Origin of the sequence: Mycobacterium sp. TKK-01-0059, assembly GCF_000709305.1 — a bacterium.
In the GTDB taxonomy this organism is placed as follows: Bacteria; Actinomycetota; Actinomycetes; order Mycobacteriales; family Mycobacteriaceae; genus Mycobacterium; species Mycobacterium intracellulare.
Genome location: NZ_KL446993.1, coordinates 630,480 through 686,706 on the forward strand (window position 1 = coordinate 630,480; position 56,227 = coordinate 686,706).

General features: G+C 69.7%; 56 protein-coding genes (2 of these 56 only partly in view). 25 read left to right on the forward strand and 31 right to left on the reverse strand.

What is annotated here, in order from left to right; all coding sequences use genetic code 11:
* Both K883_RS03225 and K883_RS03230 read right to left on the reverse strand, forming a co-directional pair.
* A protein-coding gene (locus tag K883_RS03225; protein WP_020823348.1) for an ATP-dependent helicase crosses the window boundary here: on the reverse strand, positions 1–2,746 show its 5' portion. It extends 602 nt beyond the left edge of the window; the window shows 2,746 of its 3,348 coding nt (coding positions 1–2,746); its start codon is at positions 2,744–2,746; the stop codon falls past the left edge of the window.
* The gene (locus tag K883_RS03230; RefSeq protein ID WP_008259655.1) at positions 2,743–5,868 is read right to left on the reverse strand and encodes an ATP-dependent helicase; all 3,126 of its coding nucleotides are present in this window, start codon (positions 5,866–5,868) and stop codon (positions 2,743–2,745) included. Before K883_RS03230 ends, K883_RS03225 begins: the two co-directional genes overlap by 4 nt.
* A 123-nt stretch (positions 5,869–5,991) precedes the next feature.
* On the opposite strand from K883_RS03230, the gene K883_RS03235 reads away from it, so the two are divergent.
* From K883_RS03235 to K883_RS03245, 3 genes are read left to right on the forward strand one after another with little or no spacing between them, the layout of a single operon-like run.
* Positions 5,992–6,192, forward strand: coding sequence for a hypothetical protein (locus K883_RS03235; protein ID WP_008259656.1), 201 nt, complete (start codon positions 5,992–5,994; stop codon positions 6,190–6,192).
* 45 nt (positions 6,193–6,237) lie between these two features.
* Positions 6,238–7,023 (forward strand): alpha/beta fold hydrolase, encoded by a 786-nt coding sequence (locus tag K883_RS03240; protein WP_008259657.1) that lies wholly within the window; start codon positions 6,238–6,240, stop codon positions 7,021–7,023.
* A gap of 2 nt (positions 7,024–7,025) precedes the next feature.
* Positions 7,026–7,337 carry an MGMT family protein gene (locus K883_RS03245; protein WP_008259666.1) on the forward strand — a complete coding sequence of 104 codons (312 nt, stop codon included), beginning with the start codon at positions 7,026–7,028 and terminating at the stop codon, positions 7,335–7,337.
* A gap of 6 nt (positions 7,338–7,343) precedes the next feature.
* On the opposite strand, the gene K883_RS03250 is transcribed toward K883_RS03245, so the two are convergent.
* From K883_RS03250 to K883_RS03260, 3 genes are all read right to left on the reverse strand, one after another.
* Complete coding sequence (locus K883_RS03250; protein WP_008259667.1) at positions 7,344–8,198, reverse strand: TIGR02569 family protein; 855 nt, start codon at positions 8,196–8,198, stop codon at positions 7,344–7,346.
* Between the two features lie 35 nt (positions 8,199–8,233).
* Positions 8,234–9,421: an adenylyltransferase/sulfurtransferase MoeZ gene (gene moeZ / locus K883_RS03255; protein WP_008259668.1), complete on the reverse strand. Its 1,188-nt coding sequence runs from the start codon at positions 9,419–9,421 to the stop codon at positions 8,234–8,236.
* A gap of 81 nt (positions 9,422–9,502) precedes the next feature.
* Entirely contained in the window at positions 9,503–10,540 is a 1,038-nt protein-coding gene (locus K883_RS03260; protein ID WP_014712236.1) for a DUF3152 domain-containing protein, read from the reverse strand.
* A gap of 198 nt (positions 10,541–10,738) precedes the next feature.
* Between K883_RS03260 and K883_RS03265 the strand changes: the two genes are divergently transcribed.
* Positions 10,739–11,425 carry a TetR/AcrR family transcriptional regulator gene (locus K883_RS03265; RefSeq protein ID WP_008259670.1) on the forward strand — a complete coding sequence of 229 codons (687 nt, stop codon included), beginning with the start codon at positions 10,739–10,741 and terminating at the stop codon, positions 11,423–11,425.
* Here K883_RS03265 and K883_RS03270 read toward each other — a convergent pair.
* Entirely contained in the window at positions 11,422–11,688 is a 267-nt protein-coding gene (locus tag K883_RS03270) for a DUF3107 domain-containing protein (RefSeq protein ID WP_036389938.1), read from the reverse strand. The two genes, K883_RS03265 and K883_RS03270, sit on opposite strands and share 4 nt — an antisense overlap.
* A gap of 220 nt (positions 11,689–11,908) precedes the next feature.
* Here K883_RS03270 and K883_RS03275 point away from each other — a divergent pair, with 220 nt between their 5' ends.
* Positions 11,909–12,616, forward strand: coding sequence for an MmpS family transport accessory protein (locus K883_RS03275; RefSeq protein WP_008259682.1), 708 nt, complete (start codon positions 11,909–11,911; stop codon positions 12,614–12,616).
* A gap of 12 nt (positions 12,617–12,628) precedes the next feature.
* On the opposite strand, the gene K883_RS03280 is transcribed toward K883_RS03275, so the two are convergent.
* Entirely contained in the window at positions 12,629–13,336 is a 708-nt protein-coding gene (locus K883_RS03280) for a ferritin-like fold-containing protein (RefSeq protein WP_036429440.1), read from the reverse strand.
* A gap of 277 nt (positions 13,337–13,613) precedes the next feature.
* Between K883_RS03280 and K883_RS03285 the strand changes: the two genes are divergently transcribed.
* Together K883_RS03285 and K883_RS03290 are read left to right on the forward strand one after the other, a co-directional pair.
* Positions 13,614–15,143 (forward strand): DEAD/DEAH box helicase, encoded by a 1,530-nt coding sequence (locus K883_RS03285; RefSeq protein WP_008259688.1) that lies wholly within the window; start codon positions 13,614–13,616, stop codon positions 15,141–15,143.
* Between the two features lie 15 nt (positions 15,144–15,158).
* Entirely contained in the window at positions 15,159–16,385 is a 1,227-nt protein-coding gene (locus tag K883_RS03290; RefSeq protein WP_009956180.1) for an Rv3212 family protein, read from the forward strand.
* Positions 16,386–16,617: 232 nt separating this feature from the next.
* On the opposite strand, the gene K883_RS03295 is transcribed toward K883_RS03290, so the two are convergent.
* Positions 16,618–17,418, reverse strand: a complete 801-nt coding sequence (locus tag K883_RS03295) for a ParA family protein (protein WP_009956179.1) — start codon at positions 17,416–17,418, stop codon at positions 16,618–16,620.
* A gap of 113 nt (positions 17,419–17,531) precedes the next feature.
* Here K883_RS03295 and K883_RS03300 point away from each other — a divergent pair, with 113 nt between their 5' ends.
* The 3 genes from K883_RS03300 to K883_RS03310 are packed head-to-tail and all read left to right on the forward strand — an operon-like array spanning position 17,532 to position 19,752.
* Positions 17,532–18,122 (forward strand): acid phosphatase, encoded by a 591-nt coding sequence (locus tag K883_RS03300; RefSeq protein WP_014712238.1) that lies wholly within the window; start codon positions 17,532–17,534, stop codon positions 18,120–18,122.
* Positions 18,119–19,273: an isochorismate synthase gene (locus K883_RS03305; protein WP_014712239.1), complete on the forward strand. Its 1,155-nt coding sequence runs from the start codon at positions 18,119–18,121 to the stop codon at positions 19,271–19,273. The genes K883_RS03300 and K883_RS03305 overlap by 4 nt, the downstream gene beginning before the upstream one ends.
* Positions 19,270–19,752, forward strand: coding sequence for a GNAT family N-acetyltransferase (locus K883_RS03310; RefSeq protein ID WP_014712240.1), 483 nt, complete (start codon positions 19,270–19,272; stop codon positions 19,750–19,752). Before K883_RS03305 ends, K883_RS03310 begins: the two co-directional genes overlap by 4 nt.
* Here the strand turns inward: K883_RS03310 and K883_RS03315 are convergent.
* The gene (locus tag K883_RS03315) at positions 19,704–20,135 is read right to left on the reverse strand and encodes a hypothetical protein (RefSeq protein ID WP_008259694.1); all 432 of its coding nucleotides are present in this window, start codon (positions 20,133–20,135) and stop codon (positions 19,704–19,706) included. The genes K883_RS03310 and K883_RS03315 overlap by 49 nt on opposite strands.
* Before the next feature lie 141 nt (positions 20,136–20,276).
* Between K883_RS03315 and K883_RS03320 the strand changes: the two genes are divergently transcribed.
* Entirely contained in the window at positions 20,277–21,242 is a 966-nt protein-coding gene (locus K883_RS03320; protein ID WP_014380928.1) for a diacylglycerol/lipid kinase family protein, read from the forward strand.
* Between the two features lie 280 nt (positions 21,243–21,522).
* Positions 21,523–21,777: a transcriptional regulator WhiB1 gene (whiB1, locus tag K883_RS03325; RefSeq protein WP_003874607.1), complete on the forward strand. Its 255-nt coding sequence runs from the start codon at positions 21,523–21,525 to the stop codon at positions 21,775–21,777.
* Positions 21,778–21,837: 60 nt separating this feature from the next.
* Here whiB1 and K883_RS03330 read toward each other — a convergent pair whose 3' ends face one another.
* Together K883_RS03330 and K883_RS03335 are read right to left on the reverse strand one after the other, a co-directional pair.
* Entirely contained in the window at positions 21,838–23,337 is a 1,500-nt protein-coding gene (locus K883_RS03330) for a sensor histidine kinase (RefSeq protein ID WP_014385642.1), read from the reverse strand.
* A gap of 50 nt (positions 23,338–23,387) precedes the next feature.
* On the reverse strand, positions 23,388–23,603 hold the full coding sequence (locus tag K883_RS03335) for a biotin/lipoyl-binding carrier protein (RefSeq protein ID WP_007773063.1): 216 nt from the start codon (positions 23,601–23,603) through the stop codon (positions 23,388–23,390).
* 259 nt (positions 23,604–23,862) lie between these two features.
* Between K883_RS03335 and K883_RS28515 the strand changes: the two genes are divergently transcribed.
* Positions 23,863–23,937 carry a 50S ribosomal protein bL37 gene (locus K883_RS28515; RefSeq protein ID WP_085976515.1) on the forward strand — a complete coding sequence of 25 codons (75 nt, stop codon included), beginning with the start codon at positions 23,863–23,865 and terminating at the stop codon, positions 23,935–23,937.
* Between the two features lie 5 nt (positions 23,938–23,942).
* Here K883_RS28515 and rsrA read toward each other — a convergent pair whose 3' ends face one another.
* Positions 23,943–24,257, reverse strand: coding sequence for a mycothiol system anti-sigma-R factor (rsrA, locus tag K883_RS03340; protein ID WP_008259700.1), 315 nt, complete (start codon positions 24,255–24,257; stop codon positions 23,943–23,945).
* On the reverse strand, positions 24,254–24,916 hold the full coding sequence (locus tag K883_RS03345; protein WP_008259701.1) for a sigma-70 family RNA polymerase sigma factor: 663 nt from the start codon (positions 24,914–24,916) through the stop codon (positions 24,254–24,256). The genes rsrA and K883_RS03345 overlap by 4 nt, the downstream gene beginning before the upstream one ends.
* Before the next feature lie 313 nt (positions 24,917–25,229).
* Here K883_RS03345 and K883_RS03350 point away from each other — a divergent pair, with 313 nt between their 5' ends.
* Both K883_RS03350 and K883_RS03355 read left to right on the forward strand, forming a co-directional pair.
* Positions 25,230–26,078 (forward strand): SDR family oxidoreductase, encoded by an 849-nt coding sequence (locus K883_RS03350; RefSeq protein WP_008259702.1) that lies wholly within the window; start codon positions 25,230–25,232, stop codon positions 26,076–26,078.
* A gap of 59 nt (positions 26,079–26,137) precedes the next feature.
* Positions 26,138–26,596 carry an aminoacyl-tRNA deacylase gene (locus K883_RS03355; RefSeq protein WP_014385643.1) on the forward strand — a complete coding sequence of 153 codons (459 nt, stop codon included), beginning with the start codon at positions 26,138–26,140 and terminating at the stop codon, positions 26,594–26,596.
* On the opposite strand, the gene K883_RS03360 is transcribed toward K883_RS03355, so the two are convergent.
* From K883_RS03360 to K883_RS03380, 5 genes are read right to left on the reverse strand one after another with little or no spacing between them, the layout of a single operon-like run.
* Complete coding sequence (locus tag K883_RS03360; protein WP_008259704.1) at positions 26,583–27,593, reverse strand: zinc-dependent alcohol dehydrogenase; 1,011 nt, start codon at positions 27,591–27,593, stop codon at positions 26,583–26,585. The genes K883_RS03355 and K883_RS03360 overlap by 14 nt on opposite strands.
* 22 nt (positions 27,594–27,615) lie before the next feature.
* Positions 27,616–28,065, reverse strand: coding sequence for a VOC family protein (locus K883_RS03365; protein WP_008259706.1), 450 nt, complete (start codon positions 28,063–28,065; stop codon positions 27,616–27,618).
* Entirely contained in the window at positions 28,062–29,252 is a 1,191-nt protein-coding gene (locus tag K883_RS03370; protein ID WP_008259707.1) for a sulfotransferase family protein, read from the reverse strand. Before K883_RS03370 ends, K883_RS03365 begins: the two co-directional genes overlap by 4 nt.
* Positions 29,253–29,256: 4 nt before the next feature.
* The gene (locus tag K883_RS03375; protein ID WP_020823355.1) at positions 29,257–30,006 is read right to left on the reverse strand and encodes an SDR family NAD(P)-dependent oxidoreductase; all 750 of its coding nucleotides are present in this window, start codon (positions 30,004–30,006) and stop codon (positions 29,257–29,259) included.
* Positions 30,003–31,247 (reverse strand): alkyl sulfatase dimerization domain-containing protein, encoded by a 1,245-nt coding sequence (locus tag K883_RS03380; protein ID WP_020823356.1) that lies wholly within the window; start codon positions 31,245–31,247, stop codon positions 30,003–30,005. The genes K883_RS03375 and K883_RS03380 overlap by 4 nt, the downstream gene beginning before the upstream one ends.
* A gap of 42 nt (positions 31,248–31,289) precedes the next feature.
* Between K883_RS03380 and K883_RS03385 the strand changes: the two genes are divergently transcribed.
* The 3 genes from K883_RS03385 to K883_RS03395 all read left to right on the forward strand — a co-directional run bounded on the left by K883_RS03385 (position 31,290) and on the right by K883_RS03395 (position 34,243).
* Positions 31,290–32,060 (forward strand): SDR family NAD(P)-dependent oxidoreductase, encoded by a 771-nt coding sequence (locus K883_RS03385; RefSeq protein WP_009952815.1) that lies wholly within the window; start codon positions 31,290–31,292, stop codon positions 32,058–32,060.
* 3 nt (positions 32,061–32,063) lie between these two features.
* Positions 32,064–32,687 (forward strand): TetR/AcrR family transcriptional regulator, encoded by a 624-nt coding sequence (locus K883_RS03390; RefSeq protein WP_020823357.1) that lies wholly within the window; start codon positions 32,064–32,066, stop codon positions 32,685–32,687.
* 158 nt (positions 32,688–32,845) lie between these two features.
* Complete coding sequence (locus K883_RS03395; RefSeq protein ID WP_036453711.1) at positions 32,846–34,243, forward strand: HNH endonuclease signature motif containing protein; 1,398 nt, start codon at positions 32,846–32,848, stop codon at positions 34,241–34,243.
* A gap of 15 nt (positions 34,244–34,258) precedes the next feature.
* Here the strand turns inward: K883_RS03395 and K883_RS03400 are convergent, their stop codons facing one another.
* The gene (locus K883_RS03400) at positions 34,259–35,023 is read right to left on the reverse strand and encodes an SOS response-associated peptidase (RefSeq protein WP_014712257.1); all 765 of its coding nucleotides are present in this window, start codon (positions 35,021–35,023) and stop codon (positions 34,259–34,261) included.
* Between the two features lie 123 nt (positions 35,024–35,146).
* On the opposite strand from K883_RS03400, the gene aroA reads away from it, so the two are divergent.
* A complete protein-coding gene (gene aroA / locus K883_RS03405; RefSeq protein ID WP_036453713.1) occupies positions 35,147–36,466 on the forward strand; it encodes a 3-phosphoshikimate 1-carboxyvinyltransferase in 1,320 nt (439 codons plus the stop codon).
* Positions 36,463–37,446: a ribosome small subunit-dependent GTPase A gene (gene rsgA, locus K883_RS03410; protein WP_014712259.1), complete on the forward strand. Its 984-nt coding sequence runs from the start codon at positions 36,463–36,465 to the stop codon at positions 37,444–37,446. Before aroA ends, rsgA begins: the two co-directional genes overlap by 4 nt.
* On the opposite strand, the gene K883_RS03415 is transcribed toward rsgA, so the two are convergent.
* A complete protein-coding gene (locus K883_RS03415) occupies positions 37,430–37,906 on the reverse strand; it encodes a winged helix-turn-helix transcriptional regulator (RefSeq protein ID WP_014712260.1) in 477 nt (158 codons plus the stop codon). The genes rsgA and K883_RS03415 overlap by 17 nt on opposite strands.
* A gap of 92 nt (positions 37,907–37,998) precedes the next feature.
* Here K883_RS03415 and K883_RS03420 point away from each other — a divergent pair, with 92 nt between their 5' ends.
* The 4 genes from K883_RS03420 (at position 37,999) to K883_RS03435 (ending at position 41,164) form a co-directional block, all read left to right on the forward strand.
* Positions 37,999–39,174 (forward strand): thiolase family protein, encoded by a 1,176-nt coding sequence (locus K883_RS03420; RefSeq protein ID WP_020823360.1) that lies wholly within the window; start codon positions 37,999–38,001, stop codon positions 39,172–39,174.
* A gap of 4 nt (positions 39,175–39,178) precedes the next feature.
* Positions 39,179–39,673, forward strand: coding sequence for a DUF302 domain-containing protein (locus K883_RS03425; protein ID WP_020823361.1), 495 nt, complete (start codon positions 39,179–39,181; stop codon positions 39,671–39,673).
* Between the two features lie 61 nt (positions 39,674–39,734).
* Positions 39,735–40,343, forward strand: a complete 609-nt coding sequence (locus K883_RS03430; RefSeq protein ID WP_020823362.1) for a TetR/AcrR family transcriptional regulator — start codon at positions 39,735–39,737, stop codon at positions 40,341–40,343.
* On the forward strand, positions 40,340–41,164 hold the full coding sequence (locus K883_RS03435; RefSeq protein ID WP_020823363.1) for a hypothetical protein: 825 nt from the start codon (positions 40,340–40,342) through the stop codon (positions 41,162–41,164). The genes K883_RS03430 and K883_RS03435 overlap by 4 nt, the downstream gene beginning before the upstream one ends.
* A gap of 78 nt (positions 41,165–41,242) precedes the next feature.
* Here K883_RS03435 and K883_RS03440 read toward each other — a convergent pair whose 3' ends face one another.
* From K883_RS03440 to K883_RS03455, 4 genes are all read right to left on the reverse strand, one after another.
* Entirely contained in the window at positions 41,243–42,526 is a 1,284-nt protein-coding gene (locus tag K883_RS03440) for a fatty acid desaturase family protein (protein WP_036455254.1), read from the reverse strand.
* A gap of 86 nt (positions 42,527–42,612) precedes the next feature.
* Positions 42,613–43,767 (reverse strand): ferredoxin reductase, encoded by a 1,155-nt coding sequence (locus K883_RS03445; RefSeq protein ID WP_036455256.1) that lies wholly within the window; start codon positions 43,765–43,767, stop codon positions 42,613–42,615.
* 133 nt (positions 43,768–43,900) lie between these two features.
* A complete protein-coding gene (locus tag K883_RS03450) occupies positions 43,901–44,416 on the reverse strand; it encodes a DUF6912 family protein (protein ID WP_008259748.1) in 516 nt (171 codons plus the stop codon).
* Between the two features lie 94 nt (positions 44,417–44,510).
* Positions 44,511–45,932, reverse strand: coding sequence for a WS/DGAT/MGAT family O-acyltransferase (locus tag K883_RS03455; RefSeq protein ID WP_036453717.1), 1,422 nt, complete (start codon positions 45,930–45,932; stop codon positions 44,511–44,513).
* A gap of 184 nt (positions 45,933–46,116) precedes the next feature.
* On the opposite strand from K883_RS03455, the gene K883_RS03460 reads away from it, so the two are divergent.
* Positions 46,117–46,674, forward strand: a complete 558-nt coding sequence (locus K883_RS03460; protein WP_036453719.1) for an Rv3235 family protein — start codon at positions 46,117–46,119, stop codon at positions 46,672–46,674.
* Positions 46,675–46,730: 56 nt separating this feature from the next.
* Here K883_RS03460 and mddA read toward each other — a convergent pair whose 3' ends face one another.
* The 7 genes from mddA to lpqB form a co-directional block, all read right to left on the reverse strand.
* Positions 46,731–47,495 (reverse strand): methanethiol S-methyltransferase, encoded by a 765-nt coding sequence (gene mddA / locus K883_RS03465; protein ID WP_179945042.1) that lies wholly within the window; start codon positions 47,493–47,495, stop codon positions 46,731–46,733.
* Positions 47,496–47,586: 91 nt separating this feature from the next.
* Complete coding sequence (locus K883_RS03470) at positions 47,587–49,143, reverse strand: HD domain-containing phosphohydrolase (RefSeq protein ID WP_036453722.1); 1,557 nt, start codon at positions 49,141–49,143, stop codon at positions 47,587–47,589.
* 33 nt (positions 49,144–49,176) lie between these two features.
* Positions 49,177–49,923 (reverse strand): hypothetical protein, encoded by a 747-nt coding sequence (locus tag K883_RS03475; protein WP_036453725.1) that lies wholly within the window; start codon positions 49,921–49,923, stop codon positions 49,177–49,179.
* Between the two features lie 187 nt (positions 49,924–50,110).
* On the reverse strand, positions 50,111–52,939 hold the full coding sequence (secA, locus tag K883_RS03480; RefSeq protein ID WP_008259756.1) for a preprotein translocase subunit SecA: 2,829 nt from the start codon (positions 52,937–52,939) through the stop codon (positions 50,111–50,113).
* Between the two features lie 194 nt (positions 52,940–53,133).
* Positions 53,134–53,802: a ribosome hibernation-promoting factor, HPF/YfiA family gene (gene hpf / locus K883_RS03485; RefSeq protein WP_008259758.1), complete on the reverse strand. Its 669-nt coding sequence runs from the start codon at positions 53,800–53,802 to the stop codon at positions 53,134–53,136.
* 303 nt (positions 53,803–54,105) lie between these two features.
* Entirely contained in the window at positions 54,106–54,738 is a 633-nt protein-coding gene (locus tag K883_RS03490) for a ComF family protein (RefSeq protein ID WP_036453727.1), read from the reverse strand.
* 55 nt (positions 54,739–54,793) lie between these two features.
* A protein-coding gene (lpqB, locus tag K883_RS03495) for an MtrAB system accessory lipoprotein LpqB (RefSeq protein WP_162288424.1) crosses the window boundary here: on the reverse strand, positions 54,794–56,227 show its 3' portion. Its footprint extends 321 nt past the window's final position; the window shows 1,434 of its 1,755 coding nt (coding positions 322–1,755); the start codon falls outside the window, past its right edge; its stop codon occupies positions 54,794–54,796.

The window sequence follows — 56,227 nt, forward strand, 5'->3', positions numbered from 1 at the left end:
GGTCGCGCGCCAGGCCGACCAGGGAGCTGACCGACAGCTGGCCGGGCAGTGCCCGGACCGGTGGCTCGATCAACCGCGCCCGTTCGGCCAGCAATGCGTCGACGTCACCCGCCCAGCCGTCGACATCGGCGCACGGCCGACCGGGCCCGGCGGCGAGCGCCCGCCTCACCAGCGCCGCACCGCGCTCGACCTCGTCGCGCCGCACGGCCAGCGGGTCGGCCGGCCACACCGCTTCGATAACGTTGTCGCGAAGCGCGTTTCGCTCGCCGTCGGCGGGCGACGGCGCCCAGTGCTCCACGGTGCCGCAGGGGTCGCCCGCCACGGCCGCACGGTCGATGACGTCCTTGATCTCCACCAGGAAATCCGACGGGCCGCGCGGCTTGACCCCGCTGGCGCCCCAGTGGTGCCCGGACACCAGCAGGGTGTCCTCGGCCCGGGTGATCGCGACGTACAACAATCGGCGCTCCTCGTCCACGCGCCGCTGATCGAGCTGGCGGCGATGCTCGGAGATCTTGTCCGACAGTTGTTTTCGGTTGGTGACGTCCGAGGTGTCGAGCACCGGGATGCCCAGCGCCCCGGCGGCGGCGCGGTCGCCGCGAAGCAGCGGGGGCAGCTCCGCGGCGTCGGTGAGCCAGGTGCTCCTGGACGCGGTCGACGGGAACGTCCCACCCGAGAGGTGCGCGACCGCCACCACCTGCCATTCGAGTCCCTTCGCCGAATGCACGGTGAGCACCTGGACGCGGTCGCGCGCGACGGCCAAAGGTGCCGGCGCCAAACCGTTCTCGACCGCCTCGGCGGCATCCAGAAACCCCAGCAGCCCAGCCACCGAGGCGGTTGCGGACGCGTCCAGCCGCGTGGCCGCGCCGTCGGCGCGCTCGGCGTAACCGGCGACGACGTCGGCGAACGCGTCCAGGTGCTCGGTGCCGGCCCAACCCGCCGCCACCCCCGCCGCGGCCCGGACCTCGCAGTCGACGCCCAGCGCGCGGCGCACCTCGGCCACCAGGTCGGCGAGGGGATGCCCGAGGTGGGCGCGCAGGGCGCTCAGCTCGGCGCCCAAGGCGGTGATGCGCTGATACCCCGCCGCCGAATACGCGCCGGCCGGACCCGGGTCGGCGATCGCGTCGGCCAGGCAGACGGTATCGGCGTCGACGTGCGAGGGGTCGGCGGCGCGCGCAATCGCCTCGGGCGAGGGCGGCGCGGGGTCCGCGGCGGTCCCGCCGAGCGCGCGCGCACGCTGCCACAGTGCGGCGATGTCGCGGGCGCCGAGGCGCCAGCGCGCGCCGGTGAGCACCCGCATCGCCGCCGCGCCGGCCGTCGGGTCGGCGACCAGCCGCAGCATGGCCACCACCTCGGCGACCTCGGGCACCGACAGCAGCCCGGCCAGCCCGACCACCTCGACGGGGATGCCGCGCGCCCGCAGCGCGTCGGCGATGGGCGCGGCGTCGGCGTTGCGGCGCACCAGCACCGCGGCCGTCGGGGGGCTGACACCCTCCGCCCGGGCCCGCCGGTAGTGGGCGTCGAGGTGATCGGCGATCCACTCGCGCTCGGCCACCACGTCGGGCAGCAGGGCGCAGCGGACCGTGCCGGGCGGGGCGTCCGGGCGAGGGCGCAGCGCGTGCACGGCCACCGACCGCCGCCGCGCCTCGGCCGACACGGCGTTGGCGACCCGCAGGGTCCGCGGCGGATTGCGCCAACTGGTCCGTAATTCCAGGACGGGCGCGGGTGTGCCGTCGGAGCGGGGAAAGTCGGTGGTGAACCGGGGCAGGTTGGTCGCCGAGGCCCCGCGCCAGCCGTAGATGGACTGGATGGGGTCGCCCACGGCCGTCAGCGCCAGCCCGTCGTCGACCCCGCCGCCGAACAGGGCCGACAGCGCGATGCGCTGGGCGTGGCCGGTGTCCTGATACTCGTCGAGCAGCACCACCCGGTAACGGGCGCGCAGGTCCGCACCGACCTGGGGGAAGCCCGCGGCCAACCGCGCAGCCGAGGCCATCTGCATGCCGAAATCCATCACCTTCTCGGCGCGCATGCGCTCGTCGAGCGCGTCCAGCAGCGGCACCAACTCCGCGCGCTCGGTCTGGGTGCCCAGCAGGCGCAGTAACCATTGGCTGGGACCGCGCTCCCGCTGATAGGGCCCCGCGGGCAGGCCATGGACGAGCCGCTCTACCTCGACGTGGGTATCGCGCAGCTGTCCGGTGTCGACGAGGTGTTCGGCCAACTGTCCCCACAGGCGCAACACCATCGAGGTGACGGCGGCCGGGGTCTTGTCGGTGTGCAGCTCGCCGCGGTACCCGTTGACCACGTCGAAAGCCAGCTGCCACAGCTCGGTTTCGCTGAGCAACCGGGTGTCGGGCTCGACGGGCAGCAGCAGCCCGTAGTCGCGCAGCAACGAACCCGCGAACGCGTGGTACGTGCTGATCACCGGGGCGCCCTCGGGCTCGGCGGCGGCATCGCCGACCGGGCCCAGGCCGACGCCGGCCAACCGGGCCAGCCGGGACCGGACGCGGCGCAGCAGCTGGCCGGCGGCCTTGCGGGTGAACGTCAGTCCCAGCACCTGGGCGGGTTCGGCGTAGCCGTTGGCGATCAGCCACACCACCCGTGCGGCCATGGTCTCGGTCTTACCGGCTCCGGCCCCCGCGATGACGACCAGCGGGCCCGGCGGCGCGGCGATGACCGCAGACTGCTCCTCGGTCGGCGGGAAAAGGCCGAGCGCGCAAGCCAATTCGCTCGGGTTGTAGCGGGCGTTCATCGGGCCGCTCCGTCGGTGTGCGCCGGGCAGCACGGCCGGATGGGGCAGTGCGTGCAACCGTCGTTGCGCCGCGCCACGAACTGCGGGCCGGCCGTCGCGGCGGCGGCACGCCGGATGACCTGTCGCCATTCGTCGCCGGCGTCCGCGGTCAGCGGGTCCTGTTCGCGTTCGACGGCCCCGGCCGCCCCGGCCTTGCCGACGTAAACCAGCCGCGCCCCACCGGGTTCCACGGTGTCGCCCCCGGCGGCCACCAGGCCTTCGGACACCGCCAGCTGATACATCGCCAGTTGGGCGTGTTGTTGGGCGTCGTCCTTGCTGACCGGGGACTTGCCGGTCTTGACGTCGACGATCACCAGCCGTCCGGCGGCGTCGCGCTCCAGCCGGTCGACGCGGCCGCGCAGCCGAACCTGTTCCCCGTCACCGGTTTCAAGGGTTCCGTCGATCTCGACCTCGACGCCGACCTCGGTGAGCGCGCCGCGGCTCTGGCTTCGCCACTCGACGAACGCCTCGAGCATCGCGCGGTGACGGGCCAGCTCGTTGTCCGAATGCCATTGCGCCGCAAAGGGTAGGTGCTGCCAGGCGCGCTCCAGCTCAGCCAACAGTTCGGATTCGCTTCGATGCGGTTCGGCGATCAGCGCGTGCACCACCGAACCGATGGTGGAGCGCAGGTCGCGCGGATTGGTCCCGCCGTGGCGTTCGGCGAGCCAGCGCAGCGGGCAGTCGGTCAGTGTCTGCAGGGTCGACGGGGTCAGCGTCACGACGTCGCCGCCACCCCGCAGCGGCTCGCCGGTGCTGACCGGGGTCAGGCCGTGCCAGCCGGCCGGGTCGGCGCCGGGCACCCCGGCTTTGGCCAGGCGGGCCAATTGCGTTGCCGCGCAGTCCCGGGCGAGCTCGTCCACCGCCCCGTCGGGAGCGCAGACCACGCCCCGCAGCCGTCCCACCAGCGCAGCCGCCGACAGCACCCGGGGCGCCGAAATAGGTTGCAGCGCAGTCGTTTCCACGTCTTCGTCGGCCCATTGCGCGATGTCGAAGAAGAACGGCGACGGCAGCGCGGCCGCGTGGTCCGCCCCACCGGTGTCGCTGTCGACCGCCGTCACCAACAGCCGCCGGCGGGCACGGCCCATCGCCGCCACCAGCAACCGGCGCTCCTCGGCCACCAGGGGTGCGCGCATCGAGGCGTCCGCGGTGACCCCGTCCAGCTCGTCGAGCAGCCGCTGGGTGCCCAGCACACCGCCCCGCGGAACGGTGTTGGGCCACAAACCATCCTGCAATCCGGCGATGACCACGAAATCCCATTCGTGTCCCAGCGCGGCGTGCGCGCTGAGCACCCTGACCTGCCCCGCCGTGGCGGCCGGCTCGGGGTTGGCGTTCGGCAGGTGCAGCGCGGCGACGTGCTCGACCAGGCCGCGCAACGACGCGCCGGAAGTGCGCGACACGTAGTCGTCGGTGATGTCGAACAACGCGGTGACCGACTCGAGATCCCGGGTGGCCTGGGCCGCGGCGGGGCCGCCGCGCTCGCAGACCGACAGCCAGCGGCGCTGCAGCCCGGACCGGTGCCAGGCGGCCCACAGGGTGTAGCGCGGGTCCTCGCCGGCTTCGTGGCACCGCGCGGCCGCATCCAGCACCGCGCGGACCTTGCGCAACGAACGGAACTGTGGACCCGGCGGCACGGCGCCCGACAGCGTCTCGACCAACAGCTCGGCGAAGTCGCCCGGCGGGCGATCGGGGTTGGCGCGCTGCAGGGTTCGGCGCAGTTGCCGCAGCGAAACCGGGTCGACGCGGCCGATGGGGCCGGTCAGCAACGCCAGCGCCTGCTGCCCGTCCAGCCCGTCGGCGGCGGCCAGCAGCACGGTCAGCAGCGCGCGCACCGCCGGCTCCTCGGCCAGCGGCCCGGTGGCGGCGGCCGCGGCCACCGGCACCCCGGCGGCGGCGAGCGCGCGCGGCAACCGCGCGCCGGCCCGCGGTACCGACCGGACGATGACCGCCATCTGCGACCAGGGCACGCCGTCGAACAGGTGCGCCCGGCGCAGCGCGTCGGCGATCGCCGCCGCCTCGGCGTGCGCCGAGGCGGCGAGGCGCACCGTGACCGATCCCTCCCCCGCCCCGGCGCCGTCGATCCGGCGGCCGGCGCCGCCGCCGGGCAACCGGGCGGCGATGCCGCTGACGGCGCGGGCCACGGCGGGCGCGCAGCGATGCGACGTCGTCAACGTCACCGCCGGGCCGTCGCCGTCGAGCAGCCCGGCCGGTTCGCCGCCCCGGAAGCCGAACACCGCCTGATTGGGGTCCCCGGCGATCAGCGCCAGCTCGGCGCCCGCCGCGAGCACCCGCACCAGGCGGGCCGCCTGAGGGTCGAGCTGTTGGGCGTCGTCGACCAGCAGGACCCGGATCCGGCCGCGTTCGGCCGCCAGCAGCTCGGGGTCGACGGCGAACGCCTCCAGCGCCGCGCCCACCAATTCGGCGGCGCCCAGCGCGGGTGTCGTCGCCTCCGGCGCGGCCGTGCCGACCGCCGCGCGCAGCAACATCACCTGCTCGTACTGGCGCGCGAATTGCCCCGCGGCGATCCATTCCGGCCGGCGGCAACGACGGCCAAGCCGCTCCAGTTCCCCTGGGTCGATACCGCGTTCGGCGCAGCGGGCCAACAGGTTTCGCAGTTCGGTGGCGAACCCCGCGGTGCTCAGCGCCGGCCGCAGTTGCGCCGGCCACGCGGACGTCGCGCGGGCGCCGTCGTCGAGGTCTCCGGCCAGCAGCTCCCGGATGATGGCGTCCTGCTCGGCGCTGGTGACCAGCCGCGGGGGCGCATCGCCGGCCCGTTCGGCGGCGCGCCGCAAGACCGCGTAGGCATACCCGTGCACGGTCCGCACCAGCGGTTCGCTGACGGCGACCCGGCCCGGTCGGGAGCGCAGCAACGCCGTCGTCAACGCGCTGCGCTCGGCCATCCCGAGCCGGCCCGAACCGGTCAGCAGCAGAACCGATTCCGGGTCGATCCCGGCGTCGATCCGGGCGACCGCGGCGTCGATCAGCAGGCTGCTCTTTCCGGTCCCGGGCCCGCCGAGCACGCGAACGATCCCGCGCGCACCGGGCGCCAGCACAGCGCTCGCGTCGGCCTCCCAGGTGTGTGCCATGGCTGCATGCAATCACCAGGGTGTGACAAGTGGACCCGGCCAGCGCCGACGCGAGCTCTTACCCTGGAAGTCGCAGCAGCGCGAAGAATGGTCTCAAGGCTGCAAAAGGAGGGGTTGACGACCATGACGGACGAGCACGGCTTTCCCACCGACGAGGCGCCCGAGGGCGACGCGGTGGAGCAACTGCGGCCCGCCGATTCCGACGACGACGCCGGCCTGGACACCGATTACGTGAGCGCCCGGGACCGCGAGGCCAACGAAGCCGACGTGATCGAGCAGGCCTACGTCGTGTCCGCGGACGACGATCGGGACGACGATCGCTGAGGACCGCCCGCGACGCCCGGTGACGGCGGCTGGCACCATCGACGGGTGACCGCGAAGTTGTACGTCCACCGCTACGGTCCGTCCGGTCCGGCGCGGATCCTCGCGCTGCACGGGCTGACCGGGCACGGGCAGCGTTGGCAACACCTGTCCGGCCTGCTGCCCGAGATCGGCCTGGCCGCACCGGATCTGCTCGGCCACGGCCGGTCCTCGTGGGCGGCGCCGTGGACCATCGACGCCAACGTCTCGGCGCTGGCCGCGCTGCTCGACGCGCAGGCCGGCACGCCGGTGGTGGTCGTCGGCCACTCGTTCGGCGCAGGGCTTGCCATGCACCTGGCCGCGGCGCGGCCGAACCGGGTTTCGGGGCTGCTGCTGCTCGATCCGGCGATCGGGTTGGACGGCGCGTGGATGCGCGAAATCGCCGAGGCCATGTTGTCCTCGCCCGACTATCCCGACGCCGAGGAAGCACGCCTGGAAAAGGTGCACGGCTCGTGGTCGGATGTCGAGCCCGCGCTGCTCGATGCCGAGCTCGACGAGCATCTGATCGCCCTACCCAATGGCCGCTACGGCTGGCGCATCAGCCTGCCGGCGATGATGGCGTATTGGAGCGAGCTCGCCCGCGACGCCGTGCTGCCGCCGGCGCAAACGCCGACGATCCTGGTGCGCGCCAAGCGAACATCGCCGCCGTATGTCACCGACGAACTCATCGCGGGCCTTGCGCAGCGGCTGGGATCGCGTTTCCGGCTGCTGGATTTCGACTGCAACCACATGGTGCCCTACGCCAAGCCCGACGACGTCGCCGCGCTGGCCCGCGAGCTACTGGAAGCCCGCTGACCGTGGCGCCGGTGACCGACGATCAGGTCGAGCGGGTGCGGGCGCTGGTCGCCGCCATCCCGTCCGGCAGGGTGGCCACCTACGGCGACATCGCCTCGGTCGCAGGGCTTTCCAGCCCGCGGATCGTCGGCTGGATCATGCGGACCGATTCCTCGGACCTGCCGTGGCACCGCGTCATCACCGCCTCCGGGCGCCCGGCGCGCCACCTGACCACCCGGCAGCTGGAGCTGCTGCGCGCCGAGGGCGTGCTGGCCCGCGACGGCAGGATCGCGCTGGGCGAGGTCCGCTACGAGTTCCCGGGCGGGGTTTTGTAGTTTCGACTACAGGACCAACCGGACCAGCGCCGCGGTGCGGGCCAGACCGGGGAACGCCTCGGCGGTGGACCGCGGGTGCAGCGCATGGACCGCCAGGCGAAACATCAACGCCCGCAACAACATCTGCGGCCATTCCGGTAGGGCGTTCCAGCGCTCGATGAGTCCGTCGTCGGCCTCGCCCCAGGACAACGCGTCGATGACGGCCACGCCCGCCGCCCACGACGCGGGCCGCCAGTACGGGGTGATGTCGGTGATGCCCGGCGCCGCGGTGCCCACGAAAAGCACTGTGCCGTAAAGGTCCCCGTGGACCAGCTGGTTGGGACTCTTGGTCGGCTTGCGCAACGTGGCGAGCTGGTTGAGCAACTCCACCGAGCGCTCGGCGTCCGCGGTGGCCGGGGCCACCCGCGCGCCGGGCGGCACCGAGGCCAGGGGCCGTTCCTCCCACGCCGCGCGGTCGGCGGCGATGAAAATGTCGACGTCCCCCCAGGGCGCCGCGGGGCCCTGGGTCAAAAAGCGGGGGCGTTCCAGTTTGCCCGTCGCCTCGTGCAGGCGGACCGCCGCCGAGACGACCTCGTCGTGGCGAGGCTCCGGCGTCCCCGCGACGAAGGTGTCCGCCCGCCACCCGGAAACGACGTAGCGCCCGTCGGTGGACCGGACCGGGCGGGCCAGCCGGACGCCGTCGACGAACAACGTCTCGCGGACCCGGGCGGACCACGCCGCGCGGGCGTTGTCGGCCACCAGCGACAGGACGACCTCGCCGCACCGCCAGCCGCCCTCCCAGCTGGCGCCCAGATAGACGGGTTTGACGCCGGCCAAACCGAACGCCGACAGCACATGGTCCGGCGGTGGCTCGACTGTCACACCGGTACTCTAAACGAGTCCAACAGCGGCGAAGCTCAGTACAGGATCATGTCGGGTTGCATCTGCTGCGCCCAGGCCACAATTCCGCCCTCCAGGTGCACCGCATCGGCGAACCCCGCCTGCTTCAGCACCGCCAGCGCCTGCGCCGAGCGCACGCCCGTTTTGCAATACAGCACCGGCATGCGGTCCCGCGGCAGCTTTGCCAGACCCTCACCCGAGTTGATCGACGACTGCGGGACCAGCTGCGCGCCATCGATGTGCACGATGTCGAACTCCACGGGCTCGCGGACGTCGATCAGGGCCAGCTCCTTGCCGGAATCCAGCAGCTCGCGCAGCTCCCGCGGGGTGATGGCCGTCGCGTCGCCGACCGGGGTGTCGGCGGCCGCGCCGCACAGCTGCTCATAGTCGACGAGCTCGGTGATCTTGGGCCTCGACGCGTCGGACGGGTCCCGGCGAATCGCGATCGTGCGGTAGGTCATCTGCAGCGCGTCGTAGATCATCAACCGGCCCAGCAACGAATCGCCGATGCCGGTGATGAGTTTGATCACTTCGGTGCTCATCACCGAGGCGATGGACGCGCAGACGATGCCCAGCACGCCGCCTTCGGCGCACGACGGAACGGTGCCGGGCGGCGGCGGCTCCGGGTAGAGGTCGCGGTAGTTGAGGCCGCGTCCGTCCGGCGCGTCCTCCCAGCACACCGAGATCTGGCCCTCGAATTGGTAGATCGACCCCCACACGTACGGCTTTTTCGCCAGCACCGCCGCGTCGTTGATCAGGTACCGGGTCGCGAAGTTGTCGGTGCCGTCCACGATCAGGTCGTAGCAACCGAACAACTTGACGGCGTTGGTGGAGTCCAGGCGCACCTCGTGCAGGCGCACGTCCACCAGCGGGTTGATCGCGAGCATCGACTCCCGCGCCGAGACGGCCTTGGGACGCCCGACGTCGGCCACGCCGTGAATGATCTGGCGGTGCAGGTTCGATTCCTCGACGACGTCGAATTCGACGATGCCGATCGTGCCCACGCCGGCCGCGGCCAGGTACAGCAAGGTCGGCGCCCCCAGGCCACCGGCGCCGATCACCAGCACCCGGGCGTTCTTGAGTCGCTTCTGCCCGTCGACCCCCAGGCCGGGAATGATCAAGTGACGGCTGTAGCGGGCCACCTCGTCGCCGGTCAGGTGGTCTGCGGGTGCCACCAGCGGTGGCAACGACGACACGGACAACATCTCCTCGGTCAGCTTCGCGGTTCTGCTTATGAATCCATCACAGCAGCCCGCCGGGAGGACGGCAACGAAGGCAGTCGGCCGCTAGGCGATCGGGTACGGCCAGGGGTTGAAGCGGCAGGTCTTCCCGTCGGCCTTGACGGTGTCGGGGTCGAACTGCGCGGCGTCGTTGTTGGACGTGGAGAACGTCTGCTGCATCATCACCGGCGCCAGGGCGCCCTGCTGTTCGCAGGCCTCGTGGTGCAGGTATCCGATGGCGTGGCCGACCTCGTGGTTGATCACGTATTGCCGGTACGAACCGATGTCCCCTTCGAACGGCACGGCGCCGCGCACCCAGCGCGCCTCGTTGATGAAGACCCGCGCCTCGCGGTTGGCGCCGAAAACCGGGTTGTAGCAGGACGTCTCCAGCCGGAATTCGTAGCCGCACCCCTCCCGCACCGTCACCGGCGACACCAGCGAGATCCGAAAGTCGGGCTTTGCCCCACTGGCGCCGTCGATCCGGATGAAAGCGAACTGCGGGTTGTGCGTCCAGCCCTTCGGATTGGCCAGCGTCTGGTCGACCATCTGCGCGAACGCTTCGTCGTCGCCGAACATCGTCGGGTCGATGCCGTTCTCCACCTCGACGGTGTACCGGAACACCTTGGCGGTGCCCTGGCCGAACTGGGGCGTCGCGCCCGGCACCGCGTGCCACGTCTTGTCACCGGCTTCGGTGAAGGGGCCTCCGTCGGGCAACGTCCCGGCCGGCAGGTTGGCGTCGAACGCGGCGAGCCCACGCGGCGGCGCGTCGATGATCGTGGTGCCCACCGCGCCGATCGCGGGGGGACTCTCGATGGGCTGGCTGTTCGTGGGCTTCGACGCGCCGGCGCCGGTCACCGTCTGGTACATGACCACGGCCGTCAGCACCGCCAGGACCGGCAGCGCGTACGCGCGCCAGCCGTAGGTGGAGACGAACCGCCCGAGCCACGTTTGTTTGCGCCACTGCCGCTGCCGCTCACGGTCGGCCCGCGCCCGCCCCGCTTCCGGGGCGGCCAGGGGGTCACGCAGCGCCCGCAGCGGCTCGCGCCACTCGTCGCGCAGCACCGGCACGCGACCGCTGCTGCGCGGGGGTCGCTGCGACGTCATTTTCCCAGGATTACACAGCGGACCACCCACGCCGACCTTGGCGCGCCCGAATCCGCCGCCCGACACCGCTTCTGCCAGGTACGACGACGCCGACGGCGGGAGCTCCAACCCCGCGGGTAGTAAGGTCTTTTCAACGAGCTGCGAGCGGCTGGCCCCGGTGGACCGACGGCCGGCCGTCGACAATCAGATGAGGACTCGATGAGCGAACTCGCCAAGATGCCGGCACGGCGTGCCGTCAGATCGGCTGACCGCGGCCGGCCGGCGGACGGCGCCGCGGCCCCCAACCGGCGGGGCAACCGGCTGCCCCGCGATGAGCGCCGCGGCCAGTTGCTCATCGTCGCCAGCGACGTCTTCGTCGACCGCGGCTACCACGCGGCCGGCATGGACGAGATCGCCGATCGCGCCGGGGTCAGCAAACCCGTTCTGTACCAACACTTTACGAGCAAGCTCGAGCTGTACCTTGCCGTGCTGGCGCGGCACGTGGAAAACCTGGTCTCCGGCGTCCAGCAGGCGTTGAGCACCACCAAGGACAACCGCCGGCGGTTGCACGCCGCGGTGCAGGCGTTCTTCGATTTCATCGAGCACGACAGCCAGGGCTACCGGCTGATCTTCGAAAACGACTACGTCACCGAGCCCGAGGTGGCCGCCCAGGTGCGTGTGGCCACCGAATCCTGCATCGACGCGGTGTTCGCGTTGATCAGCGAGGATTCCGGGCTGGACCCGCACCGCGCGCGGATGATCGCCGTCGGGCTGGTCGGCATCAGCGTCGACTGCGCCAGGTACTGGCTCGACTCCGATCGCCCGATTTCGAAGGCGGACGCCGTCGAGGGCACCGTCCAGTTCGCCTGGGGCGGACTGTCACACGTGCCGCTGACCCGCTCCTAGCGTCCCTTGCCGGCATGTTTGCCGGCTTCGATTTCGGCACCGATCCCGAAGCCGACCCGCCGCGCGTCGGCGACGCCGATCTCGACGTAGGCGATCTTGCTGGTGTGGATCAGGAAGCGACGGCCCCGCTCGTCGCTCAGTCGCAGCAGCCCCGACCCCTCGCCGAGCGCGGCGCTGACCAGGTCTTCGACTTCGGCGGGTGTCTGGTCGCTGGCGAGGACCAACTCGCGCGGACTATCCGTGATCCCGATCTTGACCTCCACGGTCACCCCTTCCGTAGGCGTTTGAAGTCGTGCGCGGGCGGCGAAGTCCCAGCCCCGTCAGCAGCAGGCTAGTTGACGCGGCAGACCCCCACCTCGTCGCGTCCCCACACTTCGCGGTCAGCGAAACTTCGGTCGCGTGCCGATAACGATTCGCTTGCAGGTTGTCTCACACACCCACGCGATACCCGATCCGCGCTTTCACATGGCTAACTTCGGCCCCATGGGTACCACATTGCCGCACCTCGACGACCGGATCCGGAGCTACCCGGACGACGACGCTGACGACTGCGACACCGACCCCTACCTGAACGCCGACTACAACTGGACGGGCTGGCCGGCCGATTCGCGCTGGCGACCCGCGACGGCGATCCTCGGCGCGGTGGTGGCCGTCGGCGCCGTCGCCACCGCCGTCATCATCAACAGCGGCGACAGCGCGTCAACCAAGGCCACGCTGGGAGCGCCGGCCCCCCACCCGGTGACCTCGGCACCCGCGACCACCAAGGCGTCCGCGCCACCGAGCCCCTCGCGCGTGGCCCAGCTGCCGCCGGAGACCGTGACGACCGTCACCACGCCGAGCGCCGCGCCCAGCACCCCGGCGGCCCAAACCCCCACGGCCGCACCGCCTCTCGCGCCCGCACCGCCGACGGCCGCGCTGAACCCGCGCACCGTCGTCTACAGCGTGAGCGGGACCAAGCAGCTGCTGGACCTGGTGAACGTGGTCTACACCGACGCGCGGGGCGTCCCGCAGAGCGAGTTCAACGTGTCGCTGCCGTGGTCGAAGGTAGTGGTCCTCAATCCCGGCGTGCAGACCGAATCCGTGGTCGCGACCAGCTTCTACGGCCAGCTCAGCTGCTCGGTCTTCAACGCCGCCGGTCAGCGGATCATGGCGTCGGGCAGCCCGTCGAACATGGCGACCTGCTCGCGCTGAGTTTGACGGCCGTCAGCTCAGCCCCAACTCGTGCATGCGGCGGTCGTGCGTCAGCTGCAACCGATCGAAGAACGCGTTGAGCTGGCCCAGCCCGCCAGCGCCCGACAGCACCAGGTCGACGAGCTCGTCGTGGTCGGCCAGCAGGTACTGGGCCTGGGTGATCGCCTCGCCGAACAGCCGGCGCGACCACAGCGCGAGCCGGCTGCGCTGCTTGCCGCTGGACGTGACGGCGGCGCGCACCTCGGCGACGACGAACTGCGAGTGCCCGGTCTCGGCCAGCGCCCCCCGCACCACGTCGGCAACCTCGTCGGGCAGCCCGTCGGCGATCTCCAGATACAAATCGGCGGCCAGAGCGTCACCGACATACGTCTTCACCAAGGCTTCCAGCCACGTGCTGGGCATCGTCAGGCGGTGGTAGTTCTCCAGCGCCGACACGTACTTCGACATCGCCGACACGACGTCGACGCCGCGGCTTTCCAGCGCGTCGCGCAGCTGCTCGTAGTGCTGCATCTCCGCGGCGGCCATGCTCGCCATCGAGATCCGTCCGCGCAGGTCAGGGGCCATCCGCGCCTCGTCGGTGAGCCGGTAGAACGCGGCGATCTCGCCGTAGGCCAAGACCGCGAACAACTCGTTGACCCCGGGGTGATCGGCCGACAATCGCGGGGCAGCCGACTCCTCCACTTGGTCGGTGGAAGTGGGCTGGTAAGAGGGCCGGGTCATGGCAACACTGTAGTCGGCGGAGTTGGCGCGAAACGGGTGCCGGAGCTCGACCAGCTATCATGTAGGTAGATGGCGGTGTTATTTGTGCCAATGTTCTTCCACGCCGCTATCGGCGAAATGTGCGTGCACAGCAGGCCCGCCCGGGCTGGGACCCCCAGACTGAGCCGGAGCCCGCGACTCGGCGACGTATTCGGAGTCGGAACTCGTGCGCGCGTGACCGCGACAGAGAAACACCCGACACAATCCGATACGTCTTCGAGAGGCTACCTACCCACGCATGACCACACTGACCAGCACAACTGAACTGACCTTTGCTCAACTCGGCGTCCGCGACGAAATCGTGCGCGCGCTCGCGGAAAAGGGGATCGAAAGCCCCTTCGCCATCCAAGAACTGACCCTGCCGCTCGCGCTCGCCGGCGACGACCTGATCGGGCAGGCCCGCACCGGCATGGGCAAGACCTTCGCCTTCGGGGTGCCGCTGCTGCAGCGCATCACCTCCGGCACCGCCGAGCGGCCGCTCAACGGAACACCCCGCGCGCTGATCGTGGTGCCCACCCGCGAGCTCTGCCTGCAGGTAACCGATGACCTGGCGCTGGCGGCCAAGCATTTGACCGCCGACGAAGGCCGGCGCCTATCGGTGGTCCCCATTTACGGCGGCCGCCCCTACGAGGCGCAGATCGAGGCGCTGCGCGCCGGCGCCGACGTCGTGGTGGGCACCCCGGGCCGGCTGCTCGACCTGAGCCAGCAGGGCCACCTGCAGCTCGGTGGGCTCTCGGTGCTGGTGCTCGACGAGGCCGACGAGATGCTCGACCTCGGCTTTTTGCCCGACATCGAGCGCATCCTGCGGCAGATCCCCGTCGACCGGCAGTCGATGCTGTTCTCGGCGACCATGCCGGACCCGATCATCACGCTGGCCCGCACCTTCATGAACCAGCCCACCCACATCCGGGCCGAAGCGCCGCACTCGGCGGCCACCCACGACACCACCGTCCAGTACGCCTACCGGGCGCACGCCCTGGACAAGGTGGAGCTGGTCAGCCGGATCCTGCAGGCAGAGGGCCGTGGCGCCACGATGATCTTCACCCGCACCAAGCGCACCGCCCAGAAGGTCGCCGACGAGTTGGCCGAGCGCGGTTTCGCGGTGGGCGCCGTCCACGGCGACCTCGGACAGGTGGCACGCGAAAAGGCGCTCAAGGCTTTCCGGACCGGCGACATCGACGTGCTGGTGGCCACCGACGTGGCCGCGCGCGGCATCGATATCGATGACGTCACCCACGTCATCAACTACCAGATCCCCGAGGACGAGCAGGCGTACGTGCACCGCATCGGGCGCACCGGCCGCGCAGGCAAGACCGGCGTCGCCGTCACCCTGGTGGACTGGGACGAGCTCACCCGCTGGGCGCTGATCGACAAGGCATTGGGGCTGGACAACCCCGAACCCGCCGAGACCTACTCCAGCTCGCCGCACCTGTACGACGAGCTGAGCATCCCCGCCGATGCCGGAGGCACCGTCGGTGCGGCCCGCAAGGCGCAGGGCGCGCGCCGCACCGGTGAGCGCGCCACCCAGAAGCCGGGACAGAAATCGGAGAAGACCGCGCGGCGGTCCGGGACGCGGCGGCGCACCCGCGGCGGCCAGCCGGTCAGCGCGCACCCGTCGGGCAACGGCGCCGCGAGCAGCAACGGTGATGCCGCCGCGGAAACGCCGGCCGGCTCCCCGCCGGGAAACGCCGGCTCCAGCCGTCGCCGCCGTCGGCGCCGCAAGCCGGCGGAAGCCGCCGCGGCGGCCCCCACCGCGCAAAACAACTAATTCCCCGCGCCACGCATGGTCAGACCCGAGCGCCGGACCAAGCGCGACATCCTGGCCGCCGCGACCATCGCGGTCGTCGTCGCGGTGACGGCGGCCCTCATCTGGTGGACCAGCGACGCGCGGGCCACCAGCAGCCGCCCGGCCGCCGTCCCGGCGCCCAACCCGAGCCCGGCCCGGCAGGTTCCCGCCGGCCTGAAACAACTGTGGACCGCCTCCAGTCCGGCCACCACCGAGCCGGTGGTGGTGGGCGGGGTGGTCGTCACCGGTGCGGGCGTGCGGATCGACGGGCGCGACGCCGGCACGGGCCAGTCCCGCTGGAGCTACGCCCGCGACACCAGCCTCTGCGGAGTCTCGTGGCTGTACCGCTACGCCGTCGGGGTCTACCGCGACGACCGCGGCTGCGGGCAGGTGAGCACCCTGGACGGCTCCACCGGTCACCGCGGCCCCGCCCGCAGTGGCTACGCCGACCCGCGGGTGCGGCTCTCCTCCGACGGCATGACCGTCTTGTCGGTCGGTGACACCCGCCTGGAGCTGTGGCGCTCGGACATGGTCCGGATGGTGGCCTACGGCGAGACCGACGCCCGGGTGAAGCCGTCGTCGCGAGGGCTGCACTCCGGCTGCAGGCTGATCTCGGCCGCGGCCAGCTCGTCCGCGGTCTCGGTGCTGGAGAGCTGCGCGAATCAGGCCGACCTGCGCCTGGTGCTGCTCCGGCCGGGCAAGGACGACGACGAACCCCAGCAACACGTCGTGGCCGAGCCGGGGATCGCGCCCGATTCGGGTGCCCGGGTGCTGGCAGTCCGGGACACCACCACCGCGGTGTACCTGCCGGCGCCCCAGCCCCGGGTGGACGTGATCGACGAAACCGGCGCCACCGTGGCGAGCACCCTGCTGCCCAAGCCGCCGTCGCGCTCGGCGGCGGTCTCGCACGCCGGCAGCCTGATGACCTGGTGGACCGGCGATTCGCTGATGGTTTTCGACGTGAACACCCTGGCGCTGCGCTACACCATCGCCGCGGGTGACAAGACGGCGCCGCTGGGGCCGGGGGTAATGATGGCGGGCCGGCTGCTGGTGCCCGTCACCGGCGCGATCGGCGTCTACGACCCGGTCAGCGGGACCGGCGAACGCTACATTCCGGTCGACCGTGCGGCCAATCCCCCGCCACCCGGGAGGGCGGTGGTCCCGGCCGTGTCGGGGTCGCGGGTGTTCGAGCAGCGCGGCGACACCGTGGTCGCCCTGGGCTGAGCGTTCGGGGCGGCGACGGCCGCCCGGGCGTCTTAGCCCATCGGGCCGCGACGGCCGTCGCCCGAGTTAGCCCGTCGGGCAGCCTAGGGCCCGTCGAGTGTGAATCGTTGGCTTTCGGTGTGAATCTGCGGCGGCGACACGCCGATCGGGCGCGCCGCCAGTTCACACTCAAAGCCGTCAGTTCACACTCAAGATTGCGGCTCGGCGCTGAGCGCCGGGCGGGCGATCGCCGCTAGACCTCGACCGCGAACGTCGGCAGCGGCTTGCCGTTCTTCCAATGCCTGAGCAGCGCCGTCGCCAACTCGCCGTACGCCGACGCGCCCTTGTTCTTGCGGCCCGCCATCACCGACGAACCCGAGGCGCTGGCCTCAGCGAAACGCACCGTGCGCGGAATCGGCGGGGCCAGCACCGGCAGGCTATAGCGGTCGGCGACATCGAGCAGCACGTCGCGGGTGTGGGTGGTGCGCGAGTCGTACAGCGTCGGCAACGCGCCGAGCAGGCGCAGCTCCGGATTGGTGATCTGCTGGACATCGGCGACCGTCCGCAGGAATTGGCCCACACCGCGATGCGCGAGCGTCTCGCACTGCAGCGGCACGATGACCTCGTCGGCGGCCGTCAGCCCGTTGAGGGTCAGCACACCCAGCGACGGCGGACAGTCGATGATCACCACGTCGAACCGGTCTGCGAGTTTGGCCAGCGCTCGCTTGAGCGCGTATTCGCGCCCTGCCCGCATCAGCAGCATGGCCTCGGCGCCCGCCAGGTCAATGTTGGCCGGTAGCAGCGTCATTCCCTCGGCCGTCTCAACGAGCGCGGCGTTGGGCTCGACCTCGCCGAGCAATACCTCGTGCACGGAGACCGGGAGTTTGTCCGGGTCTTGGCCGAGAGAGAAGGTCAGGCAGCCCTGCGGGTCGAGGTCGACCAGCAGGACCCGCTTCTTCTCCTCCACCATCGCCGCCCCCAGCGAGGCAACGGTGGTCGTCTTGGCGACGCCGCCCTTCTGGTTGGCCACCGCCAATACCCGGGTCCTACTCACTGGCCGCCCGCCCCTCCGCATCGCCGCGCGCTCACAGTGCCATCCTGGCATGTTCGTCCACCATGCGCTCGGGCCCGGCAGCCACCGCATGTCGTCCGGCAGAATCATTCTCTATGGGCTTGCATGATCACCGTTTGGTGCTGCTGCGCCACGGCGAGACCGAGTGGTCGAAGTCTGGCCAGCACACCGGCCGCACCGAGGTCGAGCTGACCGATGCCGGCCGTGACCAGGCCCAGCTGGCCGCCGGGGTGCTGGGCGAGCTCAAACTTGTTGACCCACTGGTGATCAGCAGCCCGCGGCGACGCTCGCTGGTCACCGGCGAGCTGGCCGGATTGTCCGTCGACGACGTGACAGAACAGCTCGCCGAGTGGGACTACGGCTCTTATGAGGGCCTGACCACCGAACAGATCCGGGAGTCGGTGCCCGACTGGCTGGTGTGGACGCACGGATGTCCGGGCGGCGAGAGCGTCGCACAGGTCAGCGAGCGCGCCGACGCGGCGGTCACGACGGCGCTGCGGCACATGGAGTCGCGCGACGTGGTCTTCGTCAGCCACGGCCACTTCTCGCGCGCGGTGATCACCCGCTGGGTCGAACTGCCGCTCGTCGAGGGCAGTCGCTTCGGCATGATCACCGCGTCGATCGCGGTCTGCGGGTTCGAGCACGGGGTGCGGCAGCTGCGGGCGCTCGGGTTGACCGGCCAGTGAATCGCGAAGACGACGATGCGCGCCGCGCAGCGGCGCGAGAAGGAGTCGAGCATCTAGATCACGAACCGCCGTTCGCGTTGTGCGGGCCGACCCGAACCCTGATCGCCGACGGCGTGTTGCGGCGCTACTGCGACGTGGGCGCGGCGCAGGCGGCGCTGCGGTCGAATCAGGCGCCGATTGTATTGGGCGCGTTGCCTTTTGACGTCAGCAGCCCGGCCGCTTTGCTGACGCCGCGCGCCGTCGACGTCACCCACGGACTCCCGGACTGGCCGACGGGCCCGCTGCCGCCGGTGCGGGTGGCCGCGGCGCTTCCGCCGCCGGGCGACTACCGCGACCGGATCCGCCGCGCCCGCGATCAGCTCGCCGCAGCCGACAACCCGCTGCACAAGGTGGTCTTGGCGCGCGCCTTGGAGCTGGTGACCGATGCCCCCATGGATGCGCGGGCCGTCCTGCGCCGGCTCGTGGCCGCGGACCCGGCGGCCTACGGCTACCTCGTCGATCTGAGCGCCGCCGGCGACGGCTACGCGGGCGTGGCCTTGGTGGGCGCCAGCCCCGAACTCCTGGTGGGGCGCAGCGGCGACCGCGTCGAGTGCCGGCCGTTCGCGGGGTCGGCCCCGCGGGCCGCCGACCCGGATGCCGACGCCGCCAACGGCGCCGCGCTGGCCGCCTCAGCCAAGAACCGGCACGAGCATCAGCTGGTGATCGAGACGATCCGGGCGGCCCTGCAGCCGTTGTGCGACGACCTGTCGATCGCCGCCGAGCCGCAACTGAGCCGCACCGCCGCGGTCTGGCACCTGTGCACGCCGATCAGCGGACGGCTTCGCGATACCTCAACGAGCGCAATCGATTTGGCTTTGGCGCTGCACCCCACCCCGGCCGTCGGAGGCGTCCCGACCGAGGCGGCGGTCCAGCTGATCGCCGAGCTGGAGGGCGACCGCGGGTTCTACGCGGGGGCGGTCGGCTGGTGCGACGCCGCCGGCGACGGCCGCTGGGTGGTGTCGCTGCGCTGCGCGCAGCTGTCGGCGGACCGGCGCAGCGCGCTGGCTCGCGCCGGCGGCGGTATCGTCGCCGAGTCCGATCCCGACGACGAAGTCGCCGAGACCACAACGAAATTCGCCACGATACTCAACGCCCTAGAAGCCCAACGATGACCACAGACATCCGTCGCGCCGCGCCCCACGACGTCGCCGCCATCACCGAAATGATCCACGCGCTGGCCGAATTCGAGCACGCCGCCGATCAGTGCACTGTCAACGAAACACAAATATCCGCAGCGCTTTTCGGTGACCGCCCGACGGTGTACGGACACGTGGCGGAGGTGGACGGCGAGGTCGCGGCGATGGCGCTTTGGTTCGTCAACTTCTCTACCTGGGACGGTGTGGCCGGCATCTATCTGGAAGATCTGTTCGTGCGCCCGGGATTTCGCCGCCGCGGGCTGGCCCGGGCGCTGCTCGCGGCGCTGGCCAACGAATGCGTGCAGCAGGGCTACACCCGGTTGTCCTGGGCGGTGCTGAACTGGAACACCGACGCCATCACGCTCTACGACGGGATCGGCGGGGAACCGCAGAACGAGTGGACCACCTACCGGCTGTCGGGGTCGCAGTTGGCGTGGCTGGCGGAGTCGCCCTGACCGCCGGCGGCCCAGCGCACCGCGGCCGGGCTGAACAGCAACCCCAACACGACCAGCGCGACAAGCCCGGCCGGGATCCCGTAGCCGGGCTGGTGTGATCCGACCGCGAGGTACCACGCCACCGGCAGCAGGAGCAGCTGGGTGATCACGGCCAGGCCGCGGCCCCAGCGCTTGCCCAGCATCAGCGCTCGGCCCGCGGCGATCACCCCGGCGCCGACGAGGACGAACCAGCCGGCGGTGGCCAGACCGTTGGCCACGTGCTGGTCGGCCCCGGCGATCCCGCGCACCACTAGGACCACGGCCACGATCAGCGCGGCCACCCCCTGCACGGCGACGACGACGCCGGCGCGGCGGACGGCGGTCGGGGCGGATGGCGGCGTCACAGCGCCAGCGTAGTCAGGGCGGCGACGCTCCTCCTCACGCCGCTCTGCGGCGCGCATCGTCGCACCGCCTAACCCGATCGCGGCGCTCCTCCTCACGCCGCTCTGCGGCGCGCATCGTCGCACCGCCTAAGCTCGTGCTTCATGCGGGCCGTGCTGATCGTCAACCCCACAGCCACTTCCACCACGCCGGCCGGTCGCGATCTGCTGGCCCACGCCCTCAAGAGCCGGCTACAGCTCAGCGTCGAACACACCAACCACCGCGGGCACGGCACCGAGCTCGCGCAGAAGGCCGTCGCCGACGGCGTCGACCTGGTGGTCGTGCACGGCGGCGACGGCACGGTGAGCGGGGTGGTCAACGGTCTGCTCGGCCGCCCCGGCACGCTTCCGAGCGGCCCGGTGCCCGCGGTGGCCGTGGTGCCCGGCGGTTCGGCGAACGTGCTGGCGCGATCGCTGGGCATCTCTGCGGATCCGGTCGCGGCCACCAACCAGCTCATCCAGTTGCTCGACGACTACCAGCGGCGCGGCACGTGGCGCCGGATCGGCCTGATCGACTGCGGCGAGCGGTGGGCCGTGTTCAACACCGGCATGGGTGTCGACGCCGAGGTGGTGGCCGCGGTCGAGGCCGAACGCAGCAAGGGCGGCAAGGTCACCGCGTGGCGCTACATCCGCGCATCGGTGCCGGCCGTGTGGGCCTACACCCGCCGCGAGCCGATGCTGACGCTCGAACTTCCCGGCCGCGAACCCATCACCGGGGTGAGCTTCGCGTTCGTTTCCAACTCCAGCCCATGGACGTTCGCCAACGAGCGGCCGGTGTGGACCAACCCAGGCTGCAGCTTCGAGTCGGGACTGGGGGTGTTCGCGCCGACCAACCTGAAGACGATCCCGACCCTGCGGATCGTCCGGCAGATGTTCGCAAAACGGCCCACGTTCAACTTCAAGCACCTCGTCACCGAGGACGACCTGCCGTGCGTGCGAGTTACCTCGACCGGGGGCCCCGTCGCCTGCCAGTTCGACGGGGATTACCTCGGCGTGCGCGAAACCATGACGTTCAAGTCGGTGCCCGACGCGCTGGCGGTGGCCGCCCCTCCTCAGCAAAAACGACGCTGACCTGCGGCAACGCGTGGGCTGTGGCGCACGCGACACCAACACGGGCGGGGAGAGGCCCGCCAGTGTAGTACAACGGAGTAAGGGCTTGACTACGAGATGATCAAAGTGAGATAGCCCACGAGCGAACTCACACTATTGACATCTGTTGAGCCTGTGAAACGATCAAAAGGTTGCATGCAGAAATTACGTAGGGGTGCGGCCCCTTTTCTTCTGCACGCGTTTAACAGCCGAAGAAAATAGCCGTGCGCCTTGCTGCGCACTCAGTAAGGAGTAAAGACGTATGGATTGGCGCCACAAGGCGGTCTGTCGCGACGAAGACCCGGAGCTGTTCTTCCCGGTGGGGAACAGTGGTCCGGCGCTCGCGCAGATCGCTGACGCGAAACTGGTCTGTAATCGGTGCCCGGTGACGACAGAGTGCCTCGGCTGGGCCCTGAACACGGGCCAGGACTCGGGCGTCTGGGGCGGCATGAGCGAAGACGAGCGGCGTGCGCTGAAGCGTCGCAACGCCCGGACGAAAGCCCGCAGCGGGGTTTAACCCAGATAACGCAAAACGGTGCGGCCTCGACGATTGTCGGGGCCGCACTCTTGCGTGTGCCTACAGCAGCATTCGGGTCCGCCGACCGATCGGGACGCGCAGCACCACGTCGGTGCCGCGGGCCGGGGCCTGGGTCATCCCCAGGGTGCCGTCGAGTTCCGCCGACACCAGCGTCCGCACGATCTGCAGCCCGAGGCTGTCGGAGGTCTCGAGGCTGAAGCCGTCAGGCAGCCCCCGGCCGTCGTCATGCACGACAACATCCAGCCAGCGCGCGGAGCGCTCGGCCCGAATCGTCACCGACCCTTCCTCGACCGCCGGGTCGAAGGCGTGCTCGATCGCGTTTTGCACCAGCTCGGTGATCACCATAATCAGCGCCGTCGCGCGGTCCGAGTCCAGCACGCCCAGATCGCCGACCCGGTTGATGCGGATCGGCCGGTCCACCGAGGCCACGTCGTTCATGATCGGCAGGATTCGGTCGATGACCTCGTCGAGGTTGACCTGCTCGTCCACCGACATCGACAGCGCGTCGTGCACCAACGCGATCGACGACACCCGGCGCACCGACTCGATGAGCGCCTCCCGCCCCTCCGCGTTGGCCGTGCGGCGGGCCTGCAGGCGCAGCAGCGCCGCGACGGTCTGCAGGTTGTTCTTCACCCGGTGGTGGATTTCGCGAATGGTGGCGTCCTTGGAGATCAGGGCCCGGTCGCGGCGCTTGACCTCGGTGACGTCGCGGATCAGCACCGCCGCGCCGGCGCTGGCGCCGTCGACCACCAGCGGCAGCGTGCGCAGCAGCACGGTGGCTCCCCCGGCGTCGACCTCCATGCGCATGCTGCGCCCGCCGGCCACCAGATCCCGCACATGCTCGGCCACTTCCTGCGCCTCGAACGGATCCGAGATCAGCGGGCGCGTGACCTCGATGAGGTTGTGTCCCTCCAGGTCGGCGGTCAGGCCCATGCGGTGGTAGGCCGACAGCGCGTTGGGACTGGCGTAGTCGACGACGCCCTTGACGTCGAGGCGGATGAAGCCGTCGCCGACCCGGGGGGTGGAGCGCGACATCACGACGTCCCCCGCGTCGGGAAAGGTGCCCTCGGCGAGCATGTGGACGAGGTCGCCGGCGCACTGCCGGTAGGCGATCTCCAACTGGCCGGACGCGCGGTCGGCGGCCACCGCGGTCTGATGATGCGTGAGCACGGCGACCACCTGGCCGCCGTAGCGCACCGGGGACGCCTCGACGTGCGTGCCCGGCAACCACGAATTCTCTTGACCCGCAACGTCATCCCTCTTGGCGGTGCCCGACGCGAAGGTGTCGGCGACGAGGGACAGCCGCTCGGAGGCGATGGCGGTGCCCACCGCATCGGTCTGTAGCACCGTGGGCGCGGTATTGGGGCGGCATTGCGCCACGCACACCAGCACGCCGTCGTCGCGACGCACCCACATCAGGTAGTCGGCGAACGACAGGTCGGCCAGCAGCTGCCACTCCCCTACCACCGCATGCAGATGGTCGACCGCGTTGCCCGGCAGCATGGTGTGTTCGGCGAGCAGATCACCGAGAGTTGACATCGCTTACTCCCCGGGTCGTTCCCCGGCGGCTGGTCGAAGGGCCCGACCGGCTAGCTGATCACCGCGATGAGGTCGCCCGCCTGAATGACGTCGCCCACCGACACGCTCACCTTGCTGACGGTGCCGCCGACCTCCGCAAGGACGGGAATCTCCATCTTCATCGACTCCAGCAGCACCACGATGTCGCCTTTGCCGATCTGATCACCCTCGTTGACAACGACTTCGAGCACGCTGGCCACGATCTCGGCGCGCACATCCTCGGCCATCTTCACCCCACTCGTTTCGGCCTCTGCGCAGGCTGGCCGCTGGTCATCGCTGGTTGTTGGTCCATCGCTGGTTGGTCCATCAACGTTCTATCAGGTCGCCTACATCGAACCACAGGCCCCACCGCGACGACGGCGCCCGGCCCCTCCCGCGGGCCGCACCAGGGCGAAGACAGTGCGCGGCGCGTCTCATGAGAGACTGGACGACAAGCCAACCGGCGCCAGGCGCCTGGTTTGACAGCAATCAACGGAGGTTCGACCCATGGCCAAACGAGGCCGTAAGAAGCGCGACCGCAAGCACAGCAAGGCCAACCACGGCAAGCGGCCCAATTCCTGAGGACGCTACTGCGTACCCCGGATGATGGTGGTACGCCGAATCTCGAGCCGTAGCCGCTCGCGCAGGCCCTCCGGGGCCCTCTCGCCTTTGCACTTGGTGGCGATCAACGCCTTGATCCGCTCTTCGAGCCCGTAGTGCTTGAAGCAGCCGGGGCACGCCTCGAGATGCCTGCGCAGTTGTTCGCGGGTATCCGGGCCGCATTCACCGTCGAGCAGCAGCCAGACCTGGCGGATGACCTCCGCGCAGCCGACGCTGCCGTGGGACTCGTCGTTGGGGCAGGCATCCGCCGAAGCACCGCCCTGGCCGGCGAACTCGCTCATGACGACACCTCCTCGTGCGCCTGCTGACCGCGGTTGAAGCCCCGCTCCTTGGCAACGTCGGCCAACAGGCCGCGCAGTTGCCGTCGACCGCGGTGCAGCCGTGACATTACCGTTCCGATGGGCGTGTCCATGATTTCCGCGATTTCCTTATACGGAAATCCCTCGACGTCGGCGTAATAGACCGCCATCCGGAATTCCTCCGGCAAGGCCTGCAGCGCGTCTTTGATCTCGGAGTCCGGCAGCGACTCCAGCGCCTCCACCTCGGCCGAACGCAGCCCGGTGGAGGAATGCTCGGCATTGGCGGCCAGCTGCCAGTCGGTGATTTCCTCGGTCGGGTACTCCGCGGGCTGGCGCTGCTTCTTGCGGTAGCTGTTGATGTAGGTGTTGGTCAGGATCCGGTACAGCCACGCCTTGAGATTGGTCCCGGCGCGAAACGAGCGGAAGCCCGCGTAGGCCTTCACCATCGTCTCTTGCAGCAAATCCTCGGCGTCGGCGGGATTCCGCGTCATGCGCAGCGCACCGCCATAAAGCTGGTCCAGCAGGGGAATCGCGTCGCGCTCGAACCGCGCCGTCAGTTCCGCGTCCGTCTCTTCGGGCGCCGCGGGTTCGGTGATGGACGGCCCCGCCGCGCTATCGCGGCCATCTAGAGAATCGGCCATATCGATTAACCCGGTCCCTTCTGCTGCGGTGTTACCGGAAAGCACCGAAAGTGCCACCGGACTCGCAAGGACGCCAGCCAACTGCTCCTCGCCTAACAGGCTCGTCGCCGTTGACACCACGCTGCTCCTCCCAATCTAAAGGCTCACCCCGACAGCTTTTGCCCGGGTGTGATCCACCGCATCGAAAACCAATTGGATCAACCGCGCGCGCGATCCGGCTATTTCCGGGCGGAATTCGGCCCGCGATATCGGTGCCCGCTCCCCGGCGTAGACCCCGATCGGACCGATTCCGGCGTGGCGTTAGTGTGACGCCATGTCCCTGAATGGCAAGACCATGTTCATCTCCGGCGCCAGCCGCGGCATCGGCCTGGCGATCGCCAAGCGCGCCGCGCAGGACGGTGCCAACATCGCCCTGATCGCCAAGACCGCCGAGCCGCACCCGAAGCTGCCGGGAACGGTGTTCACCGCGGCCAAGGAGCTCGAAGAGGCGGGCGGGCAGGCCCTGCCGATCGTCGGGGACGTCCGCGACCCCGATTCGGTCGAGGCGGCCGTGGCCAAGACCGTCGAGCAGTTCGGCGGCATCGACATCTGCGTCAACAACGCGTCGGCGATCAACCTGGGTTCGGTCACCGAGGTGCCCATGAAGCGGTTCGACCTGATGAACGGCATCCAGGTGCGGGGCACGTACGCGGTGTCGCAGGCATGCATCCCGCATCTGAAGGGCCGCGAGAACCCGCACATCCTGACGCTGTCGCCGCCGGTGCTGCTGGGCCGCGAGTGGTTGAAGCCGACGGCGTACATGATGGCCAAGTTCGGGATGACGCTGTGCGCGCTGGGCATCGCCGAAGAAATGCGGGACGAGGGCATCGCGTCGAACACGCTGTGGCCGCGCACGCTGGTGGCGACGGCCGCGGTGCAGAACCTGCTCGGCGGCGACGAGGCGATGGGCCGGGCCCGCAAGCCCGAGGTGTACTCGGACGCCGCCTACGTCGTCCTCAACAAGCCGTCCAGGGAGTACACCGGCAACATGCTGCTGTGCGAGGACGTGCTGGTGGAATCCGGCGTCAAGGACCTCTCGACATACGACTGTGTGCCGGGTTCGAAGCTGGGCGTGGACTTCTGGGTCGACGGCGTCAACCCGCCGGGGTACTCGGGGCCCTAGTCGTGATCGCAAGCGCGGCGCAGCCGGGCGCCGCGGGTCACGACCAGCGGAGGTAGCCGGTGGGCGGCGCGGCCACTCCGGGCATCGCCGCGTTGATGAAAGCCGGTGTGCCGCACCAGGTTCTGCACTTCGACGCGGTCACCGACCTGTCCGAGTCGTCCGACGTCGCGCCCGAACAGGTCTTCAAGACCCTGATCGTCGCCCTGCCGGGCGAGCTGGCCGTCGCGATCGTGCCGGTGCCGTGGCGGTTGTCGCTGAAGGCGGTCGCCGCGGCGCTGGGTGTGCCCAAGGCCGTCATGGCCGAACCGGCCGCCGCCGAGCGGGCCACCGGCTATGTGGTGGGCGGCATTTCGCCGTTCGGTCAGCGCAAGCGGCTCCGCACGGTCCTGGACGGCTCCGCACTGCGCTGGGATCGGATCCTGTGCAGCGCCGGCAAGCGGCATTACGACGTCGCGGTCGCGCCCCGGGACCTGATCCGCCTCACCGGCGCGATCACCGCCGACATCAGCCGAACGTGACGACGACCTTGTCCGCGGCGCCCGGAGTCTGGGCGAGCTCGAGCGCCTCACCGACGCTTCCGAACGGGATGGTGTGGCTGACGATCAGCGCGTATTTCTCCCAGTTCGCGACGAGATCCTTGGTCACCTCGAAGATTTCGTCGGGGTAGCCCATGCTCCCCAGCAGGGTGATCTCGTTGCTCATCAGGTTGATGAGGTCGACGGGCACCGGCTCCTTGTGCACGCCGACGATGCCGACGGTGGCGCCCTTTTGCGCCGCGGCGAGCGCGGTGTTGACGACGGCGGGCACACCGGCCGCGTCGAGATAGATGTTCGTGCCGGCCTTTCCGGGGTACATGCTCTCGCCCGCGCCGTGCAGTTCGATCAGCCGCGCCACGACGTCCTCGTCGCCGGAGTTGATGACGGCGTCGGCGCCGATCTGCAGCGCCTTGTCCAGCCGGCCGGGGAGCAGGTCCACGACGACGACGTGGCTCACGCCAAGGGATTTGAACGCCAGCGTGGCGCCCAGGCCGATCGGTCCGGCGCCGAACACGGCGACCTTGTCCGTCGGCTTGGGTCGGCACCGGTTGGCGCCGTGGCGCGCGACGGCCATCGGCTCGTTGAGCGCCGCGACCTCCCACGGGACGTGGTCGGGGATGACCTCGAGACTCGTACCGCGCACGGCGTTTTCGATGAGCAGGTAGTCGGCGAGCGCGCCGCTGGGCCCGCCGTTGCCGATGATGCCGCCCGGGGCGGCCATCGGGTTGATGACGACGTGGTCGCCGACGGCCAGGCCGCTCACCTTCGCGCCGACCTCCGCGATCTCCCCGGCGGGCTCGTGTCCGAGCGGCGTGTGCCCCTGGCGCGGGGGCAGCCCGCCGATGGTGATGTAGAAGGCGTCCGAGCCGCAGATGCCGCAGGCGCGCATCCGGACCAGTACGTCGTTGGGGCCCACCGTGGGACGCTCGGCGTCGAGCACCTCGGCCTTGCCCGGGCCGGTGACCATTGACATCTTCATCGGTGACTCCTCCGTCTTACGGTCAAGCCGCCATGGATTGCAGAAACCCCGGCCAGTCGGGAAACAGTGCCCGGTCCACGATCTCGATGCGGACTCCAGCCGGGTCGACGTAGTAGGCGAACATCGACAGCGTCTCGCCGCTGGGTCGCGCCTCGAGCCGGTACCCGCTGCGTTCGAGTTGCGCTGCGGCACCGGCCATGTCGTCGACCCAGTAGCCGATGTGGTGGGCGCCGCCCCCGGGCGGCGGGGTCCAGATCGTGCCCGGCACAGCCTGAATCACCTCCAGGTGCGGTGCGTCCACCGAGTAGACAAACCGGAACGGCACTTCGATGTCGCCGTCCGCGGTAGCCACGCTCAACGTGGCATCGACCGGTTTCGTCCACCGGTACCCCATCACCCCAGTGAGCCGTTCCGCGGCGGCGGCCATATCGTCAACCACCAGCCCGGTGTGATAGCAGTCCGCCGGATTCATGCTGTGCCTTCCAGTTCGATGTCGAACATATCGAGATATTCGGCGAAGATCGGTTCGAGCGCTTCGACGGTCAGGCCGTACTGGTCGAGGGTGTAAGCATTGAGCGCGAACCGGTCCTGGGGGTGCTCGGCGAGCCAATTGCGCATCCGCGCTTCGGATTCTGCGGTCAGCGGCTCGTCGGCCCATTCGTAGATGCGCCGCATGACGTCCATCGGGTCACGCATCATCTCGTGGTAGTACATGTGGAAGAAGCGCTCGTCGCCGATGCGATCGCGGGCGCGCAGCGGCCGCTCCACGTGGTAGCGCATCTGCGCCATGGCGTTGCGCCCCATGGCATTCAGGTCGATGGCATCGGGATGCAGCACCATCCCCTTGGGCAGCTTCCACAGGTTGCACAGCGACCCCGTCGCCCTGTAGGGGTCGCGGTGCGCCCAGATCAGCCGGGCGTCGGGGAACACCTTGAGCAGCGCCTCGATATGCACCGAATGCGACGGCATCTTGAGGCTCCAGTTGCCAGGTGCGGTGGACTGCAACACCTGCAGGTAACGCTTCTGATATTCGTACGTGCTGGTCATGTCGGCCTCGTGGAACAGCCATTCGGCGTAGCGCGAGGTCGACAGGAACGAGTCCCAGGACAGCCCCTTGAAATCCTGATTGTGGATGAACATGTCCTCGGTGGGCCCATCGGCGTCTTCCCAGTGCGGCAGCGGCACTTTGGCCTGCGTGACCATGTCCAGGATTTTGCGCTGTTCCTCCAGCAGGGCCAGGCAGCGCGGGTCGGTGCGCAGCGCCTCGGTAGTGGCCGGCGGGATCGGGTGCACGCACTGCCAGTGCAGCAGCGAGCGCCGGGCCGGATCCTGGTCGAGCAGGTAACTGATGACCGTGGTTCCGGTGCGGGGCATGCCCAGCACGATCAGCGGTCGCTCGACGGGCGCGTCGAGGACTTCGGGGTGCTCCTGGATGTAGGCGTGGACCTGCATGCGCCGCCCGAGCGCGTCGGTGGCGTCGGTGAGGACGCGTTCGCGGCCGAACGGGGTGAACGCGGGCGAACTGTTGAGCTCGTCGAGCATGATGGCCAGGCCGTCTCGCCACGAGTCGGAATCGATCTCGGTGAGGCCGGTGCGCTGTGCGGCCAGCTTGAAGACGTCGTCGGTGGTCGAGACGTTGTCGAAGTTGTTGTCGCTCATCGTTTTAGACCGTCAGGTATCCGCCGTCGACGGCGATGGTGGTGCCGGTGATGTACGAGGCGGCGTCGGTGCACAGGAACAGCGTCGCGCCGGCGCAGTCCTGGGGTGTGCCGGGCCTGCCCAGGGGCGTGTGGAAGCCGATCTCGACGTCCATCACCTCGGGAATGCCAATGGCCGGGTGGGTCATTCGGGTGTCGATGAGCCCGGGTGCGATGGCGTTGACCCGGATCCCGTCGTTGGCCCATCGCCGCGACAGGTTCATCGTGAGGGCGATCAGGCCCATCTTCGACGAGGCGTAGCCGGGGACGAACACGGCGGAGCGGAACGCGGACATCGACACGACGCTGACGACGCTCGCCCCGCCGGGAGCCTGGCTGGACTTGAGCAGGTCATGGCAGCGCATGGTCAGCCGCATCGGGCCGAACATGTTCTGCGTCACCGACGCGACGTATCCGTCCGGGTCGTATTCGTCACCCGCCGGGTAGGGGCCGCCGGCGTTGTTGATTAAGATGTCCAGTTCACCCAGCGAATCCGCCAGGGCGTCAACCGATTTCGGGTCCTGTATCTGGCATTGGCGGTAGGTGTAGGCGCTCAGATCCGTCTCGGAATAGTCCGTGGCGGACCCGCGGGTGCCGGTGACGGTGACGGCCGCGCCCGCCCCGGCGAATGCGGCGGCGATGGCGTTGCCGATGCCGCTGGTGCCGCCGGTCACCAGCACGGTGGCGCCGGTGAAATCGAAGTTGACGGTGTTCATTCGGGTGACCTCAGTTCGTTGATGGATTTGGTGAGCCACGCTTTTTCCCAGAAGTTGTCGGCGTCGGCCAACAGCGCCTCGTGGGCTTCGGCGGCGACGGCACGTGCCGCCGCGTGCAACGGCTGGGCGGCCAGGATCAGGTCGGTGAGGTGGATGGCCTGCACCGGCCGCCCGACCGCCAGGTGCGCGCGGGCCGCGTCCACGAGCGCGTCGGCCCCGGCGGCGCTCACCACATCGGCCGCAACGGAATCCGGTGCGATCCCATACAGTTCGGTGGTGGAGCGATGCCGGAACCACCCGGTGTACATCTCCCAGATGGCGCGCACATTCCACGAGGTCTTGCCGTACCCTTCACCGATGTCGAGGTGCTCGGGCACGGTGACCTCGCGCATCGCGGTATGGACGTCGGCGCCGGAATTCATCAGTTCGGCGGTGCGGTCGTGCACGGCCTGCATGGCGTCACGCATCGCGCTGACTTCCTCCGCGATGCGGTCGGCGCCCTCGATCGGGTCGAAGTGGCCGGTGATCAGCCGCTGCGGTCCGTAGTCGAGCACGGTGTTCAACGACTCGATGTAGAGAACGGGATCGCGATAGCGGTCGCCGCGGATGGTCATCAGATTCGGGACATGCCCGAACAGCGGGCCGAACAGGTTGCCGGTGAACAGGATTCGCTCCTGCGGCAGCCACACCACCAGTGCGTCGGTGGTCTCGCCGCCCGGCGTCCACGCCAGCTCGAAGGTACGCCCTCCGACGGTGATGTTGTGGCGCTGGTCGAAGGTCGTCGTCGGCTCGGGGAACGAGAAGTCGATGGTCGCGGGGTCAAGGGTCTTGAAGTGCTCGAGCACGGCGTCGGAGAACTTCTGGAAGGCGAACGACGTCTTGGGCACCCGGTAGCCCATGAGCAGTGTGTTGTCGTCGCGCCAGTACCGGTAGTTGCGGTGCATCACGACGTTGGTGCCCTCGTCGCGCAGCGCCTTCACCCCGCCCCAATGGTCGGCGTGCCCCTGGGTGACGATGATGGCCCGTGTCGGGCCCGGCACCTTGGCAAAAGCCTTGCGGTGCAGCGGCCCCTCGAAGACCAGCCCGCTGTTGACGATGACCCGCCCCTCGTCGGTGGCCACCGCGTAGGCGTTGGAGACGCCCGGCGACATCCACACGCCGTCGCCGAGGGCCAGCGCGGGCGTGTCCGTCGCCGCCGACAGGTCGCCGGCCCCGGGCCGCTCCCGATGAATCCCAGCCATGACTGGCGATCCTCTACAGTTCTAGAGGTAAAGTCAATATCCATGGGATTGCAGGGTCTGATCGACAAGGTGGCGGTCGTGGTCGGCGGCGCCACCGGCATCGGCGCGGCGACGGCCGCCCGTCTCGCCGGCGAAGGCTGCCGGGTAATCGTCGGCGACGTCGCCGACGATTGCGCGCGGCGGACGGCCGAACGCATCGCCGCGACCGGCGGCGCGGCGACGCACGTGGCCTTCGACCTGGCGGATCCCGCGTCGGTCGCGGCGCTGATCGACACCGCCGCAACGACTTTCGGCGGCGTGGACCTGCTGTTCAACGTGGGCGCCGACATGAGCATCATCCGGGCCGACACCGACGTGGTGGACATCGATTTCGACGTCTGGGATCGGGTGATGGCGGTGAACCTGCGCGGGTATGTGGCCGCGATGAAATACGCCATCCCGAGAATGCTGGACCGCGGCGGCGGGGCCATCGTCAACATGTCGTCGGCGGCGGCGTTCCAAGGAGAGCCCGCGCGCCCGGCCTATGCCACCGCGAAGGCAGGCATCGGCGCGCTCACTCGCCACGTCGCGTCGCGGTGGGGGAAGGACAACATCCGGTGCAACGCGGTCGCGCCCGGCTTCACCGCGACCGAGACCATCCGCTCGGTGCCGCAGTGGCCGGACCTGGAGGCCGGCGCGCTCAAGCGCATTCGCGGACCGCGCGTCGGCGAGCCCGGCGACATCGCCGCGCTGGTCGCCTTCCTGCTGTCCAGGGAGGGCGAGTGGATCAACGGTCAGGTCGTCAACATCGACGGCGGCACCGTCCTTCGGTGACCCATGGCCGCCAGTACGAGATCCCGCAAGCGCGACGGCGATGAACGCCGCCGCGACCTGTGCGACGCGGCGATCCGGGTGCTGGCCGAGCACGGATCGCGTGGACTCACCCATGGGCAGGTCGACCGCTGCGCCGGCGTCCCCGAGGGCACCACGTCGTACTACTACCGCACCCGCACGGCCCTGCTGCGCGGCGTCGGCAAGCGGGTGGCCGAGATCGACGTCGCAAATTTGCAGTCGGTGATCGATGAGCCGGTCGACCCGGTCTCGCCGTTCGCGCACCTGGCCCGGCTGACCATGATGCAGGCCGACGGGACCGGGCTGATGCTGAACCGGGCGCGCCACGAGTTGCTGCTGGGCGCCGCGCGCGATCCCGATCTGGCCGAGACGGCGCAGGTGTTCGTCGCCCGGATCAACGCGATGGCCCGCGACGCCATCGCCCACCTGCAGCCGGACACCCGCGACCCCGAACTGCTGGCCGCGCAGACCACCGCCGTCACGACGTTCATCGCCGGCATCTTCACCCGGCTGGCCGCCGGCGACCGCACCGTCGGCGACGCCGAGCAACTCACCCGCCTGCTGGAGGCGGTGGCCACCGCCGTGGCGCTCGCGGCGCAGCGGGATTGAGGGTCTCGGCGGGCGGCGAGCGCGTCATCCCCTTCCTTGCCCTACCCTGACCAGGTTTTCGGATATCGGAAACGTATATTGAAATCCCTTGTGCCACTGTGGTTTCAGTGGCCACAATGCGGGGTTTTCTGTCGGTGGCCCTCGATAGTTTGACGGGTATGAGTTCGGGCGGCATCATCGATCGGGACGCGATCAGCGCGGCCTTCGACGCCCTCGATGCCGCCATCGAGGGCGTGGCGGGGCTCAGTTTTGATGCGCTGGCCCCGCGCGAGTGCCTGGCGCTGTTGGAGCGCTGCGAAAAGGCGCGCCGCCGATTGCCGGTGCCCGAGCATGCGTTGATCAACCACCTGGCACGCCAGGCCAGCATCCAAGAACTCGGCGCCAAACTCGACCAGGCGATCGCCGACCGCCTGCGGATCAGCCACACCGAGGCCGGCCGGCGCATCAAAGACGCCGCCGATCTGGGCCCACGCCACGGCCTGACCGGTGAACCCTTGCCCCCGGTGTTGGCGGCCACCGCCGCCGCCCAGGCCCGCGGTGAACTCGGTGCTGCCCATGTGGCGGTGATCCGCCGATTCTTTCGCCGCCTGCCCGGCTGGATCGACTCGGCCACCCGCGAGCGCGTCGAAGCCGACCTCGCCGGCCACGCCGCGTATCACCGGCCCGACGAACTCGACGGCCTGGCCCACGTCCTGCAAGATTGCCTCAATCCCGACGGCCTCTTCACCGACGAGGACCGCGCCCGCAGCCGCGGGGTGACCCTGGGCCGCCAACGACCCGACGGCATGTCGGAGTTGCGGGGCCTGATCACCCCCGAACTACGCGCCACGCTGGAAGCCGTGGAGGCCAAACTCGGCGCCCCGGGCATGTGCAACCCGCTTGATGAGATGCCGTGTGTGGATGGCGCGCCCAGCCAGGCCGCCATCGACGGTGATACGCGCTCGGCTACTCAGCGCGGCCACGACGCCTTGTTGGCGGCGCTGCGTGGGCTGTTGGCTTCCGGGGAGTTGGGGCAGCACAACGGGTTACCGGCCTCCATCATCGTCACCACCACCCTGGCCGAGTTGGAGGCCGCCGCCGGGCGAGCCCTGACCGGCGGCGGCACCATCCTGCCGATGAGTGAGGTGATCCGCCTGGCCCGCCACGCGCATCACTACCTGGCCATCTTCGATAAGGGCAAGGCCCTGGCGCTCTACCACACCAAACGGCTGGCCTCCCCGGGGCAACGAATCGTCTTGTACGCCAAGGACCGCGGCTGCACCGCCCCGGGCTGCACCGTCTCGGGTTACTACTGCGAGGTGCACCACGTCACCGACTACGCCACCTGCCACAGCACCGACATCAACGACCTCACCTTCGCCTGCGGCCCGCATCACCGCATGCTCGACCCCGGCGGCTGGACCACCCGCAAAAACACCCGCGGCGACACCGAATGGAAACCACCACCCCACCTCGAACGCGGACAACCCCGCACCAACACCTACCACCACCCCGAAAAACTCCTCCACCACGAACACGACGACGACGAAGAAGCCGACAATCCAGGCGCGGCATAACCCGCGCGTGTTGCGCTAGAGAAGCCGTGCCTGCTCGGGCTCCGGCTCGGCCGGCTCGAGTAGCTGCGGGCCGTTGTTGCGCACGTTGTTGACCAGCGTCGACACCTCACGCGTGCGGATGGCGCGCACGTCGGGCGTGCGGGCCAGCAGTTTTTCGTCGATCGGGGCGTCGGGGTCGAGCCACCGGTCCCAATCGCGTTCGGGCATCACCAACGGCATCCGATCGTGGATCTGCGCGAGCTCCCCGGGCGCGTCGGTGGTGATGATCGTGCAGCTCAGCAGTGGCGACGCGTCCTTGGCCGGCTTCCACACCGACCACAGGCCCGCCATGAACAGCGGCTCGCCGTCCTCCCGGTACATGAAAAACGGTGTCTTGCGGGACTTCTTGCCGACCGCGGCGTCGGAATTGACCCGCCATTCGTAGTAGCCGTCCATCGGGATCAGGCAACGCTTGGACTTGGCGCTGGTCCGGAAGGCCGGCGAGCTGGTGACCTTGTCGGCGCGGGCATTGATCAGCATCGGACCCTTGGTTTCGGGCGCGCCGTCGGCGCCCGCCTTGGCCCACGGCGGCACCAAGCCCCAACGCATCAGCCGCACCCGCCGCGTCGGCTCGTCCTCGGGTTCGGAATGCCGGCTGACGACGGTCGCGATGGTCGAGGTCGGAGCCACGTTGTAGTTGGGCGCGCTCGAATCGGCGTCGGCGCCGGTGGTCTCGTCGATCGCCTTGATCTTCTGGGCCAACAGGGCCGGGTCGGTCGTGACCGCAAACCGTCCGCACATACCTCCATGGTGGCAGAAGCCACGGGACTCCTATGGGTGGCAGAGCCACGGAACTCCTATGGGTGGCAGAAGCCACCGAACTCCTATTGGTGGCAGCAACCGGTGACAGGCGATGATGGACCGGTGAGTACGTGGACGGCCCCCCAGGCACCGCAACCGGTGCACGCGACCGTGACCGTTCCCGGTTCGAAATCGCAGACCAACCGGACCCTGGTGCTGGCGGCGCTGGCGGCCGCGCAGGGCCCGGGGTCCCCGGGCTCGCCCAGGGGAGGCACCCCGACCATTAGCGGGGCACTGCGCAGCCGGGACACCGACTTGATGATCGGCGCGCTGCGCACGCTGGGCCTGCGCGTCGACGGCGACGGGACGGAGTTGACGGTCAGCGGCCGCGTGGTGCCGGAACCGATGGCACAGGTCGATTGCGGCCTGGCGGGCACGGTGCTGCGGTTCGTACCGCCGCTGGCGGCGCTCGCCGAATCGATCGTCGAGTTCGACGGCGACGAGCAGGCCAGGGCGCGGCCCATCGCGCCGCTACTCGACGCGCTGCGCGGGTTGGGCGTGCGGATCGACGGCTCGGGTCTGCCGTTTCGGGTCCTGGGCACCGGCGCGGTCCCCGGGGGCACCGTCGAGATCGACGCCTCGGCCTCGTCACAGTTCGTCTCCGGGTTGCTGTTGTGCGCGGCCTCTTTCGCCGAGGGGCTGACGGTGCGGCACACCGGTTCGGCGCTGCCGTCGGCGCCGCACATCGCGATGACGGTGACGATGCTGCGCCAGGCCGGCGTCGACGTCGACGACTCCGTCCCCAACCGCTGGCGGGTGCGACCCGGGCCGGTCGCGGCCCGGCACTGGGTGGTCGAGCCGGACCTGACGAACGCCGTCCCGTTCCTGGCGGCGGCCGTCGTCACCGGCGGCGCGGTGCGCATCACGGGCTGGCCGGCGAACAGCGTGCAACCCGCCGAGCACATCCTGGCCGTGTTGGGCAAGTTGAATGCCGTTGTCACCCAACATGATTCGTACCTGGAGGCGCGCGCCTCCGGGGACTACGGCGGTTTTGACGTCGACCTGCGCGCGGTCGGCGAGTTGACACCGTCGGTGGCCGCCCTGGCGGCGCTGGCGGCCCCGGGCTCGGTGTCGCGCCTGTCCGGCATCGCCCACCTGCGCGGCCACGAGACCAATCGGCTCGCCGCGCTGAGCGCCGAAATCAACCGCCTGGGCGGCGATTGCACCGAAACGCCCGACGGCCTGGTGATCACCGCGACACCGCTGCGGCCGGGCGTCTGGCGCGCGTACGCCGACCACCGGATGGCGATGGCGGGCGCAATCGTCGGGCTTCGGGTAGCCGGCGTCGAGGTCGACGACATCGGCGCCACCACCAAGACGCTGCCCGACTTTCCGCGGCTGTGGGCCGACATGCTGACCGCCCAGGAAGACCGCGGCATGTGAAGCCCGGCGACTACGACGAGTCCGACGTCAAGATCCGCTCCGGCCGGGGTTCGCGGCCGCGGACCAAGACCCGTCCTGAGCACGCCGACGCCCAGGCCGCCATGGTGGTCAGTGTCGACCGCGGCCGCTGGGGGTGCGTGCTGGGCGGCGACGTCGACCGTAGGGTCACCGCCATGCGGGCCCGGGAACTGGGCCGGACGCCGATCGTCGTCGGCGACGAGGTCGATGTGGTCGGCGATCTGTCCGGGCGGACGGACACGCTGGCCCGCATCGTGCGCCGCGGTGAGCGCCGAACTGTGTTGCGGCGCACCGCCGATGACACGGATCCGACCGAACGGGTGGTCGTCGCCAACGCCGACCAGCTGCTGATCGTGGTGGCGCTCGCCGACCCGCCTCCCCGCACCGGGCTGGTGGACCGGACGCTGATCGCCGCCTATGCCGGCGGACTCACCCCGATCCTGTGCCTGACCAAGACCGACCTCGCCCCGCCGGAGCCGTTCGCGGAGCAGTTCGTCGACCTGGATCTGACGGTGGTCGTCGCGGGCCGCGACGATCCCCTGCTCGCCGTGGCGGATTTGCTCGCCGGCAAGATCACCGTGCTGCTCGGGCATTCCGGAGTCGGCAAGTCGACGTTGGTGAACCGGCTGGTGCCCGACGCGGACCGCGCCGTCGGCGACGTGACCGACATCGGCCGGGGGCGGCACACCTCCACGCAATCGGTCGCGCTCCCACTGGCGACGTCGGGCTGGGTGATCGACACGCCGGGCATCCGCTCCTTCGGGCTGGCCCACATCCAGCCCGACGACGTCATGATGGCGTTCTCGGATCTGGCGGACGCCATCGACGACTGTCCGCGCGGCTGCGGGCACATGGGCCCGCCGGCCGACCCCGAGTGCGCGCTGGACACACTGACCGGGCCCGCCGCCCGCCGCGTCGCGGCCGCCCGCCGGCTGCTGGCCGCCCTCAACCACGCTTCTTAGCCAGCCGCATGCCGAGCTCATCCGGCGGCACCAAATGTCCCTCGGCGCACCGAATTTCGACGCCGACCTCGGCACCGCAGCCCACGTGTGTCAGCCGCAGCCGGTGGCGCCCCGGCAGATGATGCCTACCCCACTCGAACATCGCCCACACCACGGGCATGAAATCGATGCCCGCCTGGGTGAGCACATACTCGTCGCGGCTGCGCTGACCGGGCTCCCGATAGGGCTGGCGCCGTAGCAGACCCAGCTCGACGAGCTCGGCCAGCCGCGCCGAGGTGGCGGCCTTGGTGATGCCCACCCGGCGGGCGAAGTCGTCGAAACGCGTGGTGCCGTAGTACGCCTCGCGCATGATCAGCATCGCGGATTTGGTACCGACGACCGCCATCGTCTTTTCGATCGCGCACTCACCCACCGCCGACCAGGCGTCGCGGTCGGCCAGCGGCCCCTGCAGCAGTGTCATCTAAATCACCTCCCCAGCTGGGTTGCTTTCATCATACCGAGGTGTTTATCTGAGTACAGCTTGATATACCCAGATGGACTCGAGGAGGAGCCATGACCCGCGACGCCGTCATCGTCGGAGCAGTGCGCACGCCCATCGGCAAGGGCAAGGCCAGCGGCGCGCTGCACGGTGTGCTGCCCGCCGACCTGCTCGCGCACAGCCTGCGCGAGCTGGTGACGCGCACCGGCGTCGATCCGGCACAGGTCGACGATGTCATCGCCGGCGCCGTCACCCAGGTCGGGGACCAGGCCGTCAACATCGCCCGCAATGCCCTGCTGGGCGCGGGATTCCCGGAGACGGTGCCCGGTGTCACCATCGACCGCCAGTGCGGCAGCAGCCAGCAGGCCATCAGCTTCGCGGCACAGGGTGTGATCGCCGGTGCCTACGACCTGGTGATCGCCGCCGGCGTGGAATCGATGGGGCGCGTCCCGATGGGCAGCCAGGTGTCACCGGGCAGCAACCCGTTCGGCGAGGGGATGGACGCGCGCTATCCCGACGGCCTGGTGCGCCAGGGCATCAGCGCCGAACTGATCGCCGCGGAGTGGGGCTTTTCGCGCACCGAACTCGACGAGTTCTCCGCCGGCAGCCACGAGAAGGCGGCCCGCGCCACCAAGGACGGGCTGTTCGACAACGAGCTCATCCCGATTGCCGGGCTCGCCACCGACGAGATCATCCGCCCCGGCACGACGGTGCAGACGCTATCCGGACTGCAGCCGGCGTTCTACAGCGAGGCGGCCAAAGCCCGCTTCCCGCAGATCAATTGGGAGATCACCCCGGGCAACTCGTCACCGCTGTCCGACGGCAGCGCCGCGGTCATGATCACCAGCAGCGAGGTCGCCCGGAAACTGGGCCTGCGCCCGCTGGCCCGGATCCACACCACCACCGTGGTGGGCTCCGACCCGCTCTACATGCTGACCGGCGTCATTCCCGCCACCGAGAAGGTGTTGTCGAAAGCAGGGCTCACGCTGGCCGACATCGACCTGTTCGAGGTGAACGAGGCGTTCGCGCCCGTGGTGCTGGCCTGGGCGCACGACACCGGAGCCGATCTGGCCAAGACCAACGTCAACGGCGGGGCGATCGCGATTGGTCATCCGTTGGGCGCCAGCGGCGCTCGCATCATGACGACGCTGGTGAACGCTTTGGAGCAGCGCGGTGGTCGGTATGGGCTGCAGACGATGTGCGAGGGCGGCGGCATGGCCAACGCCACCATCGTCGAGCGACTGGGGTGATCCGATGACTGAGATCACGTTCGAGGGCGTGCGAGTGCGCTACGACAGCGCCAAGAGCTACGACGCGCTGGTTGCTGCGCTGCTCGCCGACATCGGAGAAAGCCCGGTGCCGATCGACGACATTACGACGACGACCGGCGACTGGCAGGAATACGAGGATCTGATCCAAAACCACGCCGGCCCAAACGGATTCATGTTATTCGGCACGGTCGACCACGGCGCCTGGATCGCCAAGGCCGGCATCGACCGCAAGGCGTTGCGCGTCATCCTGGGCAACCCGTTGATCGCCATCACCATGCTCCGCCACGACGTGACCGCGGGCCTGTTCGCTCCCGTCGAGCTGCTGCTCACCGACGAGGGCGACGATGGCAGCAGCGTGACCTACGTCAAACCGTCGTCGCTCATGGTCGTCGAGCCCAATCCCGAGTTGCTCAGCGCCGCTGAGCAACTCGACGGCAAGCTGGCGGCCCTGGCCGAACAGGGGGCCGGCGGCTCCTGACGACCCAAATTCGCTGACGCCCGTCATTGACGGGCGTCAGCAATTGGCGTACCGTGCCTGCATGGCGTCGGCACGCACAGCATCCTCGGCCAACTCTGCAGCCGCGAGCGCCCGGGAGGCCCGGCGGCTCGAGACGCGGGCGCGCCTGTTCGACGCGGCGTTGTCCGAGATCTCGCAACGCGGGTTTGCCGCCGCCGACGTCAGCGCCATCGCCGCCGCGGCGGGCGTGGTGAGGGGGACGTTCTACTTCCACTTCCCCACCAAGGAGCACGTCCTTATCGAGGTGGAGCGCAACGAGGAGACCCGGATCATCAGCGAACTCGGCGATGCCACGGGCGATCTGGCCTCGGTGCTGTCACAAGTTGTACAGCACGTTCTCCGTACCGAACGCCGGCTGGGCGACGCCGTTTTCCGGGACATGCTCGGGTTGCATTTCTCCTCGACCCGTCCGGTCGAAGACGAATTGACGCAGCATCCCCTCGCCCAGTTCCTGGTGAGCGTGATCGGCCGGGCCCAAGACGAGGGACAGGTGCACGCCGACGCCGACCCGGCGGAACTCGGAACGTTCTTCCTCACCGGGCTTTTCGCGCTGCTGTCCACCGGAGCGCACGACGAAGCGCTGTTAAGCCGTTACGTGACAACGATTGTCAAGGGAATGGAGAAACGATGAATCGCACGGGCATCGAGGGCTACCGGGACTTCCTGGCCCGCCGCGACGGCGAGGCCGACCTGCTCAACAGGCGGCTGGCGAACCGAGAGCGGTTCTTCGGCGAACTCGAGGCCAACCCCGTCCGGTCGGCCCATCCCGCCGACCGACAGACGTTCCTGCGCAACCTGCGCCGCCGGCGACCGGAACCCGGCCTGGACCCCAAAATGCTGTTCCTGCTGGCGACCGCCAAGCTGAATCAGGCCGAGCGGTTCGGCGTGGGACTCGGCGAAACCTATGGGCGTAACAGCGACGAAAGCCTGCCGCCCGAGAACGTCTACCTCGAACTCGAGGAGCACTACCACACGCGGCTGCTCGCCTACGCGCTGGACGTCTTCGATCTCACCTTCCAGGTTGTGCCCCCGCCTTTCGTGATGCGCCAATTCGTCAAGACGGGCGTATTTCTGCCCGAACGGCTCGGCTTCCTGTTCGTCGGGGCCGCAGAGATGGCCGGCTGCATCATGTTTGACGAACTACGCCGCGTCGGCGGAAGGCTCTTCGCCGACGAACCCGATGTTGCCCAGCGAATCGAATTGCTCTACAGCGAAATTCTCACCGACGAAATCGGCCATGTCGGCTACTGCGCGTCACGCTGCACCTCCGCGGAGCGGGCGATCATGCGCCGCATCTACCCGTTCATCGGTCGGCTTTTCGCGCGCCAGACCGCGGAGATCGGCCTGCTCGTCAACAAGGAGGCGTTGGCCGCGCGGCTCGACCGGCCCTTCGACGTCGACGAACTCACCGCCGACCTGGGCAACGAGACCTACCTCGTCACGCATCCCTGACGACGCCCGCGGCGAGCGTGCACTCAGCGGGAGAAATCAGCGAAGCATTCGCAGTGGGTACGCGTTCGGCGCGCTGGCCTAGGCGGCCAGGTCGTTGTCGGGGTGCCGGGCCGCGTCCGCGCGCTTCCCGCGCCGCCAACCGCGCACGGCGGCGATCGCGGACTTCAAACCGCGGCGGCGGCCGGTGGCCGGATCGGTACCCAAAAAACCCGGCTCGAGTTCGTCGAACATCCGCTCGCTGCGAGTCTCCGGGGCGTTGTCGGCGTCGTCGCGCAGGTACTTGTTCGGCAGCGACAGCTTGGCCAGCGTGCGCCACGTCTTCGCGTACTGGAACAGGAAAGACCCTGTGGTGTAAGGCAAGTCGTACTTGTCGCAGACCTGGCGCACCCGCAGCGAGATCTCGTGCAGCCGGTTGCTCGGCAGATCGGGATACAGGTGGTGCTCGATCTGGTGGCACAGGTTGCCGCTCATGAACCGCAGGGCCGGGCCGGCCTCGAAGTTGGCGCTGCCCAGCATCTGGCGCAGATACCACTGCCCCTTGGTCTCGCCGATCATGTCGGTCTTGGTGAATTTCTCTGCGCCGTCGGGGAAATGGCCGCAGAAGATCACCGCGTTGGCCCACACGTTGCGAATCACGTTGGCAAGCGCGTTGGCCTTCAGCGTGGACATGTAGGTGGCTCCGGGTGACAACGAGGTCAGCGCGGGGAACGCCACGTAGTCCTTGAACACCTGGCGCCCGGCCTTGGCCAGGAACTCGTCGACCCGTTCCCGGGCTTCGTCGTTGTCCATGCGTCGCTTGGCGATCTTGCCGAGCTCCACGTGCTGCAGGCCGACGCCCCACTCGAAGAGGAGCGCCAGCAGGGTGTTGTACACCAGGTTGAAGATGTTGAAGCGCTTCCAGCGCTGGTCGCGGGTGACGCGCAGCAGGCCGTAGCCGACGTCGTCGTCCATCCCGAGGATGTTGGTGTACTTGTGGTGCACGAAGTTGTGGGTGTAGCGCCAGTGCTTGGACGACCCGCTCATGTCCCACTCCCACGTCGAGGAGTGAATCTCCGGATCGTTCATCCAGTCCCACTGCCCGTGCATGACGTTGTGGCCGATCTCCATGTTCTCGACGATCTTGGCCACGCCCAGGGTCACCGTCCCCGCCCACCAGGCCGAGCGCCGCGAGCTGGCGGCCAGCAGCAGCCGGCCGGTTACCTCGAGCGCGCGCTGGGCCGCGATGGTGCGGCGGATGTAGCGAGCGTCCCGCTCGCCGCGCGAGTCTTCCACGTCCTGGCGGATGGCATCGAGCTCTACGGCCAGGTTTTCGATATCGGCGTCCGTCAGATGGGCGAATACGTCGACGTCACTGATCGCCATCGTCGTCATCTCCCTGCGGTCGTTTGTTCGGTACTAGACCTACGCTATCGTAACCTACGAATCCGTAGGTTACCTGTGAGTAGCCTTTAAATGTCGAGCACGCAATCGCCGGACGCGGCCGACACGCAGGTCTGCACCCGGGTCCCCGGGTCGTGCTCCTGGCCGGTTCGCAGGTCGCGGACGTGGCCCTCCACCAGGCCGACCACGCAGGACTGGCAGATACCCATGCGGCACCCGAACGGCATCTGCACGCCGACGCTCTCCCCCGCATCCATCAACGACGTCGCGGCGTCGGCGGCGACGGTGCGTCCGCTTTGCGCGAAGGTGACCGTCCCACCCGCACCGGCGGGCGCGGCCTTGGACACCGCGAAGCGCTCGAGATGCAAACGCTCGGCGATGCCCGCGGCCGACCACACGCGCTCGGCCGCGGTGAGCAGGCCCTCCGGCCCGCAGGCCCAGGTCTGGCGCTCGCGCCAGTCCGGCACGTCGGCGTCCAGCGCGGACAGGTCGAGCCGGCCCTGGGTGCGCGTCTCGCGCAGCTGCAACCGATAGCCCGGGTGGTCGGCCTGCAGCGCGGCCAGCTCGCCGCGAAACATCACGTGCGATTCCGTGGGGGCCGAATGCAGGTGGGCTATGTCACCGATTTGGTTGCGGCGCACCAGGGTTCGCAACATCGACATCACGGGCGTGATCCCGGAGCCGGCGGTGAGGAACAGGATCGAGGCGGGTGCGGGGTCGGGCAGGACGAAGTTGCCCTGCGGCGCGGCCAGCCGGACGACGGTGCCCGGTTCCACGCCGGCCACCAGGTGCGACGAGAGGAAACCCTCCGGCATCGCCTTAACGGTGATGGTCACGGTGCGCGCCGAACCGGGGCGCGCGGGCGTCGCCGCCGGGGTCGAGGTCAGTGAATACGACCGCCAGCGCCAGCGCCCGTCCATCAGCAGTCCGATGCCGATGTACTGGCCCGGCTGGTAGTCGAAGTTGAAGCCCCAACCCGGCTTGATGACCAGGGTCGCGGAATCCTCCGTCTCGCGACGCACCTGCAGGACGCGTCCTCGCAGTTCGCGCGCCGACCAGAGTGGATTGGCCAGGTGCAGATAGTCGTCGGGCAGCAGCGGCGTCGTGATGCGCGCGGCGAGCTTGCGCAGGGCGTGCCAGCCGGGATGCCGGTCGGCACCGGCGACCACGGGCCGCTTGGTGTCGACGACGTTGCCCGCGATCGATGGGTTCCGTTTGCCCAGAGGAAGCTCCTGCTCACGACGTGGCGCTTTACTTACGCTCACATTGTGATCGATTCTGTGTGCTTCACGAAACCTACGGTACCGTAACCTACGGTGTCGTAGCTAGCGCTAGGGGCGGGAATGCCTCACAGCGTCACATCAGCTCCAGCAAAAACGGCAGCTCCTGGTTGGCGTACCAGGCCAAGTCGTGATCTTGCGCGTCGCCGACGATCAGCTCGGCGTCCTCGTCGCCCAGGTCCGCGGCGTCGACGGCCTCGATGGCCCTGGCCACCGCCTCCTCGGCAGCCGCGTTGTCGACGTACGCGGCGATGACGTCCTCGATCGGGACCGCGCCGGGCAGCCTGACGACGGCGTCGTCGAGGTCGGGACGGTAGGTGACCCCGGATGCGTCGAAGTCGACGTCGGCGGCCAGCACCGCGCGGCGCGGCGGCCGGGAATCCGAGGGCGCTTCGCCCGCCAGCAGGCGCAGAGAGGCCAGCGCCGCCTCGCGCAGCGCCACGTCGGCGAGCTCGTCGTCGTCGCCCGCGGCGTAGGCCTCGCGCAACTTTGGCGTCAGCGCGAACGCCGTGCCGCTGACCGGGCGCAGCGAGCCGTCGGCGACGAGCTGCTGCAGCATGGCCAGCGTGGCGGGGATGTAGACGACGGTCATGTTGGCTAGATCGGCGTGGAGGCGTCGGAGATCGTGGGCGCGGCTGGTTTCACAGCAACGAAGGATAGCCGCACGCAGGGGTTTTCACCGCCGGCTAGGACCGGGAAGCCTCCAGCAGCTCCTCGAGCGCCTGGCTCAGCAGTCCCGGCAGCAGGTCGACGTCGCTCATGGCCTCGCGGTCGGCGTTGATTCCGTAATAGAGCATGCCGTTGTAGGACGTCACGCCGATCGCCAGCGCCTGGTTCTGCAGCAGCGGCGGCACCGTGTAGGTCTCCAGCAACTTGGTGCCGGCGACGTACATCTGCGACTGGGCCCCCGGCGCGTTGGTGATCAGCAGGTTGAACGTGCGCTTGGAGAAGCTCGGGAAACTGGTCGCGACGCGGATTCCCATGGCGTGCAGCGTGGGCGGGGCGAACCCCGACAGCGTGACGATGGTCCTGGCGTCCACCAGCTGGGCGGCGGTCGGGTTGGACTCGGTGGCGTGCGCGATCTGCGAGAGCCGCACCACGGCGTTGGGCTCCCCCACCGGCAGGTCGACGAGGAAAGGCATGACCTGGCTGATCGCCTGGCCGGGGCCGCTCGCGTCGAGGTCGCCGTCGTCGTACACCGACAGCGGCGCCATCGCCCGCACCGTCGCCGTCGGCGACACCGCCACCCCGCGCGACATCAGCCAGTTGCCCAGCGCGCCGGCGATCACCGCGAGCACCACGTCGTTGACGTCGCAGTCGTAGCGGGCCCGCACGGCGCGGTAGTCCTCGAGGCTGCCGGTGGCGACGGTGAACCGGCGATGGCGCGAAACGGTGGCGTTGAGCGGGCTGCTGGGCGCGTCGCCCCGGGCCAGGGTGCGCACGAAATCGAACGCCCGGCGCCCGGCGCCGACGAGCTCGCCGTAGTTGGTCACCAGGCCGCCGATCGCGGACCCGACGGCCTGCAGCTGCGCGCTCGGACCGGTCAGCCACTCGCCGATCGCACCCAGCACCAGCCGGGTGTTGCCCGGGTCGCGTTCCGGAATCCAGATGTCTTCGGGGGCCGGGGGCGGGCGCCTCGTCCGGTCGCTGATGACGTGGTTGATCTCCAGCGCCGCCATCCCGTTGATCAGGGCTTGATGCGATTTGGTGTAGAGGGCGAGCCGGTTCTTGGACAGGCCCTCGACCAGGTACATCTCCCAGAGCGGCCGCGACTTGTCCAGCGGCCGCGCGGCCAGCCGCGCGATCAGTTCGTGCAGTTGCCCGTCGCTGCCCGGCGAGGGCAGCGCCGAGCGCCGCACATGATAGGTGATGTCGAAGTCGGCGTCGTCGATCCACACCGGCCGGGCCGTGCCGACCGGCACCTCGCGGACCTTCTGCCGGTAGCGCGGGATCTGGGGCAGCCGCTGCTCGACGGTGGCCAGCAGCGTCTCGTAGCTCAGCCCGGCCCGCGGACGGCGCAGGATGGCCAGCGATCCGACGTACATGGGGGTGGCGGTGTTTTCCAGCCGATAGAACGACGCGTCCGGCGGGGACAACCGGGTCACCATACGGCGCAGTCCTCCTCGTCGATTCATCGCCCTGTCGCCTCAAGCGATGTCTGGCCAACGGTAATCGTCCGGCCCGCGGCGCACGTCGGCATGGGGACGCGCGATGGCGACTTATGCCATGATGACGACTGTCTGCCCCTCTCCAGCAGGCTTCCGGTCCGGCCGAGAAGTTGGAGAGTGCGCGTTGAACACTAGCCCCGTTGCGAATCCATCCGGCGCTTTCAGCGTCACGCCGGTGGTCGACTACGAACCGGAAACCCAGGATGTGCCGCGCACCGTCCCGTCGTGCCGGCCGTCCTCGCGCACTCCGCTACGCCGCCGCGGCGGCCACGCCACGCCCCGGCCCTACACCGGGCAACTCAGCAGAGCGCCGGGCCCGGTCATGTCCCCTCGGATGCGCCAGGCGGCGACCTTCGCCGACGCGGCACTGCGGCGCGTGCTGGAGGTCATCGACCGGCGCCGCCCGGCCGCCCAGCTGCATCCGTTGCTGTCGCCCAGCCTGGTGGATTCGGTTGTCGCGGTGGGGCGTTCGGTGGCCGGGCGGGCGCCCGGCCACGCGGGTGCCGCCGTGTTGCGGCGCATGCGACTGCAGCCGGCGGGCCACCGGGACCCCGACGCGGCCGCCGAGGTCTTCGGCTCCTACAGCCGCGGGAACCGGGTCCACGCCATCGCCTGCCGGGTGGAGCAGGTGGGCGCGGCGAGCGGGGCGAGGTGGATGGTCGTGGCCCTGCACATCGGGTGACCGCACCGGTCACCTCGCCGCGAGCGGCCGTCCGCGGTGAACCGCTCGCCCGAAAGCTAATGCAGCTCCGCCGGTTGGGCCGGGTCGCGCCGCGGGCGGTGTCCCAGCGGCAGCAGCATCGGCACCCGGCGACGGTAGTCGCGATACTGCTCACCCAGCGCCTCCACCAGGTCGTGTTCCTCCAGGTGGGTGGCGACCAGGATGTAGCCCGTCATGGCGACCGAGAACAGCAGGTGTCCGGCCGTCATCGTGGGCACCGCCCAGAAGACGATCACGAAGCCGAGCATGAGCGGGTGGCGCACCAACCGGTACAGCATCCGGGCGTGAAAACCTATGTGCGTGTAGGGTTTTCCGCGCCACGCCAGATACACCTGGCGCAGGCCGAACAGGTCGAAGTGGCTGACCATGAACGTCGCGGCCAGCGCGATGGCCCAGCCGAGCCAGAACAACGTCCACAGCGCCAGGCGCCCGGCCGGTGGCCGCACGTCCCAGACGACGGCCGGCATCGTCCGCCATTGCCAGTAGAGCAGCACCAGCACCGCGCTGGACAGCACCACGTAGGTGCTGCGCTCTATCGCCGACGGCACGATCCGCGTCCACCACGCCTTGAACGACGGCCGCGCCATGACGCTGTGCTGGACGGCGAACACGGCAAGCAGCCCGATGTTGATCAGCACCGCCTCACCGATCGGCGCCGGCAGGCCGTGATCGACGGTTCGCGGCACCCAGAAGTTTCCCAAGAACGCCACGAGGTACAGAAATGCGGCAAGAAAGAGCAGGTAAGCGGCGGCGCCGTAACCGACAATCAAGAATCGCTTCATTCGCTGATTGTGCGCCTCGCCGGCGCGTTTGAACATGGGGCGGATGCCTCATTTTCGGCCGCGCACGGCACGTTTCCAGACGCCCGTCGGGTTAGCTGGGCACCGGGTTCACCAGACCGTGCCGCAGCGCGTACATGCTGGCGCCGATGCGGTTCGAGACGCCGATCTTGGCGTACGTCCGCTCGACGTGGTTGCGGGCCGTTTTCTCGCTGATCACCAGCGACGCCGCGATCTCCTTGTTGGACGCGCCGCGGGCGACCAGGCACAGCACCTCGACCTCCCTGGGGGTCAGCCCGTCCGGCCGCAGGTTCGGTCGTTGCGCGGGTTGTCCGGCCGCGTGCAACACCGCTTCGACCGCGACCTCGTCGAGTTCGCCGGCCTGCGCACGCCCGCGCAGCCGGCGGGCCGCCGCGCCGGCCGACATCGGCTCCCGGTACGGCCTCGGCTCGCGGGCGGACTGGTAACAGACGGCGGCGGCCAGGATGCGGTCCGGCATGTGCAGCGCGGGCCCGGCCAGCCCGCGCGGATATCCCGCGCCGTCGAGGCATTCGTGGTGATTGCCGGCGACCTCGGCCAGCCGGCCCAGGCCGGGGACCTGGTTGAGGATGCGCACCGTCAGATACGGGTGCAGCCGTACCCGCTCGAATTCCGATGCGCTCAACGGGCCTTGCCGGGACCAGATGTGATTCGACACCCCGATGCGGCCGAGGTCATGGACGTGGCCCGCGCGCCGGGTCAGCGCCACCGCGTCCGTGTCCATTCCGGCGGCCAGCGCGGCGTCGCCCGCGAGCCGGGCCACCGCGCGCGAATGCCCAAGGGTGAACGGGCATTTCAGGTCGACGAAGTCGCCCAGCGCGACGAGCAACGCGTCCAGCGACGCATCGTCAAGCCGCTGATGGCGATCGGGCGCCTCGCCCAGCGCCGCCGCCCACGCATCGCCTGCGGGCGGTCCCGCCAGGATCGCGTCGGCGTCGCGCAGGAACGCGTCGGCAACCCGGGGATCGAACTGCCCGCCGCGCCGTCCGCTCACCATGGCCACGGCGCCGGCGACGCCGTACGTGCGGTGATGAACCTCGACCATGTCGGCGAGCTGCGCGATGCGCATCTGGATGGGGATGGTCTCCCCCCGCGCTCCCGCGGGCAGCCCGCCGCCGTCGTAGCGCTCGAAGGCGAACGCGAGCGCGGCCTGCACGTCGGGACTCAACCCGATCCGGTCGGCCAGCAGCGCCGCCGACGCGCAGTGCGAGTGGATCAGCCGGGAGATGTGACCGCGCGCGTTGGCGAAAAGCGTTGCCAGCACGGCCATTCGATGCGCGAAGGGCTGGCCGCGGCCGACGTTGCTCGCCAGGAAGCGCAGGTACGGGATCCCGGACCAGTCGACCAGATAGGAATCGTGGCGGACGGCGATGTCGTCGCCGAACCAGCGCGCGTATTCGTGGGAGTCCGCGTGACAGCCGACCCACATGATCAGCGTGGTGTAGTAGGCGCAGTCGCGCTCGTCGGCGCACAGCCCGAGCCGGTCGGCGAGCCGGGTCGCGATGAGCGCCGCGCGCAGCATGTGCTCGGCGGGTTGGCCGAGGCCGAGATCGATCGCCACCGACAACGCCGCGAGCAGCTCCGCCCGCGTCGGTAGTTCGGACTCTGGCATGAGCCTCATTGTGCCCAGCCGGGGGCCGCGGGGTCACCCGATTGCGGCGGTGCGCCGCACGGCCTCGTGCCGGGCGGCGTCGAAGCTGTCGAAATGCCCGGAGCCCACCGCGAACACGCCGCGTTGCGGCGGTCGGAAGCCGGCCAGCCGCGCCTGCGGGCGCAGCGGCCCCACCGGCCCGAGGTCCACCTCGCGCAAGACCGCGCGCGAGTGTCCCACCGCCCACACCTGTGCGGGCGCGATCATGAATCGCTGGCCGTTGGGCGCGGTTCCGGCGAGCCGGATCCGCCCGGCCCGCAGCGTCGGCCCGGCGACGCGGCCGAGGACGGCCAGGGCCGCCCGGTTGGTCCACGCCCAGGCGGGCAACCGCGCGCCGACCGCGCTCATCAGCCGCGTCGACCACGTGGCGTGCAGGTCGATCTGCCAGGCCAGCAGCCCCGGGATGGCGACGAACAACGACCACGGGGTGACCCACGCGACGTCGATGTTGCACTGGACCGCGTCGCGGCTGGTCGCCGCGCTGAAGAAGCGGGCGCAGCTCTGCGGGCCCGGCGTGGTCGCGTAGAAGGTCCAGGCGCCGTGGGGGTCGCGGTGCCACACCGAGCGATAGCCGGGCGAGAACGACGTCGCCGGGAACTGCCGCAGCGCCAGGTAGTGCCCGCTGGCGAAGGGGAGCCCCAGCACGCCGAATCCGACGAATCGTTCGTCATCTCCGGCGGGCAGGACGGGGTGGTGCAGGACGGCGGTGGCGGCGTCGAGGGGGGTGCGTGCTGTGGTCATCCCTGGATGGTCCGCGCGGCCACCGCCCCGGCGCATGGGGCGGATGCCTCAAATTCGGCGCGCCCGGTTCGCGAGCGCCCGGTTCGCGAGCGCCCGGTTCGCGAGCGCCCGGCCAGTCGGGCGTTGGGCCGCGAGCGCCCGGACAGTCGGGCGGCGGGCGGAAAGCCGAAAAGGCGAGTGCGCCCCGCTAGCGCCGCTTCACCGATTTGGGTGGTTTGGCGCCGCGACCCTGTTGGCGCGCCGCCGCTCGCCGCTCGCGACGGCTGGCCCCGGCGGGAACCCCCGCCGGTGTCTTGGCGTCACCGCCGTTGCGCTGCACCTGCGCCGAGCCGTCCTCCGAGGGGCCGGAATAGGTGAGCGCTGGCGCCTGGTTGTCAATCCCCTTGGCGCGCAGCGTACTTGGTGCCTCTTCGCGCACGGCGGTCGTGGTACCGCCCTGCTGGGCGGCCGCGGCGGTGGCGAATTCCTCGAGCCCTTCGGGCGCCTCGACTGGGGCGACCTGCGGGGTGGGCACCGCCTCGACGGTCACGTTGAACAGGAAGCCGACCGACTCCTCTTTCATGCCCTCGAGCATGGCCATGAACATGTCGTAGCCCTCGCGCTGGTATTCGACCAGCGGGTCGCGCTGGGCCATCGCGCGCAGCCCGATGCCCTCCTTGAGGTAGTCCATCTCATAGAGGTGCTCACGCCACTTGCGGTCGATGACGTTGAGCAGCACGTTGCGCTCCAGCTGACGCATCGCGCCCTCGCCCGCGATCTCCTCGAGCTCGGCTTCCCTTGCGGCATAGGCGTTTTCGGCGTCTTTGAGTAGCGCCTCGAGCAGCTCCTCGCGGGTGAGGTCGTCGCGCTCGGAGTCGGCGTCGTGGTGGGTCAGCGGCGCATGGTCGATGCCCACCGGGTACAGCGTCTTCAGCGCCGTCCACAGGGATTCCAGGTCCCAGTCCTCCGCGTAGCCATCGGCCGTCGCGCCGTTGACGTAGGCGGTGACCACGTCGCGGACCATGTCCAGCGCCTGCTCCTTGAGGTTCTCGCCTTCCAGGATGCGGCGGCGCTCGGCGTAGATCACCTTGCGCTGCTGGTTCATCACCTCGTCGTACTTGAGGACGTTTTTGCGGACCTCGAAGTTCTGCTGCTCCACCTGGGTCTGGGCGCTCTTGATCGCCCGGGTGACCATCTTCGCCTCGATGGGCACGTCGTCGGGCAGGTTCAGCCGGTTGAGCATCGCCTCGAGCGCGGCGCCGTTGAAGCGGCGCATGAGCTCGTCGCCCAGGGACAGGTAGAAGCGTGACTCGCCCGGGTCGCCCTGCCGGCCGGAGCGGCCGCGCAGCTGGTTGTCGATGCGCCGCGACTCGTGCCGTTCGGTGCCCAGCACGTACAGGCCGCCGGCCTCGATCACCTCTTCGGCCTCCTTGGAGGCCTCCTCCTTGACCTTCGGCAATTCCTCGTGCCACGCCGCTTCGTACTCGTCCGGCGTCTCCACCGGGTCGAGGCCGCGCTCACGCAGCCGCTGGTCGGTGAGGAAGTCGACGTTGCCGCCGAGCACGATGTCGGTGCCTCGACCGGCCATGTTGGTGGCCACGGTGACGCCGCCGCGGCGGCCGGCGACCGCGATGATGGTCGCCTCCTGCTCGTGGAACTTCGCGTTGAGCACGTTGTGCGGGACGCGGCGCTTCTGGAACTGCCGCGACAGGTACTCGGAACGCTCGACGCTGGTGGTACCGATCAGCACCGGTTGGCCCTTTTCGAAGCGCTCGACGACGTCGTCGACGACCGCGATGTACTTGGCCTCCTCGGTCTTGTAGATCAGGTCGGACTGGTCGGCGCGGATCATCGGCTTGTTGGTGGGGATGGGCACCACGCCGAGCTTGTAGATCTCGTGCAGCTCGGCCGCCTCGGTCTGGGCGGTACCGGTCATGCCGGCGAGCTTGTCGTAGAGCCGGAAATAGTTCTGCAGCGTGATGGTGGCCAGCGTCTGGTTCTCGGCCTTGATCTCCACGTGCTCCTTGGCCTCGATGGCCTGGTGCATGCCCTCGTTGTAGCGGCGGCCGTAGAGCACGCGGCCGGTGAACTCGTCGACGATGAGCACCTCGCCGTCGCGCACGATGTAGTCCTTGTCGCGGTTGAACAGCTCCTTGGCCTTCAACGCGTTGTTGAGGTAGCTGACCAGCGGCGAGTTCGCGGCCTCGTAGAGGTTGTCGATGCCGAGCTGGTCCTCGACGAACTCCACGCCGAGCTCGTGCACGCCGACGGTGCGCTTGCGCAGGTCCACCTCGTAGTGGGTGTCCTTTTCCATCAGCGGCGCGAGCCGGGCGAACTCGAGGTACCAGTTGGAGGCGCCGTCGGCGGGGCCGGAGATGATCAGCGGGGTGCGGGCCTCGTCGATCAGGATGGAGTCGACCTCGTCGACGATGGCGAAGTTGTGTCCGCGCTGGACCAGGTCGTCGAGCGAATGCGCCATGTTGTCGCGCAGGTAGTCGAACCCGAATTCGTTGTTGGTGCCGTAGGTGATGTCGGCGTTGTAGGCCACCCGCCGCTCGTCGGGCGTCATCTGGGCCAGGATCACGCCGACGTCCAGCCCAAGGAAGCGGTGCACGCGGCCCATCCACTCGCTGTCACGTTTGGCCAGGTAGTCGTTGACGGTGACGACGTGCACGCCCTTGCCGCCGATGCCGTTGAGGTACGCCGGGAGCACCGAGGTCAGGGTCTTGCCCTCACCGGTCTTCATCTCGGCCACGTTGCCGAAGTGCAGCGCCGCCGCGCCCATCACCTGCACGTCGAAGGGGCGCTGGTCGAGCACCCGCCAAGCCGCCTCGCGGGCCACCGCGAAGGCCTCGGGCAGCAGGTCGTCGAGGCTCTCGCCGTCGGCGTGCCGCTTCTTGAACTCGTCGGTCTTGGCCCGCAACTCGGCGTCGGTGAGCTTCTCGATCTCGTCGGACAAGGTGTTGACGTAGTCAGCCACCCGCCTGAGACGCTTGAGCATGCGACCTTCGCCAAGGCGCAGCAACTTCGACAGCACAGCTATGTCCTCTACGGTTTGATCGCCCGGCTCCTCCTCATCGCGCTACGCGCTCTGCATCGTCACCGGGCCGGATCGGAGTCTTTGGCGACACCCATCCTAGGTGACGTCGCTCTTTGGGCGCCGAACGTCGACTTGGTGCGCCAGTTTGCCGGGATTCCCGCAATAAGTCGACGTTCGGCGGGGTGACGCGATCAGCCCAGTCGGATCAGGCCGTAGTCGTAGGCGTGGCGCCGGTAGACCACGCACGGCCGCTCGGTGTGCTTGTCGTGGAACAAGAAGAAGTCGTGCCCGACGAGCTCCATCTCGTAGAGCGCGTCGTCGACCGTCATCGGCGTGGCCGGGTGCTCCTTGGTCCGCACGATCCGTCCGGGTTCGTGGTCGGGCTCCACCCCGTCATGCTCGGCGGGCGCCTCGGGCGCGCCGCGCGCCGGTTCGGGGGGCGGCACCGCGGTGGCGGCGGCCAGCGAGACCGGCGTCTTGTCGCCGTAGTGGACCTTGCGGCGGTCCTTGACGCGGCGCAGCCGGCTCTCCAGCTTGTCCACGGCGGATTCGAAGGCGGCGTAGAAACTATTGGCGCAGGCCTCCGCCCGGCTCACGGGGCCGCGGCCGCGGGCGGTGATCTCCACGCGTTGACAAGACTTGCGCTGCCGCCGGTTGGGAGCGTGCTTGAGCTCGACATCGAAAAGGTAGATGGAGCGATCGAACCGCTCGAGGCGGGCGAGCTTTTGGGAGACGTACAGACGGTAATGATCGGGGATTTCAACGTTGCGGCCTTTGAACACAACGTCGGCGGTGGTTGTCGGTTGGGCTTGCCCATCGGTGGCCGAGGGCGGTTGGTCCAGAATCTGACCGGAATCCACGGATAGCCTTGACATACGTGACAACTCATTTCTCTTTACACGTCGCACGCGCGTTGCGTGCCCGGCTGGCTTGATGCGCCGACGAGGTGAGAGCGGTTCGAGACTGGCTACCGCCGCAGGCTGCCCGCCGGTGCAAGGTGTCGATTACTCACCCCTTCCCGCAAGTGGGGCTCAACCTGGGAATATCCCGACCAGTGAGTCAATGAATGTTGATTCCGACGTTAGCTCGTGTTCGCCTACCCATGCCACTAATTTCGCAGAGCTGTTGCGAGTTCTTCACAACCTCTTGGCTGCCGCACACGCTCACGCGGCGGCGATCGCCAGCACCGCGACGACCCGGACCCCCGCGGCTTCCAGAACGCGCACCGACTCCCGCGCCGTCGCCCCGGTGGTGACGATGTCGTCGACGACCATGACGTCGGTGCGCGGCAACCGGCCGCGCAGCACGACGCGCCCGGTGATGTTGCGTTCCCGCGCGGCGGTGCCCAGGCCCACCGAGTCGCGGGTCAATGCCTTGATGCGCAACGCCGGGGCGACGGCGATCTCCGGATGCTGCGCCACCGCGGCGCGGGCCAGCCGGGTGACCGGGTCGCCGCCGCGCCGGCGTGCGGCCGAACGCCGCGTCGGTGCGGGCACGAGGGTCAGCGGGGTATCGACCATCCCCCACGCCAGCAGCCGGTGCACCCCGAGGGCCAGTGCGCGCGCCAGCGGCGCGACGAGATCGGCGCGGCCGTGTTCCTTGAGCGCGAGGATCGCCTGGCGGCGGGCGTTGGCGTAGCGCCCGAGCGCGAACACCGGGACCCCCGCGTCGATGCGCGGGTTCACCACGTGCGGCTCGTCCGGCCGGACGGCCAGCTCGGTGGCGCAGGCGTCGCACCAGCGCGACGATGGCGCCCCGCAGCCGCCGCACTCAGCCGGCAGGACCAAGTCGAGCATGGCGACAGTGTGGCGGACGGGGGTGACAGGGAAGGGCGCCGACGCTGGCGCGCGGTCAGCCCGGCAGCACCGGCGCGGCGCCGGGAATCGTCAGCCCGGGCACGTCCGACCAGCCCTGCTGACCGTCGGCGGACGGCGAATACTGCAGCACCCCTTCGGGTCCCGCGACGTAGGCCGTGGACGGGCTGGCCACCACAGTCGTCACCGGCATCTGCAGACCGCGGGCCGGCGCATCGGAATTCACCCCGTCGATGTTCACGTACGAGACCGGATGGTTGGCGTCGGTGCGGGTCACCACGATGTCTTCGCCGGTGCGCCACGACAGCGACACCACCGAATTGCCCAACCCGAAGCCCAGCCGGCGTGGATACGTGAGGGCGTACTGGCCGGCCTGGGTCTGCTCGACGCTGGCGAGGATCACCTGGCCGCCGATCACCATCGCGGCCCGCGTGCTGTCGCGGGACAGCTGCAAATCGGTGATCGGCCCCGGGAACCGGGTGGCCACCGCCACCGAATCCACCGGAATGCGCGCGGGTTGCCCCGACGCCGGCTCCTGGATCGCCCGGAGCACGTTGTTCCCGTCGACCACGACCCAGACCACGTCGTCCAGTGACCAGGTGGGCCGCGACAGGCTGTGCCCGTCGGCGGACTGCACCGCCTCGGCGCCGAGATCACCGATCCACAAGGAGGCCGCCATGTCCGGGGCGCCGCGGTGCAGCGTCACCACGGACGCCACCTCCCGGCCGCTGCGCGACAACGCGGCGCCGGTCTGATCCCCCATGCGACCGAACGCGCCGGGCACCATCGAGGTGTGCTGCCCGTCCAGCGACACCAGTGAGCCGTTCACCAGGGCGTGCAGCCCGGCGCCCGCGCCGTCGGCCACGCCGGGATCGGTGGCCGCGACATCGGAGGTGGTCCAGCCGTCGCGGAACCGGTCGTCCAGCGGCGCGCCGTCGGCGTTGATCACGTACGGTCCCCGGATATCGGCGCGGGCCAGCGTCCAAATGATCTGCGCCGCAACCAATTGCCTGCTGTGCGGGTCGGTGGTGGACAGCTTCTCCAGATCGACGCGCGCCCCGCCATATCCGCGCCCGATCCCGCTCTTGCCGCCGTCGGCCCGGGTCACCGGCCCGCGCAGCCGCAGCGGCGGGGCGAGCAGGTTGCGGACCGTGTGCGCCATCTCCGGCCGCGGCCCGGCGATCAGCTTGGACACCAGCTCGGTCGCCAACTGGTCGTGGTCGGGCACCGCGACATAGCGCGGATCGGGGACCACGGTCTTGCCGGTCGGGTCGGCGAAGTAGAGGGTATTGCGTTTGTAGGTCGCCTGGAACTGTTGCCAGTCCAGGAAGACTCCGTTGGGCAGGCGGTCGATGCGCCAGCCGCCGGAGGTCTTGACCAATTCGATCGGCCCGGGATCGGGCAGCACGCCCTCGGCGGTTTCGAACACCCCCATGTCGGACAGCGACCCCAGGATGTCCGCCCGCATGGT

Coding starts and splice junctions, on each gene's coding strand:
- K883_RS03260 (WP_014712236.1), bottom strand. CDS start 10,540: ATGACGTCGCAGCGACCCCCGCGCAGCAGCGGTCGCGTGCCGGTGCTG.
- K883_RS03290 (WP_009956180.1), top strand. CDS start 15,159: ATGGTCAGACCCGAGCGCCGGACCAAGCGCGACATCCTGGCCGCCGCG.
- whiB1 (WP_003874607.1), top strand. CDS start 21,523: ATGGATTGGCGCCACAAGGCGGTCTGTCGCGACGAAGACCCGGAGCTG.
- K883_RS03490 (WP_036453727.1), bottom strand. CDS start 54,738: ATGCTCGACTTGGTCCTGCCGGCTGAGTGCGGCGGCTGCGGGGCGCCA.
- K883_RS03380 (WP_020823356.1), bottom strand. CDS start 31,247: ATGGCTGGGATTCATCGGGAGCGGCCCGGGGCCGGCGACCTGTCGGCG.
- K883_RS03330 (WP_014385642.1), bottom strand. CDS start 23,337: ATGTCAACTCTCGGTGATCTGCTCGCCGAACACACCATGCTGCCGGGC.
- K883_RS03415 (WP_014712260.1), bottom strand. CDS start 37,906: ATGACACTGCTGCAGGGGCCGCTGGCCGACCGCGACGCCTGGTCGGCG.
- K883_RS03370 (WP_008259707.1), bottom strand. CDS start 29,252: ATGAGCGACAACAACTTCGACAACGTCTCGACCACCGACGACGTCTTC.
- K883_RS03345 (WP_008259701.1), bottom strand. CDS start 24,916: ATGGCCGATTCTCTAGATGGCCGCGATAGCGCGGCGGGGCCGTCCATC.
- K883_RS03420 (WP_020823360.1), top strand. CDS start 37,999: ATGACCCGCGACGCCGTCATCGTCGGAGCAGTGCGCACGCCCATCGGC.
- K883_RS03360 (WP_008259704.1), bottom strand. CDS start 27,593: ATGAAGATGTCAATGGTCACCGGCCCGGGCAAGGCCGAGGTGCTCGAC.
- K883_RS03320 (WP_014380928.1), top strand. CDS start 20,277: ATGCGGGCCGTGCTGATCGTCAACCCCACAGCCACTTCCACCACGCCG.
- moeZ (WP_008259668.1), bottom strand. CDS start 9,421: ATGTTGTCCGTGTCGTCGTTGCCACCGCTGGTGGCACCCGCAGACCAC.
- K883_RS03285 (WP_008259688.1), top strand. CDS start 13,614: ATGACCACACTGACCAGCACAACTGAACTGACCTTTGCTCAACTCGGC.
- K883_RS03435 (WP_020823363.1), top strand. CDS start 40,340: ATGAATCGCACGGGCATCGAGGGCTACCGGGACTTCCTGGCCCGCCGC.
- K883_RS03430 (WP_020823362.1), top strand. CDS start 39,735: ATGGCGTCGGCACGCACAGCATCCTCGGCCAACTCTGCAGCCGCGAGC.
- K883_RS03455 (WP_036453717.1), bottom strand. CDS start 45,932: ATGGTGACCCGGTTGTCCCCGCCGGACGCGTCGTTCTATCGGCTGGAA.
- K883_RS03335 (WP_007773063.1), bottom strand. CDS start 23,603: ATGGCCGAGGATGTGCGCGCCGAGATCGTGGCCAGCGTGCTCGAAGTC.
- K883_RS03400 (WP_014712257.1), bottom strand. CDS start 35,023: ATGTGCGGACGGTTTGCGGTCACGACCGACCCGGCCCTGTTGGCCCAG.
- K883_RS03385 (WP_009952815.1), top strand. CDS start 31,290: ATGGGATTGCAGGGTCTGATCGACAAGGTGGCGGTCGTGGTCGGCGGC.
- K883_RS03300 (WP_014712238.1), top strand. CDS start 17,532: ATGGGCTTGCATGATCACCGTTTGGTGCTGCTGCGCCACGGCGAGACC.
- rsrA (WP_008259700.1), bottom strand. CDS start 24,257: ATGAGCGAGTTCGCCGGCCAGGGCGGTGCTTCGGCGGATGCCTGCCCC.
- K883_RS03425 (WP_020823361.1), top strand. CDS start 39,179: ATGACTGAGATCACGTTCGAGGGCGTGCGAGTGCGCTACGACAGCGCC.
- K883_RS03470 (WP_036453722.1), bottom strand. CDS start 49,143: ATGCCAGAGTCCGAACTACCGACGCGGGCGGAGCTGCTCGCGGCGTTG.
- K883_RS03235 (WP_008259656.1), top strand. CDS start 5,992: ATGACGGACGAGCACGGCTTTCCCACCGACGAGGCGCCCGAGGGCGAC.
- K883_RS03275 (WP_008259682.1), top strand. CDS start 11,909: ATGGGTACCACATTGCCGCACCTCGACGACCGGATCCGGAGCTACCCG.
- K883_RS03310 (WP_014712240.1), top strand. CDS start 19,270: ATGACCACAGACATCCGTCGCGCCGCGCCCCACGACGTCGCCGCCATC.
- mddA (WP_179945042.1), bottom strand. CDS start 47,495: ATGAAGCGATTCTTGATTGTCGGTTACGGCGCCGCCGCTTACCTGCTC.
- K883_RS03375 (WP_020823355.1), bottom strand. CDS start 30,006: ATGAACACCGTCAACTTCGATTTCACCGGCGCCACCGTGCTGGTGACC.
- K883_RS03475 (WP_036453725.1), bottom strand. CDS start 49,923: ATGACCACAGCACGCACCCCCCTCGACGCCGCCACCGCCGTCCTGCAC.
- K883_RS03265 (WP_008259670.1), top strand. CDS start 10,739: ATGAGCGAACTCGCCAAGATGCCGGCACGGCGTGCCGTCAGATCGGCT.
- K883_RS03395 (WP_036453711.1), top strand. CDS start 32,846: ATGAGTTCGGGCGGCATCATCGATCGGGACGCGATCAGCGCGGCCTTC.
- K883_RS03440 (WP_036455254.1), bottom strand. CDS start 42,526: ATGGCGATCAGTGACGTCGACGTATTCGCCCATCTGACGGACGCCGAT.
- K883_RS03365 (WP_008259706.1), bottom strand. CDS start 28,065: ATGAATCCGGCGGACTGCTATCACACCGGGCTGGTGGTTGACGATATG.
- K883_RS03450 (WP_008259748.1), bottom strand. CDS start 44,416: ATGACCGTCGTCTACATCCCCGCCACGCTGGCCATGCTGCAGCAGCTC.
- K883_RS03230 (WP_008259655.1), bottom strand. CDS start 5,868: ATGGCACACACCTGGGAGGCCGACGCGAGCGCTGTGCTGGCGCCCGGT.
- K883_RS03280 (WP_036429440.1), bottom strand. CDS start 13,336: ATGACCCGGCCCTCTTACCAGCCCACTTCCACCGACCAAGTGGAGGAG.
- K883_RS03350 (WP_008259702.1), top strand. CDS start 25,230: ATGTCCCTGAATGGCAAGACCATGTTCATCTCCGGCGCCAGCCGCGGC.
- K883_RS03390 (WP_020823357.1), top strand. CDS start 32,064: ATGGCCGCCAGTACGAGATCCCGCAAGCGCGACGGCGATGAACGCCGC.